This is a genomic window from Kribbella sp. NPDC050459 (assembly GCF_040655315.1).
GTDB lineage: Bacteria > Actinomycetota > Actinomycetes > Propionibacteriales > Kribbellaceae > Kribbella.
Genome location: NZ_JBFAJQ010000001.1, coordinates 1 through 56799, shown reverse-complemented (window position 1 = coordinate 56799; position 56799 = coordinate 1). Strand labels below are relative to the sequence as shown.

Here is a 56799-nt window from a genome sequence, read left to right as displayed (position 1 = left end):
AAGGCGTGATCCGCGGCTGCGAGTTCCGCGCCGGCCGGTACCGGGACGGCTACCTGTACAGCAGGTTGCGCGACGACCCGGCGCCGGAGCTCGGCAACGGTTCGGTGACGGACGGTGGTTTGAACCCTCTCGCGCATTAGTCTCGGCGGGTCGTTGCACGCCTACTCGGCGTGGCTCTGCGACTCTGAAAATGCTGAGGGAGAGGGGAATCCGTGTCACGTCGACGTGGTCTCGTTGCCGGTGCCGTGCTGTGTTCGTTCGTACTCGCCGGCTGTTCGGACGTGGCCGCGAGCGAGTCGACGCCTTCCCCGACGCAATCCCCCGCCACCAGCAGCACCCCGGCGCCGACACCGACGGCGACCGCGAAGCCGACGGTCAAGCCGACCGCGAAGCCGAAGCCCAGGGTGAAGCAGAAGCCGGCGTACTACGCGCTGCGCGTGGAGCGGCAGCTGGACAAGCTCGGCTACCCGGTCGGCGACATCGACGGTGACATCACAGTCCGCGCCAAGCAGGCGCTGTGCGCGTGGCGCGAGACGCACGGCCTGCCGGTCAGCCGCGCCGGCCTGACGCTGAACGACGCATACTCGGTGCTCAACGCAACGAGTCGCCCGGCGCCGACCCGCGAGCCCGGCATCTACGTCAACAAGACCTGCCAGATCCTGTACCAGATCGTTGGGAAGACCTACAAGCGGATCGTCTGGATCTCCACCGGCGGCCCCGGGTACGAGACCCCGAACCGCACCGGCAAGGTCTGGCGCAAGTGGGCCGGCGCCCACGAGAGCAGCCTGTACGAGGACGCGTACATGTACGACTCGCTGTACTTCCTCAAGGACCGCCCCGGCATCGCCCTGCACGGCTCCCGCGCCAACTCCCTCGTCAAGCCCTACCCCGCCAGCCACCGCTGCGTCCGCGTCCTCCGCCCCGAGATCCACCACATCTTCACCGAGACCCCGATCGGGACCAAGGTCCAGATCTACGGCGAGTACTAGCGGCGCATCGCCCGCCTGATTCTCCACTCCGGCAGAGATCGATCATCGGTACCCGTCGATGACCGCTCTCCGTCAGCACTCCACGGAGCAGTCACGGAGCAGAGCCGTGAAGCGGTACCGTTGGGGTAGATCGAGGGGGTTCGGGCGGTGGGCGTCTGTAGATGCCGCGCCCGATTTGTGGCGGTGGTGGGTACAGCATGCGCGGTCTCAGGAGGGTACTTGGGGCGCACTGGGGGAAGATCGCCTGTCTGGTTTTGGGCCTCGGGTTGGCTGTCGGGGGCTCGTTCTACCTGTGGAACCAGCATCGGTTCGGGGAGACAGCCGCACACGCCGACGGGACCATCGTCGGCCTTCATGAGAGCAGCGGGACCGGCGAGGACAGCGGTTCGACATACTGTCCGGTGGTTCGCTTCGTGACCGAGCGTCGGGAGGTTGTCCAGTTCACCGATCGCACGTGCAGCGATCCGCCGCCACGAATCGGGACCACCGTCGAGGTGCTCTACGATCCGGACCATCCGCAGCGCGCGCAACTTGGCGCGACAAGATGGCTGGTCCTTGGCGGTGTATTCACCACCTTCGGGTTCCTGATCACCGCCGGGGTCGTCTACAGCATCGCGCGAGCTGTATCGCGCAGACACGGTCATCAGCGAAGCGGTCGTCTCCAGGACAGGCCACGGCCCCAAGACACCGATACCGGCTGAACTCGTTCAGCCGGTATCGGCACGCCGAATGGGGTGCCGTGCGGCGCTGAAAGAATGTGCGGGTGAATCACATACCCGACCCCGCGCTCGTTCCAGAACTCTTGGTGGAATCAGTTGCGGCGAGCCTCGACTTCTGGTGCCGGTTGTGCCGATTCGAAGTGCTGTACGACCGGCCGGAGGAGGGATTCGCGTACATCGCCCAGGGCAGCGCGCATCTGATGCTCGAGCAGATCGGGGTCGGGCGTAACTGGCTGACCGGACCCCTCGACCGACCACTCGGACGCGGCATCAACTTCCAGATCAGCGTTGCCGCGGTCGGACCCGTCTGCTCGTCGCTTCGCGAAGCGGGCTGGCCGCTGTTCATGGAACCGGAAACCAAGTGGTACCGGACCGGCAATGGCGAGGCCGGCGTCGAGCAGTTCCTTGTCACCGACCCAGACGGTTATCTTCTTCGGTTTCAGGCGTCCCTCGGGAGGCGGCCCGTCGAGCAGCCCTGAGGTGTCTCGAGTCGATCCTCCAACGGACACGCTGGAGTTGTTCGAGTACGTCGGGCTGGGTATAGAGCCCCCAGCCGGCGACTCCTCGGTCACGTACGGAGGACGCTTCCGGCCCCGCTACCCTCAGGTGAGCGATCGAGGGACAGGGAGCGACAGGGATGGCGTCCGGCAAGGCCCAGAAACCTGGTGTGCGTGCGGCGAAGGCGGCGGCGACCCGGGCCCGGATGCTGGCGGCCGCGCGGAAGCTGTTCATCGAGCGCGGGTACGCCGGGACCAGCATGCAGGCCATCGCCAAGGAGTCCGGGGTGGCGGCACAGACGCCGTACTACACGTTCACGACCAAACGTGCGCTTCTCAAGGAACTCCTCGATGTCGAGATCGCAGGTGACACGGCGCCGATCGCCACCCTCGACCGGCCCTGGATCGCTGAGGCGATGGCCGCCGAACCGGCCGATCAACTGCGCCAGATCGCGAAGGCGACAGCCGCCATCCACACCCGCGTGGCTCCACTGCTCGATGTCATCCGCTCGGCGGCACCGACCGAGCCGGAGGCCGCTGAACTGTGGCGAACCAACATCTTCCAGCGCTTGACCGTTCAGACCGCGGTCGTTGCCGCGCTGATGGCGAAGACCGGGCTGCGCGAGGACCTGGACGCCGGCAGAGCGGCCGACATCCTGCTGGCGGTCCTCGCGCCCGAGACGTTCCTGCTGTTCGTCCAGGAGCGCGGATGGACGGCCGACGAGTGGGCGGCCTGGGCTGCGGACACCTTGATTCACTCGCTGTTGCCGGCCGACCTCTGGTAGAACCGAACGATCGGACGTCGGGCCGGCGGCAGCAACATGGCGACCAGCGCGGCCACCGACAAGGCAGCCGCGATCGCGATCATCGACGCGGTTGCCTCCACCTCGGGATAGACGGACTCGCCCACGTTGAGGCCGGCATGCGCACAGGACGCCAGGATCACCAGCCGTCCACCGGCGACGAAGATCCAGACGATCAGGACCCGGGCCGCCACGGTCGACACCGTCCAGGCGGCGATCCACGACCAGTCCCGGCCGGCCTGCACGAGCGGGACGATGTGCCATGCAGCCCAGATCGCACCGATCATGAGACCGCGGAACACCGGGCCGCGAGCGCTGCCGAAGCGTGGGTACAGGAATCCCATCCAACCGATCTCTTCCATCGAGGCGGCCACCAGGAAAACCACGACCAGGACCGGGACCGCCACCGCAGCGGATCCGGCCGGCCCGGCGGCCCCGTCAACGAGCCAGTTCGCGGCAGCGGCCGGCACGAGCAACGCCGGAACGCCGACGAGCCCGGCGAACAGCCATCGCCGACGGCCTCGCCGAGGGAGCCGGATCATCTCCCGCGCCAGGCGGCGCACCGCATCGGCCTCGCCGGTGAAGTGGGCGATCAGGAACGCGCAGATCATCGGTACGACGAACTGCGCGGCCGAGACCGGGAGGTCCATCGGCAGATCCTCGGGAGAGTCGACGAACGCCCCTACCAACCAGATCGGCGCCGACAGCAAGAAAACGGCGCCGACGAACCAGTTGCGCTGACTCCGGTGCGAGAGCATCGCCGTCGTCACCTGCTCTCCCTCAGACCGATGGCCCGATGGATCCGCGCCAAGGCGTTCGGCGCCCACCAGTTCCGCCGGCCGAACAACCTCATGACGGCCGGCAGCAGCAGGCCGCGGACGAGTGTGGCGTCCACCAGGACAGCCAGCGCGAGCCCGACCCCCAACAGCTTCAGCACACTCAGACCCGACGTGGCGACCGCGCCGAGCGCGACCGCCACGACGAGCGCCGCTGCTGTGATCAGCCGCCCGGAGACCCTGAGACCGAAGGCAACGGATCGAGCCGTGTCCCCACTGTCCAGGTAATGCTCACGAATACGCGACAGGACGAACACGCTGTAGTCCATCGACAGGCCGAACGCGACGCAGAACATCAGGATCGGCACGGTGACCTCGAGCCGGCCGGTATGGACGAAGTCACCGACGAGCCACTTCAGATGGCCTTCCTGGAAGACGTAGACCATCGCACCGAACGATGCGGTCAGACTCAGCGCATTGAGGACCAACTGCTGCAGCGGGATCACGATGCTGCCGGTGAACAGGAACAGCAGGACGATCATGCTGAGTGCGATGACCGCCGCGGCCCAACCGATGCGGTCGGTCAGCATGTCCTTGGTGTCCACCAGAGTCGCGGCGTCACCACCGACCAGGGCACCGGACGGCGCCGGCGTCGCACGGACGGCACGCACCAGTGTTTCGGCCGCGCGCGAGTTCGGGTCGAGATCCGCGGTGACCAGCAGGCGCGTTCCGTTGTCGAGAAGCATGCCGGCGGACGTTCGGGATCGGGCCACGGCCTGACCACCCACGAACGTACCTGCCGGTGAGTCGACCTGGGCGGCATGCGGCAGGACCGACAGGCGTCGGGCATAGTCCGCGACCGCGGTCGTCGTGACCCGATCGCCACCGCCGAGGACGACGACGATCGGCGCGGTCTGCGCTGACGGGAACTGGGTCCGGACGGCCTCGGCCGCCACCTGCGCCGACGCCCCTCGCGGAAGCACGCGATCATCCAGGAGGCCGAAGTCCGCCCGAAGGAACGGGACGGCGGTCGCGCCCAGCAGGATCACCACAGCGACAGCCACCACGAGTGGCCGGCGCATGGTCAACGCGGACAATCGCCCTGGCCGACCACCGGAACCCGCACGTCGTCGCCGCAGGAGCGCGGTCACGTCGAACCTGTCGATCCGCGGGCCGACCACCGCGAGCAGTGCGGGAAGCAGGATCACCGAGGTGATCGACGCCAGTGCCACGACCACGAAACCGGCGTACGCGAGGGAGCGCAGGAAGTAGATGGGAAAGACCAGCAGGGCGGCGAGCGAGAGCGTCACCGTCATGGCCGAGAACAGGACGGTCCGCCCGGCGGTTCGCACACTCGTCACGATCGCGGCCGCGGTGCCCCGGCCCGCGCCCAGTTCCTCGCGGTACCGATTGACGATGAACAAGCTGTAGTCGACGGCGAGCCCGAAGCCGAGCGCGGTGGTCAGATTCATCGCAAAGATCGACACCGGCGTCGCCTCCGCGAGCACGCGCAGGACAGCGAGCGTCCCGGCGACCGACACGGCACCGACGACAACCGGCAGCAACGCACCGATCAGCGACCTGAACACGATCACCAGCACGAGAACGGTGAGCGGTGCAGCGATCAACTCCGACCGCGTCAGATCTTCCGCACTCAGCCGGTCGGCCTCCGCGTTCACGACCCCGGCCCCGGTCGCCCGCACCTCCAGATCCCCCTGCCGGCCGACGAACTGAGGCACTACGTCGTGCACCAGTCGCGCCACCTCGTTCTCGTCGCCGAGGAGCCTGACGACGATCAGCGCGCTCCGGCCGTCGGCGGAACGCAGCCCGGGGTCGTTCGTGGTCCAGTACGACCGCGCGTACGACACCGAGTCCGAGCTGCGCTCGATGCGCCGCGTCAATTGCCGGCCCGCCTCCGCAGCCCCGGCGTCGTCGACGCCGGCGGCGGAGCTCGCAACGAGGACGACGTTCGGTGCGCCCGCTCCGAACTCGGAGGTGAGTACGACGTCGGCACGGACCGACTCGAAGCTCTCGGCGGTGTAGCCACCGGCGGACAGGTGATGCTCCGTCCCGGCGCCGAGCACCGCGGCGGCACCCGCGATCAGCGTGGTGATCATCAGCGTCAGCCAGCGACGGCGTACGACGCTTCCGGCGACCGTGGCCAACGCGCCGGCCGGGCGGCGCCGGGTCCGGCGCCCACGAGGCTTCATCCGCTCTTCAGTGCTCTTCGTCATTGTTCTACTCCGCTGTTTCACTACGCGTCGCCGTACGATCGGCAGCGACGTCCGGGGTGCTGGGCACTTCCCCGCCCGCTGATCGCCGGGCCAGCAGGACGAGGGTCAGGGCGGCGCCCACCGCGGCGAGCCCGGCCGCGGTGCTGAAACCGGCCCGAAGGCCATCGACGTAGGCCGCCATCGGGTCGGCCGAGGCCGAGCGCTCCGTCCAGGTAGTTGCGATCAGCAACAGCCCGGTGACGCCGAGGCCGGCCCCGATGCGTTGAGTGGTGTTCACGATTCCGGCGACGACCCCCGCATCCGCGGCCTCGACCGCGCTGACGGCGGGAACGGTGACGCCGACGAACGCCGCCGGCAGCCCGACGCCGAAGATCAGCGAGGGCGGAAGGACGTCCCGCACGAAGTCGGCGTCGACCGGCAGCCGCGCGTACCAAGCCAGGGCGACGGCCTGGAGGGCCAGCCCAAGGGCGAGGACGCGCGCAGCTCCGAGCCGCTTCAGAATGCTCGGCAGGACCGTGCGGGAGAACACGATCCCGGCGAGCGCGACGGGCATCACGGCCAGTCCGGAGCGGATCGGCTCGTAGCCCTGCGCGATCTGGAAGTACAGGGACAGCAGGACGAACGCCGGGACGTGGGCCGCCCCGACGAGTGCGTTCACGAGCGACGCGCCCGTCACTGCGCGGACCCTGAACAGTCGCAGCGGCATCAACGGGTGGCGCGCGCGATTCTCGAGGGTGAGGAAGCCGGCCAGCAACGCGGCGCCCACGGCGACCGTCGCCCACGCGGCCGTGCCCTGACCCGTCTCGCCGAGTCCGTAGCCGATCAACAGCAGAGCCGACGTACCGATCACCGCACCGGGGAGGTCGAGGCGGGCCGTGGCTCCGCGCACCTCCTGATGGTCGGCCGCCAGCAGCGGCCGGGCGACGATCAGCCCGGCGACGCCCACCGGGAGATTGAGCAAGAAGATCGCGGGCCAGCCGAGGCCCTGGGTCACCAGGCCACCGATCGCCGTCCCGAGCGCCGCACCGGAGGCTCCCATCGCGCTCCACACGGCGAAGGCCTTTCGCTGTGCCGCGGGGTCACTAAAGCTTGACTTCAGTAGAGCGATCTGAGCCGGCACCAGGACGGCAGCTCCCAGCCCCTGCAGTGCTCGCCCCGCGATCAGCAGCGTGGCCGTCGGCGCGAACCCGGCCGCCGCGGAGGCGATCGTGAAGACGGCGAGTCCGGCGACGAACATCCGGCGAGGTCCGAGCAGGTCCGTCGCACGGCCGCCGACCAGCATGAATCCACCGAATGTCAGCAGATACGCGTTGCTGACCCAGGCGAGCTGCGACTCGCTCAGCTGCAGTGTGGTGCCGATCGCCGGTAGGGCGATGTTCACCACGGTCGCGTCGAGGAAGACGATCAACTCGACGGCGGTGATCAGCAGCAGGGTGATCGCCTCACGGCGTCGACCGGTCATTACAAACCCCTTTCACTAGAGCGGGACTTTAGTTAGAATTCACTAAAGCGTTGCTCTAGTCAAATCTGTTCTGGAAGGTAGGTAGCGGCAATGAACGGCACAAGCAGGCCGGTGGCCCTGGTGACCGGGGTCGGGCGGCGGATCGGGATCGGCGCGACTCTCGCCGAAGGGCTCGCGGCGAGCGGGTACGACGTCGCCTTCAGCTACTTCGGGAAGTACGACGAGCGGATGCCGTGGGGCCGCGACACCGACGGCCCGACCGGGATCACCGCGGTCCTCGAGCGTCACGGCGCGCGGACACTGGCGGTCGATGCCGACCTGGAGGACGCACTCGCTCCAGCCGGCCTGTTCCGCACGGTGAACGACGCGCTCGGTCCTGTGCGAGCGCTGGTGATGGCACACTGCGAGGGCGTCGACAGCGGCATCCTCGACACCACGGTCGACAGCTTCGATCGGCACTTCGCCGTGAACGCGCGCGCCACCTGGCTACTGATCAAAGCCTTCGCCGAACAGTACGACGCGCCCTTCGGCTCCGGCCACATCGTGGCGTTGACCAGCGACCACACGGCGCACAACCTGCCGTACGGCGCCAGCAAAGGCGCATTGGACCGCATCACGCTGGCCGCCGCAGAGGAACTCCACCACCTGGGACTGACCGCCAACGTGATCAACCCGGGCCCGATCGACACCGGCTGGATGACCCCTGACCTGGTCCGGTGGGGAACCGTGGCCACGCCCCTCGGACGCCTCGGCACCCCCCGCGACACCGCCGACCTGGTCAGCTTCCTGTGCTCCGAACAGGGCGGCTGGATCAACGCGCAACTACTCCACAGCAACGGCGGCCTGAAGGGGTAGAGGCCGGCAGTTTCTCCGGGGATTGCCGGAGGAAGCCTGGTGACTGTCCGGTACGCGCGGCGCCCCGACGTACTCGGGAACGCGGTCCTCGTCGGCGGGCCGGCCGACGTCGGCGTACAGACGCTGGCGGACAGCACACTGTTCCGGATCGACGCCCAGTTCATTGACGGCTGCCGCGCGGAGCGACAGCCGTGTCGCCTGGGCGCTGGCGGAGGAGCTCAACCGCCGCCTGTACGAGAACCTGCGGCAGACCGCTGTGAACGCGTTCCGCACGGTGCGACTCGAGCGCACGACAAAAGTCACAGACACTCCGCCGCCGCGGACGAAGACTGATGCCTCGGCCCGAACCCGTCGGGCCGATCGGCACCTCAGGAGTTCACATGTCCACGGAAGCGACCAGATCGCCGGCCGGCAACGGCACTGCAGACCCGGTACGAGCGGTGTCGGTGATCAGCACCGGCGGCGTGGAAATCCATTCCGAACACGCCTACGGCACGAGGAAGCCGCTGTATTGGTGGCTGCTCACTTCTCGCCGGTGGCTTCCGCCCCGCACCGGGGTGGTCCTGCCTGCCCACGACCCGATCGCCGCCGATCGCCTGATCAAGAGTTCCCGGTGGTCCGCATGAGATTCACCAACACGATCACCGTCAACCGCCCGCCGGTCACGGTCTTCGCCTTCCTGGCGAATCTCGAGAACCTTCCCGAGTGGAACTACGCCCTCGCCGAAACCCGAAAGCTCACCCCTGGCCCGACCGGCGTCGGGACCCGGTACCTGCAGACCCGCACGATTCCCGTCCGGGCCGAGGAGACATTGGAGATCACCGAGCTGATTCAGAACGAGAAGCTCACCATCGACGGCACCCTCAACGCGTTCCCCGCGAAGGTGACCTACACGCTCCGTCCAACCGGCAACGGCACGACCCTCACCAACACCGTCGAGCTTCGCACTTCGGGCGCACGGAACCTGCTGGCACCCATCGCCCGCAACCGCATCAAGTCCGCGGTCGCGGACAACCTGGCCGAGCTGAAACGACTCCTCGACCATTCGTGATGGCGCCACACCTCGACAGTCGCCCAGCCCTTGTAAACAAGGTCACTTCAGCTCAGCTCAACGGCGGGCGGCACACCCACGGCTACTTCGTGAGGGGTTGGGTGGGGGTGATTCGTGTTGTGAAGGATTCGGTGCTGTAGACGACGTCGTTCGACGCCGCCCCCTTGCCGACGTCGACCAGGCGGGAGCCGATGCTCTGGCCGTTCGACGGAGAGATAATGATGTCGAGGCGCTGTCCCTCGTTGACGGCGAGGCCGATCGCGCGGCCGTGTCTGCCGTCGAGCGTTTCGACGTCGTCTGTGAGCCGCATTCCGGGGATCTTGCGCGCGGCTTCGTACAGCGCCGCTCGCAGGTCCGCCGGCGCGAAGCCCGAGTTCAGTGCGGAGGCGATGCGACCGAACGCCCGCTGGTCCGGCGACATCGCCCCGGCCCGGGCGAGCTCGAGTTGCCGCTCAGGAACACCGTCCCGCGGCAAGACCGGCGGGGTGTACTTGCGCAACGCAGTCAGCAACGGCTCCGGATCCCGGGGTTGGCCGGCGAGAAACGCCGGTGACGGGAACTCCCAACTCGGGGTACACGGCGCCGTTCGGGTGTCCGGCTCGATGAGGACGCCCCTGCAGGTCGCTCGGCCCAGACGCGGCTTCGGATGGCCGAGCAGGAACGGCGCGTACCGGCGCGCCGCGGCCTTGTCCTGAGGCGTTGCGAAGTCCACCTTGGCCAACTCCTGGATCCGCAGCGTGTACGGGCGGCTCGGATCGGCCGTGACCCAGCTGTCCTGCCGCAGGTGCTCCGTCGCCGTGAACTCCTTCTTCGGACCGAACTTGTAGAGGAACGTCCTCTCGGTCGTGACCTGGCGGAACTTCCCAGGCGGAATCGACACCTCCGGATCGGCCTTGGTCTTCGCCGCAGCGTCAGCCAGGAAGGTGCCGGCATCGGCCGTCGCCCCGGGCACCGCTGAGCTGCCATCGCGGCTCATCACGTCGGCAGCAAGGAACCCGCCGGCCAGGATCAGCGCAAGGCCACCCGCGACAACAAGCCGCGGCCGGACCACGCGACGGCGTACCGGCGGCGCGGTCAGCAGACGCTGACGGGCCCGAGCCAGGACGAGCGGGTCGGGTTCCGGTACGTCGTCGCGTACGCGCTTGAGCAGGTCGATCTCGGTCATGACAGGTTCTCCTCGAAGTCGGGACCGAGCGCGGAGCGGAGGGCTCGACGGGCTCGGTGAAGGCGGGAACGAACGGTTCCGATCGGCACATTCAGCGCCTCGGCGATCTCGGCGTACCCGAGGTCTTCCCAGGCGTACAGCAGCAGTACGTCGCGCTCCGCCTGCCGCAGGCCGGCGAGAACACCGGTCAGGATCCGTGCAGCCGAGGCAGCGTCGACACGCGCCGCGACGTCAGCGGCGAAGGGGGCGGTGTGCTGGTCGACGGCCGCCGGTTGCGACCGGGAGTAGGCCAGATACTGGCGGACCTCGTCGCGGCGCTTGCGGTGGATCAGGTTGGTTGCGATCCCGTACAGCAGCGGCAGCGCACCGACCGACGCGGCGGCGTACCGCTGTCTGCGCTCGAAGGCGATCAGAAAGGTCTGACCGACCAGATCGTCCGCTTCGCTGGTGCCGAGCCGACGTGTGACGTAGCGATGGATTCGGCGGGCGTAGAGGTCGAACAGGCGGGCGAAGCCCTCAGGAGTGTCGGGGATCGGATCGACCTCCGGCGCAGACGCGCGGTCGGGTCGAGACGGACCGGGGCCGGCGATGGCTGGTCCCGTCAGGGCGGCTTCGCCCGGCGCGACCTCAGGCGGGTCGTCCTCGGCAATGCCAACTTGGAATCGATACATGCGCCCTTATGCCCGATCGACCCGTTCCGGTTCCCGCCACACGTCCGGAGCCTAAGGCAGCGTCCGCGTCCTCACGGTCTCCCAGCCACTGATCCGCGGACGCGTTCAGGTTTCTGACATGCCGGATGCTGACAGCGGCTGGGCCGGCCTACCCGGTGAACTTCTCGTGCGCGGCCATCGCGGCGCCGACGATGCCGGCGTTGTTGAGCAGCTGGGCCGGCTTCACCGGGGTGGAGATGTCGAGCAGCGGCACCCACTTCTCGGCGTGCTTGCTGACCCCGCCGCCGACCACGAACAGATCGGGGCTGAACAGGCCCTCCACGTGCCGGAGGTAGCGCTGCACCCGCTTGGCCCACTGCTTGTACGACAGGCCCTCGTTGTCCTTCGCCGCCGAGGACGCCCTCTTCTCCGCGTCGTAGCCGTCCAGCTCGAGGTGACCGAGTTCGGTGTTGGGCACGAGCCGGCCGTCGACCAGGAGCGCGCTGCCGATGCCGGTGCCGAAGGTGAGCAGGATGACGACGCCGCCGACGCCCTTGGCCGCGCCGAACCGGGCCTCGGCGATGCCGGCCGCGTCGGCGTCGTTGAGCACGGTCACGGCGCAGTGGGTGATGTCGGTGAAGACCTTGTCGACGTCGGTCCCGATCCAGCTCTTGTCGACGTTCGCCGCGGTCTGGGCCACCCCGTGCCTGATCACGGCCGGGAACGTCGCGCCCAGCTCACCGGTCCACCCGGCCTCCTCGACCAGCCGGGCCACGACCTCGGCAACGGCCTTAGGAGTGGACGGGACGGGCGTCAGGTACTTCACCCGCTCCGCGGCCAGATCGCCCTTCTCCAGGTCGACGACCGCGCCCTTGATCCCGCTGCCGCCGATGTCGACCCCGAAAGCGGTGGACGTCTTCATCCTGGGCACCTGATCCCTCTCTCCGCGCCTGCAAGCTGCTGTCCAGACCTTTGTACCCCGCCGTCAGCACCTCAGCCTCGGGCATGACGAAGATCCACCGCAGCTGCTCAGCGCCAGTCGAGAACGAAGAGCTTGCCGATCATCCGCGCGAAGTCCGCGGGCGGCTCCACCTTCGTCGGTGTGGAGCCTGGCTTCACGTCGGACACGTAGTAGTCCCGCTTCTCTTCCTTCACGGACAGGAACGCGAACTTCTGCCCGTCCGGCGAGATCCCCAGGACGTAGTTGTTGCGATCGTTGCTCGGCAGGATCGGGCCGCTCGCCGCCGCGTTCGGGGTGAGGTCGAAGGTCGAGAACCGGTCGTCGGGTCCGCTGCACAGCACTGTGTCGTTGTCGATCCAGCCCAGCGCGTCACCGGAGGCCGACTCCCCGCACGACAACGACGTCGCCTGATCGATCGCAGCGGGGCCGATCACTGCGCGATCGGGCTTGACGTCCAGCAGCTTTCCCTCGGCCAGGACGCGTTTGCCGTCGGGCGACAGCCGAGCACTGCTGCCCACCACCGCCGTACCGGGTGTTCCGACGACGAACAGGTGGGACTCGCCGATATCCTCGATCGGCCGTTCGCCGACGGCCTTGTGATCTCCGTCGAGTGGCCTGCTCGCAATGTGGTCCTCGTCGTCGACCTCGCTGGTGAACCAGACCGCGTCCCCGTCCGGTGACATGGCGGCGTTGTCCTCCTGCGGGGTGTCGCCGAAGTCTTCTTCGCCGGTCAGGTCGGTGAACTTGCCCGAGCGGTCGACATAGCCCACGTGCGTCGCCATGCTCTGTGGGTCCTGGATCACCACGGCCAGCTTGGTGAAGTCCCGGTCGAACAGCGATCTGACCGCAAGGATGTCGTTGCTGTTCGTCAGATTCGTCGGTGCGCAGATCACTTCCAGCGCGGTGCCGGGCCGGACCTTCTCGGTCGCGGTCAGGACGTTGTCCGGTAACTGGAACTCCGCGTGCGCCATCTTCTGCAGGCTCTGCGGATCCCACCCGTCGACGGTGACCGTACCGCCTCCGCTGTCACCCGCCGGACTGCACTGCGCGGTGACGACCATGCCCGCTCGCGAGAAGTCGTCATCCGCCTTCGGCGTCGACGAGCTCCGGCTGTTTCCGGCTTCCGCTGCGGGGTCGGGCTGATCCTTGCCGGACGAACAAGCGCCAAGACCGACAGCAAGCCCCAGCGAGAGAAGAATCGCACGCCACTTCGGTGAACTGACCACGCAACTACCCCAGACATCTCAGAGCGGACAGGATTCGAGGATTCCGAACCATACCGGTTCGATCGGTCACAGCCAGTGACTCCGCGGAGCTCGGGGCGAGCTGGAATCCTGGCGACAGCGGAGCAGAAGTACGCCGTTCGCTAGCTTTGAGCGATGAGCCGGATCTTCACCGTCAGTTTCGCGTCTGTGTACCCGCTGTACGTGACGAAAGTCGAGAAGAAGGGACGGACGAAGGCAGAGCTGGACCAGGTCATCGAGTGGCTGACAGGGTTCGGGTCCGCCACGTTGGAGCGTCACCTGGAAGCCGGGACGACCTTCGAGGACTTCTTCGCCGGCGCGCAGCTCAATCCCCGCGCGTCGTCGATCACCGGGGTGGTCTGTGGCGTGCGCGTCGAAGGCATCGAGGATCCGCTGATGCAGAAGATCCGCTACCTGGACAAGCTGGTCGACGAACTCGCCAAGGGCAAGCCGATGGACAAGATCTTGCGAGCTTAGCGGCCCGTACGGCGCTGCGGTCAGCGTGTGCAGGATGCCTGCGACCGGAATCAGCCCCGCGGATGCGAGATGCGTTCGATGTGAGGTCTGAGAGTGCCGTCGTACGGGTTCGGGGGCAGGCCTGTGAGGAGGTCCGGCAGGTGGAAGGTCTGGAAGAGGGACAGGTCGAAGAAGGCGACCGCGTGCACGATCGCGGTGGCTGTCAGGGTGAGGACCTGGATCTGGAAGGCCCGGTGGATGTTGTCCTTCGGGTCTCGCATGTACACGGCGAAGGCGGGGTGGCCGTTGGCTTGCAGCGGCACTAGGTACTGGTCGCCGGGGCGTTCGGCGGGACAGTGGGTGCTGATCAGGCGGCCGATGTCGCGGGCGCCGCGGAACCAGGACGTGAACGGCGGCATCTCCCAGATCGCGTCGTCGATGAAGAGCGTGACGATCGCCGGGACGTCGTACTGCTCGAAGGCGGCGCGGTAGCGCGCCAGCAGGACGGTGTCGGGGACGAGTGCCGGAGCCGGAGTGAGCGGCGCGGGCCGAACGTCGCCCGACGGAGCCCTGCCTTCGAGCTGGAGCACGGTCGCGGCGCGCTTGGCCGGTGTCAGCCGTTGGAGTGCGGCGATCAGCCCGAGGTCGATCGGGTGATCGTCCATCAGGTGCGTGGGAATCGGCTCCAGCCAGACAATCTCCTGGCTCTCCGACAGCACGCCCTCGGGGTCGGCGCTCGGCCCGGCGAGATCCGACGGCAACGGGCGCCGACCGGAGCGCTGCAGACACGCGCGGGTGGCTTCGTCGTAGCTGTTCGCGACCGCCGCGATCTCGACGGCTTCGGTGATGGAGCCGAGCATCCGGTAACAGTGCGAGGTCAGACCGCGCTGCGTCGCGTCAGCGTGCGGCGTACCTCCGGAGCCGGCCATTCGTCACCTCGTCGGCCAGTCTCGCTGCTCCGGTCGCCGGCTGTCGAGGTACTGGGCCAAGGCGAGCGCCCGCAGGTCCTGGTGATGCGGTACGGCGAGCTGCGCGCCGATCGGCAGCCCCGTCGCGGACCAGCCGGCGTTGACCGTGGTCGCCGGGTGCTGCGACATGTTGTACGGGACCGTGAACGCGATGTGCTCGAACGGCTTGCCCGGGTCGTCCGTCGGGTACGCCAGCTCCGCGCGGAACGCCGTGATCGGGGCGACCGGCGACAGGATCACGTCGTACGTCCTGAACACCCGGCCGACCGCGGCCGCCATCGCGCCCATCTGGCTGTATCCGTGGAAGACGTCGGCCGCGGTGAGGTCGGACGCCGACGCGACCCAGGAGCGGATCTGCGGCAGGACCTTCGCGCGCCGCTCCTCGGGCAGGGCCGCGATATCGGTCGCGGAGCGGATCCGCCAGAAGCGGTCGAGGCCGTCGAGCATCTCGCGGGTGATGACCGGCCGGATCGGTTCGACGATCGCGCCGCCGCTCTCGAGCACGGCGGCCACGGCCGACACCGCGGCCGCGACCTCGGGGTCGACCGGCAGCCCGACGCCCGCGTCGAGGAGCAGGGCGACCCGCAGCCCTTCGACCTCGACGGCGAACTCGTCGGAGGCCGGCGGGATCGACGTGTGGTCGCGCGGGTCGTACCCGGACATCACCCGCAGCGCGAGCGCCGCGTCCGGCGCCGTGCGGGTCAGCGGCCCGATCGCACGCCCGGCGTACGGGCTGCCGACCGCGATCCGTCCGTGCGTCGGCTTCAGCCCGACCAGTCCGCACCACCCGGCCGGCAACCGGATCGATCCGCCGATGTCGGTGCCGACGTGGATCGGCCCGTAGCCGGCCGCCGCCGCGGCGGCCGCGCCCGCGCTCGAACCGCCGGCCGTCTTCGACAGGTCCCACGGGTTGCGCGTCAGCCGGTGGAAGGTCGAGACACCGGACGACAGCATCCCGTACTCCGGCATCGTCGTCTTGCTGAAGATCACCGCCCCGGCCGCGCGCAGCCGGGCCGCGGCCGGGTCGTCCGCGGCCGCCGGGACCAGCGCGGTCGCCGCGGTCCCTTGCGGTACGGGTGTTCCGCGGGTCGCGATGTTCTCCTTGACGGTCACGGGTACGCCGTCGAGCGCGCCCGCCGTACCGGCCCGCCAGCGCCGCTCGGACTCCTGCGCCGCCGCCCGCGCGCCCTCCGGATCCGGCGCGTAGAGCGCACACAGCTGCGGTTCCCACGCCGCGACGCGGGTCAGCACGTCCTCGACGACCTCGACCGGGGACACCGAGCCGTCGCCGTACCTCGCCAGGAGTTCGGTGGCGGTCAGGTCAGCGAGATTCATGCGGCACTCCTCAGTTCGGGGGATCGAAGCGGCCGTCGACCGCGGTCCAGCCGCCGTCGACCGCGAGCACGCTGCCTGTCACGAAGCTCGCCGCGTCGGAGGCGAGGTAGACGACCGCACCGGCGAGTTCTTGGGGCTGTGCCCAGCGGCCGAGCGCTCCTTTGCGCGCGTAGGCGTCGTACCAGCCCTGGTCGGCCTTGATCTGCGCGGTCAGCGGGGTCTCGACGACACCTGGGGCGATCGCGTTCGCGCGGACGCCGGACGGGCCGAACTCGGCGGCCGCGGTGCGCAGCAGCTGGACGAGGCCTGCCTTCGTGGCCGCGTACACCGACTGCCCAGGCTCGACCGTGGTCCCGCGGATCGAGCTGAAGCCGATGATGCTGCCGCTCCCCCGCTCCGCCATGCCCTTGCCGAACGCGCGCACGAGCTGGAACGACGCCCGCAGGTTCAGCGACACGACGCGGTCGAACTCCTCGCCGGTGTAGTCGAGGATCCGCTTCCGCACGTTCGTCGCCGCGGTGAAGACGAGCACATCCACCGGATCCAGCTCCGCAGCAGCCCGCTCGACCGCGGAGTCGTCCAGCACATCCAGCTCGTACGCCGCCAACTCGGCGCCGGCCGTCTCGCGCGCGGCGGCGAGGTCGCGGTCCGCACAGGTCACTCGCGCACCATGCGCCGCCAGCGCGAGCGCGCTCTCGCGCCCGATCCCGCTCCCCGCGCCGACCACCACCGCATGCTTGCCGTCGAGCCGAAACAACCTCGCGTAGTCCATCAGCGCGTCCCCTCGTGCTGGTGTGCCGACCTTGGGTCCGCACCAACCGTTTCCGGCGGCGCGATCTGGTTGGTGGGTGCACAAAGTGTGGTCATGGGCGCGGGCGGATGATCGCCATCCGGGTTGTGGTGAGTTCTTCGATCGCGAAGCGCGGGCCTTCGCGGCCGGTGCCGGAGTGCTTTACGCCGCCGTACGGCATCACGTCGGAGCGGAAGCCGGGGACCTCGTTGATCACCACTCCTCCGACGTCGAGCCGGTCGATCGCGGCGAAGGCGGTCTCCAGCGAGGACGTGAAGACGCTCGCGTGCAACCCGTACCGGGTCTCGTTGACTGCGCGCAGAGCAGTTTCGACGTCCGGCACCGACCGTACGGCGATCACCGGCCCGAAGATCTCCTCGTCCCAGGCCGGCAACCCGTCCGGTACGTCGGTCAGCACGATCGGGCCGAGGACGTCGCCGGGGGCCTCGTAGGCGATCGACGCGCCGGCGTGGACCGCGTCGCCGACCCACGCCCGAACGCGATCCGTCGACGCCGGGTTGATGAGCGCCGACACCCGCGTCTCCGGATCGCGCGGATCACCGACCACGACGCCCGGCATCCGGGCGCCGAGCTTGTCCAGCAACGCCGTACGCACGGATTCGACGACGATCACACGCTGGACCGAGATGCAGGCCTGCCCGGACGCGTAGTACCCGCCGCGCACGATCGCGTCGGCGGCCGCGTCCAGGTCGGCGTCCGCGGCGACGACCAGCGCGGAGTTCGACCCGAGCTCCAGCAGGACCTTCGTCGGCGCGGCGTCCCGCGCGATCCGATGCCCGACGGCGGCCGACCCGGTGAAGGAGACGGCGCCGATCCGATCGTCGGTCGTCAACGTCGCGCCGACGTCCGCTCCGCCGGTGATCACCTGGAGGGCGCTCTCCGGCGCGCCCGCGTCGGCGAGCGCCGAGCGCATCAGGTGAGCGAGCCAGAGCGTCGCGAGCGGCGTCTGCGGCGCCGGCTTCACGATGATCGGGCACCCGGCGGCGAACGCGGGCGCGATCTTGTGCACCGCGAGCAGCAACGGATAGTTGAAGCCGGTGATTCCGATGACCACGCCGATCGGCTTGCGAACCCAGAAGCCCTGCAAGCCCGTGCCGCTCGGCAACAGGTCGAGCGGCACGGTCTCGCCGTGCAGCCGGGCGACCTCCTCGGCCGACGTCTCCAGGGTGAGCAGCGTCCGGTCGATCTCCACCCGGCAGTCGACCAATGGCTTCCCGGTCTCCAGCACCAGCAGATCCACGAACTCGTCGCGGGCGGCGAGCACCGCGGAATGCACGCTCTGCAAGACGTTCCGGCGCACGTACGACGGCAGCCGGCCGACCGTCTCGCGGACGGCGAGCGCATTGTCGAGGGCTGCGCGCGCCAGCGGGACGTCCCCGACCGGCGCCTCCGCCACGGTGGACCCGTCGTACGGGAAGACGACCGGAGCCGTGGCCGGTGCCTCGACCCAGGACTCACCGATCGGCAGGCCGGCTGGAAACTTCATGCGGGATCTCCCTTCGCGAGCAGGTCGGACGTGGTTGCGCCGGAGAGCGCGCGCTGCAGTGTCGGGATGGCCGAGACCAGGCGCTGCGTGTAGGGATGCTGAGGGGCGGCGTACACGTCGCCGGTGGAGCCGGTCTCGACGATCTCGCCGGCGTTCATCACGGCCACGCGGTCGCAGACATGTTTGACCACGGACAGATCGTGCGAGACGAACACCAAGGTCAGGTTGAGCTCGTCGACCAGGTCGGAGATCAGGTTGAGCACCTGGGCCCGGACGGAGACATCGAGGGCGCTCACCGGTTCGTCCGCGACCAGGATCCGCGGACGCGGGGCGAGGGCGCGGGCGATCGAGATGCGCTGCCGCTGACCGCCGGAGAACTGGTGCGGGTACCGGTCGCCGGCATCCGCGGACAGGCCGACGGCCTCGAGCAACTCGCGGACGCGGGCTCCGGACGCCGGATGGCCTTGGACGACGAGCGGTTCGGCGATGATGTCGCGAACCCGCATCCGGGGGTCGAGGGAGCTCATCGGGTCCTGGAAGACGAGCTGGAGGTTCTCGCGCAGCGACCGCAGCCGGCGCTCCGGAAGCCTGGTGATGTCGGTGCCCTCGACGATCACCTGGCCGGAGGTCGCGCGGTCGAGGGCGGCGATCAGGCGCAGCAGCGTCGACTTGCCGCATCCGGATTCGCCGACGATGCCGAATCGCTCGCCCTGCTTCACCTCCAGGCTCACGCCGCGCAGCGCGTGCACGACAGGCGCGGGCTTGAGCAGCGAAGTCCGAGGGCGCGGGTAGTCACGCACCAGGTCGACGACCTGGATCGCGGCGGGGATCTGGTCAGCTAGGATCTGCTCAGGCATCGGCGTCTCCGGCTGGGTGGTGGCAGGCGAAGCCGCGCGTCTCCGACCCGGTCCATGCCGGCAGCTCCTCGCACAGAGCAGTGGCGTTTGCGCACCGCGTCCGGAAGACGCAGCCCGACGGGAACCGGCCGGCGGGCGGCACGTTGCCCGGGATCGTGGTGAGACGACGAGACGTGGTCTCGAGGTCGGACGCCGCGAGCAGACCCTCGGTGTAGCGGTGGCGCGGGCGCGTGAACACCTCGCTGACAGGGCCTGCCTCGACGACGCGTCCGCCGTACATGACCAGGACGCGTTCGCAGACCGTGGCGACGACGGCGAGGTCGTGGGTGATGAAGAGCAACGCCGACGACCGGTCCATGACACCGCGGACGATCAGGTCGAGGACGAGCGCCTGCACCGTGACGTCCAGCGCGGTGGTCGGCTCGTCGCAGATCAGGAGCGCCGGGTCGTTGGCCAGGGCGAGTGCCAGGACGACTCGTTGCCGTTGGCCGCCGGACAACTGGTGCGGGTACGCACGGAGCGTCTCGGCAGGCAGTTGCACGCGGTCGAGCAGGTCGGCCGCCGAGGCCCGGGCCGCGGGTTTCGCGAGCGTCTTGTGGATCAGCATCGCCTCGGTGAGCTGGTCGCCGATCCGCATGGTCGGGTTCAGCGCGGTCATCGGCTCCTGGAAGACCATCGCGATGTCGCGGCCGCGGACCCGGGACATCCGCCGCTCGTCCGCACCTACCAGCTCGTGGTCCACACCGTCGAGACGAACCGACCCGTCGGCCCGCACGTCCTCGGGCAGCAGACCGAGGATGCTCAGCGCGGTCAGCGACTTGCCCGACCCGGACTCCCCGATCAGCCCGACCCGCTCCCCCGCGCCAACGGTCAGGTCGACGCCGGACACCAGCGCCGTGTCCCGCACGGAAACGCTCAGCCCGCGCACCGTCAGTACGTCACTCATCGCCGGTCCTCCAGCTTCGGGTCGAACCGGTCGCGCAGGCCGTCGCCCAGCAGGTTGAAGCCGAGGACGGCGATCGCGATCGCCAGACCGGGGAAGATCGCCAGGCGCGGCGCGCTGAACAGGAACTCCTGGCTCTCCTGCAGCATCCGGCCCCAGGACGGGGTCGGCGGCGGCGTCCCGTACCCGAGGAACGACAGCGCCGCCTCGGCCAGCACCGCGATCGCGAACGACACCGAGGCCTGCACCGTGATCAGGCTGGTCACGTTCGGCAGCACGTGCCGGACCGCGATCGGGAACGGCTGCCGGCCGGCCGCGCGCGCGGCGAGCACGTACTCGGATCGCATCACCTGCAGCGCCCCGCTCCGGATCACCCGCGCGAAGCTCGGCACCGACGCGATACCGATCGCGATCATCGCGGTCAGGGTGCTGGCCCCGAACACGGCGCCGAACATGATCGCCAGCAGCAGCGCCGGGAACGCGAGCAGCAGGTCGTTGGCGCGCATGATCGCCTCGCCCGGCCAGCGCCGGACCATCGCGGCCAGGATCCCCAGCGGTACGCCGATGACCGCGGCCACGCCGACCGCGACGACGCCGACGAACAACGTGGTCCGCGAACCGACCATGATCTGGCTGAACACGTCCCGGCCGAACTTGTCCGTGCCGAACCAGTGCGACCACGACGGCTTCAGCAACCGGGACGACGGGGTGACGAGCGTGGCGTCGTACGGCGTCCAGACGAACGACACCAGCGCCATCGCGACGATCACCGCGACGATCACGCCGCCGGCGATCAGGCTCGGGTTCAGTCGTCTCATCTACGCCGTCCTCAGTCTCGGGTCGAGGGCGACGTACAGGACGTCGACGAGGAAGTTGACCAGCAGTACGGCGAGGACCAGGACCATCACGACGTCCTGCACCAGAAGCAGGTCGCGGTTCGACACGCCGTCGAGCAGGAGGCTCCCCAATCCCGGGATGACGAAGACGCGCTCGACGACGACGGCACCGATCAGGAGCGTCGCCAGCTGGAGGCCGAGGACGGTGACGACCGGCACGGCGGCGTTGCGTAGGCCGTGTTTCCAGAGGGCTTGGAAGGGGCGGAGACCTTTGGCGCGGGCGGTGCGGAGGTAGTCCTCGCGGAGTACGTCGAGGACCGCGCTGCGGACGTAGCGGGTGAGGACGGCGCCTTGGACGAGTCCGAGTGCGAGGGCGGGGAGGATCAGTTGCTGCAGGAACATCGCGGGATCCTGCGCCGGCGGCGTCCAGCCGTTCGCCGGAAGCCAGCCGAGCTTCACCGCGAACACGACGATCAGCAGGATGCCGGCGAGGAACGCGGGCACCGCGACGCCGACCTGGGAGACCGCCGACAGCGCCAGCCCGGACACCTTGCGGTGCCGGGCCGCCATCAGGGTCCCGGCCGGCACGGCGATGGCGAGCGCGATGACCATGCCGGCGACGACCAGCCACAGCGTGACCTGCAACCGGTCGAAGACCTGCGGGCCGATGGCCGCCTTCGACACGTACGACGTGCCGAGGTCACCGTGCAGCAGTCCGCCCAGCCAGTCGAAGTACTGCGTCGGCAGCGGGCGGTCGAGGCCGAACTGCCGGCGCAGTTCGGCCACCGCCTCGTCGGAGGCGTTCACGCCGAGCGCGACCCGGGCCGGATCGCCGGGCAGCACCGCCATGAACGCGAAGACCAGCACCGAGCTCACCGCGAGACTGACCAAGAACACGCCGGTGCGCTCGATCAGGCGGAGAATCATCGGGCGAGCTTGGAGAGATCGAAGTTCTCGGTGATCGCGTTGGTCGGCAGCCCCTTGATGTCCTTGTCCGCGACCATCAGGTTCGGCAGCAGGAACAGCCAGTCGCCCGCGGCCTGCTCGGACAGCCGGCGCGCCGCCTTCTTCAGGTTGTCGACCTGGGCGGCCTCGTCACCGGAGTCCGCCGCGGCCAGGTAGCCCTGCAGCGTCGGGTCGTCGTACCTCGTGTAGTACTTCGGGTTTCCGAAGACCGCCCCGAGGTCCCGCGGCTCGACGTGCGCGATGATCGACAGGTCGTAGTCGGCGTTCTTGAACACCGTCGTCAGCCACGCCGCCGGGAACTCCAGCTGGTCGATCCGCACCTTCAGGCCGGCCTGCTCCAGCTGGCTCTTCACCACCTGGCCGCAGGACGTCGCGTACGGCAACGTCGGGAGCCGGAGCCGGAGCGTCTTGCCGGCCGCGCCGGAGGCCTGCAGCAACGACTTCGCCTTGGCCAGGTCGTACGGCGCGACGCCGGTGAGGTCCTCGTACCACGGGTCGGTCGGCGGGACCATGCTGCCGATCAGCTTGCCGCGGCCGGCCCAGCAGGTGTCCAGCAGCGCCTTGTGGTCGATCGCCATCCGGATCGCCTGGCGGGTCCGGATGTCCTTGAACAGCGGCAGCGAGTTGTTGAAGGACAGCAGGACCTCGCCGTTCGTCGTACCCTCGATCACCTGGTACTTGTCGTTGCTGGTGAACTGGCTGAGCGCCTCCGGCGCCTGCACCGTGCTGATCACGTTGATCGTGCCGGTGAGCAGCGCGTTGTTCAGCGCGGTCGCGTCCTTGAAGTACTTCAGCGTGATCTGCTGGAAGAACGGCTTCGAACCCCAGTACTTGTCGTTGCGGACCAGGACGATCGAGTCGCCGCGGTTCCACTTCGAGAACGTGTACGGGCCGGAGCCGACCGGGGCCGTCGCCAGTTCGCTGACGCCGCTCTCGGAGAACATCGCGCCGATCCGGGTGGTCATCCGGAACAGCCAGTCGTTGCTCGGCTTCGCCAGCGTGACCTGCAGCTGGGTCGGCGACAGCGCCTTGGCCTGCGAGACCACGTCCATCGCGGCCTTCAGCGAGGTCGTCCAGGCGGTCTTCACCCGGTTGATGCTGAACACCGCGTCGCTGGCCGTGAACTGCTTGTCGTTGGTGAACTTCGCGTTGTCGACCAGATCGAACGTGTATGTCTTGCGGTCCGGCGACACCGTCCACGACTTCGCCAGCGAGGGCACGATCTTGCCGGAGTCGTCCTGCTTGACCAGGGTCTCGTAGACGTTCCCGAGCAGCACCTGCGGGATCGCGGCGCCGTCGGTGGTGGTGAAGTCGAGGCTGGCCGGCTCGGCGACCAGGCCGATCGACAGGTTCTGGTCACCGCCCGGCGAGCTGCCGGACGACGTACTCGACCCGGCCGAGCAGGCGCTCACCGCGAGCAGCGCGGCGGAGGCGAGGACTGCGACCGCTCGAGTGTAAATCGACGACTTCACGTCTACTCCTCCGGTGCGCCAACTGGTCTGACCAGTGGACTAGGTCTCAATGGGCCACTAGGTTTGTCCTCTGCTCAGGTGCCTGTCAAGCGACTGGGGGTGTGCCGGATGACAAAGAGTCCGCAGTTCCAGCCCGTGCAACCGGTGCGCGCCTACCAGCGGATCGTGGAACAGATCGAGGAGGCGCTGGCCCGCGGTGACCTGACCCCCGGACAGCGGCTGCCGAGCGAGCGGGAGCTGGTCGCGCAGTTCGCGGTCAGCCGGTCGACGGTCCGCGAGGCGCTGCGGGTGCTGGAGAGCAACGGCGTGGTCCGCTCCCGGCCCGGCGATCCGAACGGCCCGGAGATCCTGCCGTTCTCCTCGTCCGCGCTGCGCAAGCAGGTGGCCCGGCTGGCCAGGGTCGACGAGCTGAGCCTGAGCGAGCTGCTCGGGTTCCGGATGATCATGGACGGCGCCGCGATCCAGGTCGCCTCCCGGCTGCGGACGCCGGAGCAGCTGGACGAGCTCGAGGCGACCCTGGTCGCGATGCGGGACGCGATCGACGTCGACTTCGCCGCGTTCAGCGAGGCCGATCTCGCCTTCCACGAGCTGATCGCGCGGATCAGCCGGAACTCGCTGATCCAGACCTGCAACGACGTCGTCCGCGGCGTCGTCCTCGGACTGATCTCCGACAAGATCGCGCACGCGCCGAACAGCCGCGCGCTGATGCTCGAGTCGCTGCACCACCACGCCGAGGTGGTGGACGCGATCCGGGCCGGCAACGGCCACGCCGCCGCCCGGCTGGCCCGGCAGAACATGTTCGACTACTACGCGGGGTATGTGCCCGACTCCGAACAGGAAACGTTGCGGGCGCTCATAGAAGATTGACGGATTCCCGTGTCATTCTGGCGGAATCGGTTCACTGCTGTGGGGGCACGAGCGTGAGCAAACCTGCGATTCTCACCGTCGACGACGATCCGATGGTCTCGGCCGCCATCTCCCGGGACCTGCGCCGCAGGTACGGCGACGACTATCTGGTCGTCCGCGCGACCTCGGGCGACCAGGCACTCGCCGCGCTGACCAAGCTTGCGCTGCGCAACCAGCCGATCGCGTTGATCGCGACCGACCAGCGGATGCCCGGGATGACCGGGATCGAGCTGCTCGAACGCGCCCGCGAGTACGCGCGGAGCGCGAAGTACCTGCTGCTCACCGCCTACGCGGACACCGATGTGGCGATCCGCGCGATCAACGAGATCGGCCTCGACTACTACCTGCTGAAACCCTGGGATCCGCCCGAGGACCAGCTGTTCCCGGTCGTCGACGACCTGCTCGGCGACTGGCAGCACGCCAACCCCGAGCACACCTCCGACGTCCGCGTCGTCGGCAACCGCTGGTCGGACCGGGCTCACGACATCAAGACGTTCCTCGCCCGCAACCACGTCCCGTACCGCTGGTACGACGTCGAGCGCGATGCCGAAGGGCAGCGGCTGCGGGAGCTGGCCGACGCCGCCGACCACGAGCTCCCGCTGGTTCTGATCCCCGAGGGCGACACGCTACGCTGCCCCACCACCCTCGACCTCGCCTCGGCCCTCGGCCTGCGGACCCGCGCCGAGCAACCGCTGTACGACGTGTGCATCGTCGGCGGCGGCCCGGCCGGACTCGCGGCCGGCGTCTACGCGGCGTCCGAGGGCCTCAGCACGGTGATCGTCGAGCGCGAGGCGCCCGGCGGGCAGGCCGGGCTCAGTGCCGCGATCGAGAACTACCTCGGCTTCCCGCGCGGCCTCACCGGCTCGGACCTCGCCCAGCGGGCCGTCGCGCAGGCGTCTCGCTTCGGCGCCGAGATGGTGCTCGCCCGGTCCGTCGTCGGCCTGGAGTCCCGCGGCCCGGTGCACGCCGTCCTGCTCGAAGGGTCCGGTGAGATCGAGGCCCGCGCGCTGATCGTCGCGACCGGCGTCTCGTACCGCAGCCTCGACGTGGACGGCCTCGGCGACCTCACCGGCCGCGGCGTGTACTACGGCGCGACCGCGAGCGAGGCCAGTCAGGTCCAGGACGACGAGGTGTACATCGTCGGCGCGGCCAACTCCGCCGGGCAGGCGGCGCTGAACCTGGCCCGGTACGCGAAACGCGTCGTGCTCCTGGTCCGCGGCGAGACGCTCGAGACCTCGATGTCGCGGTACCTCGTCGACAAGATCAGCCAGGCCCCGACCATCGAGGTCCGGTGCCGGACCGAGGTCGTCGGCTGCCGCGGCGACGGCCACCTCGAGGCGCTGACGCTCGCCGATCGCCGGTCCGGCCGCGTCGAGGAGGTGCCCGCGAGCTGGCTGTTCATCTTCGTCGGCGCGATCCCGCGGACCGACTGGCTCGGCGATGCCGTCGTCCGCGACGCCAAGGGGTTCGTGGTGACCGGTCCGGACCTGATCGCGCTGGACCGCTGGGCGCTGCCGAGGCCGCCGTACGCGCTGGAGACGAGTGTGCCCGGTGTGTTCGCGGCCGGCGACGTCCGGCTCGACTCGATGAAACGCGTGGCGTCCGCGGTCGGCGAAGGCGCCATGTCGATCTATCTCGTCCACCGCTTCCTTGCGACCGTCTGATGGACGCGGCCGACCTGCGCGACGTCCCGCTCTTCGCGGGGCTGACCGACGCGCAACTCGAGGAGCTGATCGAGGGCAGCACCGAGGTGCCGATCGAACGCGGCGCCGACCTGTTCCACGAGGGCGAACCCGCCGACTACTGGTGGGTGCTCGTCGACGGCGCGATCACGCTGCACCGCAAGATCGGCCGCGAGGACACTGTGATGGGCAAGATGGACGTCCCGGGCCGCTGGGCCGGCGGGTTCCGGGCCTGGGACGAGCACGGCCTGTACCTCGCCAGCGGCCGCGGCTTGGCCGAAGGACGTGTCCTGCGGGTGCCCGCCGAGCTGCTGCGCGAGCGGATCGACGCGTGGTTCCCGCTCGCCGGGCATCTGATCAAAGGGGTGTACGGGACCGCTCGGGCGATCGAGTCGACCGCGCGGCAGCGGGAGTCGCTGATTACGCTCGGCACGCTGGCCGCCGGACTGGCGCACGAGATCAACAACCCCGCCGCGGCCGCGGCACGCTCGGTCAGCGCGCTCGACACCGCGTGCGTCACGCTGCTGTCGGCGCTGCGCGGTCTCGCGGAAGGCGAGGCCACTGCCGCCCAGTTCAGTGCGCTCGACGAACTGCGGCTCGAGCTCGGCACGGCGACGGCGGCACCGGATCCGGTGGATCTCGCCGACCACGAGAACACGATCGCGGACTGGCTCGACGACCGCGGCGTCGACCGGTCCTGGTTCATCGCGCCGCCGCTCGCCGCGGCCGGTGCGAGCGTGGACTGGTGCGAGCGCGCGGCCGGCGTCCTCGGCGACGCCCTGGGGCCCGGTCTCGAATGGGTCGCCAGCACGCTGGCGGCCACGACGCTCCTCGGCGAGGTCAAGGAGTCGACGCGGCGGATCAGCGAGCTGGTCGCCGCGGTCCGCTCGTACTCGCAGATGGACCGCGGCTCGATCCAGACGATCGACGTGACCGAGGGCATCGAGAGCACGCTGGTGATGCTCGGCCACAAGCTCCGCGACGGTGTCGAGGTGATCCGCGCGTACGGCGCCGACGTACCCCGGATCGACGCGTACGCCGGTGAGCTGAACCAGGTGTGGACCAACCTGATCGACAACGCCGTCGACGCGATGGAGGGCGCCGGCACGTTGCGGATCACGACCAGGACGGACGGCGACCGGGTCGTGGTGGAGTTCACCGACACCGGGCCCGGGATGCCGCCGGAGGTCGCGGCCCGCGCGTTCGAGCCGTTCTACACGACCAAGGACGTCGGCAAGGGCACCGGTCTGGGCCTCGATATCGCCCAGCGGATCGTCGCCGAACACCACGGCGGCACGATCGGCATCACCTCACGACCCGGCGAGACGACACTGCAGGTCAGACTGCCCAGACAACCGGCCGGCTGACCTGCCCGGACTTACGTGTCGTGCTCGAGGAGACGGACCCGGGGAACCTTCAGCAGTTTGCGGGCCTTCGTGATCCAGTCGGAGCACAGGAACGCCGCGGCGGTCTCGGGCCAGGCGACGACCACGACCTCTTGGCAGCCGGTGGCCTTCACCATCTGCATCAGCGCAAGCAGCACCTCGCCGTGCGTGATGGAGACGTGCACCGGGTAGCCGCTGGCCACCCGGAGTTGCCGGGAGCTGTGCTCGATCACCGAGGCGAGATCGACGGCCGGGTCCGCGAGCACCGCCGTCGGTGTTCGCCCCGGGCCCGGCGGCGCCGCCGGCGGACTGATCCGCGCAGACGGTCCGGTCGCCGAGCCGACCACGGACGCCGAGCCGGTCAGACCGGCCACGTCCGCGAACGACGAGCCCAGTAAGGCCATCGGACCGCCGAACCCGCGCTCGGGGTGGCTGGAGACGAGCAGGTGGTAGTCCACGGGTTCCTCACGCTTTGCGTGCAGGGCGGCAACGCGGCGCGCGTCGCCCTCGCTCATCTCCCGCTCGATGAGCACAACCACGTCGTACGTCATGCGTGGCTCCCTTCGCGTCAATTCCGTTGTACTCCTGCACGGGACCGGGCCAAAGCACCGGCCGCGCGTCCGTCACGGAATTGTCAAACTCCTCTCAGGCTCCTCTTAGGGAGTCGCTTCGAGGCCGGCGCGGGCGCGGGAGTCGGGGGCCAGGCCGGTCAGCAGGTGCGGCGCGTCGATGAGTGACAGGCTCGCGCCGTCGAGGAGACGCGGGTGCAAGGCATACACCTCCGCGCCCGCGCGCGGCGTGACGTCACCGGTCAGCACGGCCACGAAGTCGGCCCGTTTCGCGGCGTCCTCGTCCCAGCTCCGGTCCGGCTCCAGCCGTAGCGTGACCCGCCGGGCGAACGCCGCCGGCTCCTCGGCCGGGCTGCGGACGTAGCCGACGACCGTGCCGTCGGCGCACCGGACCGCGATCTCGTCGGTCCGCGCGGCCGCGTGCCAGCAGCAGATCTCCCACAGGCTGACCCGGTCGCCCGCGCCGTGCACCTCCTCCATCGTCGCCGCCATCAGCCCGAGATGGCCGCCGTACCGCGCGATGTTGTGGCCGTATCCGGCCGCGCCGAGGTTCACGTCGTACCAGCGGAGCTCTTTGGTGTGCAGGTCGACGCCGAACGGCAGCAGGATCTTCGCCGGCCCGGCCAGGTCGAACCGCTCCACGACCGCCGCCGGGTCGAACAGCGCGGTCGGCTGCCGGAGGACGCCGACGAACCCGCGCTCCAGCTCGTCGAACGGTACGTCGTTGTAGCTGAACACGACCGGCAACAGGTAGCGGCCGCCGACCCGGCGCACCGCGCGCAGGTCGATGTCGACGAACTCCGTCGAACCGTCCGGGCCGGGCGCCGACGTCAGGTCGCCGGAATGCACCAGGGCGTCCTCGTCGAACCGCAGCCGCGTGTAGTCGCACAGCCCGACGAACGCCCACTCCTCGTCGAAGACCGCCACCGACAGGTCGAGATCGACCCGCCGGCCGCGCGGCTCGACCCAGTGCAGGAACAACCGGAGCAGCTGGTCCTGCGGGATCGGCACCGCACTGCCCCGCGTCATCCGCAGCAGGCTCGACGACGCGCTCCGCTCCGAACCGGGCGCGGCCAGCCGGGCCAGCTCCTCGTCCAGGAACGCCCGCCGCCAGCGGGGCAAACCGGTTGCCCGGCGCAACATTTCGCCGACCAGCACCGCGGACAGCTCGCCGGCGAGCGCGCTCGGCAACGGCTCCCGGTCGTCGACCGCCGTCCAGATCCGGGCCGTCCCGCCGCGGGGGAAGAACAACCGCAGCTCTCCGGGCGGCGTCCGGACCTGGCCGAGGGCGGCTGTCAGAACGGCCGGCGACACGTCCGACACCGCGGTCGTGAGGGCGTCGACGAGGACCGAGTGATGCTGCTGCGGAAGTGCGCGCGCGAGGTGCAGCAGCCGGCGCACCAGCTCGCCGGGACGCTGCATCAGCAGATCGAGCGCCTGCTCCGGCCGCCCTTGGACGAAAGCACCCTCGACGCGTGCGGCGAAGGTGCTCATCACGAGCCGCCCGTCCTCCACGCGCACCAACGGATGCCGGGCGGCCGCACCCGCCACCGCCCGGCCGGCCGTGGTCCCGAGATCCAGGTCGGTCCGCCGCAGGACCGCGAAGGCCAGCGCGGCGACCGGGAACCGGGTCGCGAACTCGAACGGATGCAGGTTCTCCCCGATCCGCTTCCAGGCGCGCTCGTGACGGAGCATGTCCTCCACGAGCGTCTCGACGGGCATCCGGTCGAGACGCTGCAGCACGAGCCGTCGAGTTGCCCGCGGCAACGACCGGCGCCGGGCCGGCGGCGTCCGCAACCCGGGGTCGGCGTCCATCAGCGCGAACACCAGTCGCAGGACGTCGGTCGCGGTGCCGGCGCGATCGATCAACGCGGGCTCGTCCGCGAGGAAATGCGCGAGGACCAGCGCCCGGGTCTCGCGGACCGGGATGTCCGCGGGGACCCAAGCCGGGCCGGCGCCGTCGAGCAGCACCAGCAGATCGGCCCGGTCGGCGGCCGACAAGGGGGCTCGTCGTGCGAGCAGGACCTCGACGGTCTGGCGGACCGAGTCGGCCGTGGCCAGGGACAGCAGCCGCAGACGATCCGAACGGACATGCGCGGGCGGCTCCTCGGCGAGTGACGGCTTGAGGAACGGATCGCCGGGGTCGATGCGCCGGAGGCAGAGTGGACAGGCGCTGAGGTCGGTGCCGTCCCAGCAGGTGCGGCAGACCAGGTGCGCGCAGGGGGCGACCGCGTGCACGGAGGCCGTGTCACCGCAGAGCACGCACGGCTGCTCCGGCTCCTGCAGCAGCCGAGCGAAGACCCGGTTCACGTAGAAGGTCTCGGTGTTGCCGGGAACGGTCTCCGGGAAGCCACGGAACAGCGGTGTGTGGTCGGCGTCGGCGCCTGACTCGGCGTCGAGCAGCTCGAGCAGCGCGCTACCGAACCCGGCCAGTGCGGGCGCCGACAGCGAGGCGCAGTGCCGGTACAGTCCGACCGAGAGCAGGAGGCCGCGCTGGATCAGGTCGGCCTGGAGCGCGGACAGGCCCGCCTGGATCGTGAGCGGACGGCGCAACCACTGCCAGGCGGAGCGCCGGACCGGCGGGGTCAGGCCGGTGGCGTCGACGAGCCGGCGGCGGCGCAGCAGGACGGCCGCTCGCGGGTCTCCTGATGGCTCCGGCATGCGCGACTCCCCCGGTGAGCACGGTCTGTGCGTCTGTCAGGACGGCGCCAGGGGCGGAGAGCGGACGCGCTACTTGGCCTGGTGAAGGAGAAGGAAGCACGTCCAGGAGCCGCCCCTGGCACCGAGAACGCTACCGGGCGCCACCGACAGTTTCGGTGCGCTCGCCGGGCCCACAAAGAAGAGCTCCGGTAGCAGGGTCGGGGCCGCCCCGCCCAGACCCCGCTACCGGAGATCTCCAGAGTAGAACGTTCACCCAAATCGCGCGCCACCGGGTCCCCGATTCGGCGGTGAACTGGCACTGATGCGCCGCGCCGGTGACCGACGGCAGGCAGCAGGCCACGGAACGTGAACGCCGATATCCGCGCGAAAATCACGGGTAAGGTCAATTCACGAGGCGTCGGGGTTCAACTCGTGAATGCCTTCTCCGGAACGTAAGAAATGCGTTAAGAAATACCGCCGGTCACCAGTCGTTACCGCCACCGGAGAACCAGTCGTTACCCGCGCCGGAGAACCAGTCGTTACCGCCGGTGAACCAATCGTTGCCACCGTCGAACCAATCGTTGCCGCCGGTGAACCAGTCGTTGCCGCCGGTGAACCAGTCGTTGCCGGTACGGACGGTACGGACGGAGTGCGCTGGGATCTGCATGGTTTTCGACCCTTCTCGATGCTGACCAACTGGTGGAATGCCCGGGACACCGGGGTGACCTGACGTGAACAGGTCGTTACTATGAACACATAACCGCTCAGATCTACCGCTTGTGAGGCTGATGATGATTCTGATCGGTCGGAGCAACGGGTTGCCACCCAGGCAATGGAAGCTCTGGTCACTGCCCAGGACCGCATTGGCTTATGTGATCGCGATTGATGTGATTGCGGTGACGATAACCACACTCGCGGTCCGGAGCACGACCGTCGGGCCGAATTCCGGGGTCACGCATTCGGAGTGGGTGGCGTTCGTCGTCCTGGCGGTGGCCTCGACGCTGCACCTGGAGTGTGCCCGCGGAATCGAGCGCCGACGCGAGCTGGCCGCGAACACCTCGCCGCACACCAACCTGAAGTGCTTGTGGATCTTCGCGGCGCTGCTGCTGCTCCCGCTGTCGCTGGTCATCCCGCTGGTGGTGCTCTCGTACACGTACTCCTGGTTCCGGGTGTACGGACGAACCATCGCGCACCGCAAGGTCTTCTCGACGGCGACGTACATCCTGGCCAGCGCGGCGTCGGCCGCCGTGCTGCGGGCCGGCGGCCTGCTGGAGGCGCCGCGGGTGCCGACCGGTTTCTGGTCGCTGCTGGTGGTGCTGGCCGCCGCCGCGACCTGGTGGCTGGTGAACTACGCGCTGGTGATCGGCGCGATCCTGCTCTCCAGTCCGGAGGCCACCGCGCGTGAGGCGCTCGGGGACCTCTCCAACCAGTTGGTCGTGTGCGCCGGCCTGGGTCTCGGAATCGCGATCGCCGCGGTCCAGACGTCGTACCCGTGGGTCGTTCCGGTGCTGATGGTGACGGTGCTGGCGCTGCACAGGGACCTGCTGCTCCCGCAGTACCAGCGGGCCGCCGGCATCGACAACAAGACCGGCCTGGCCACCTCGTCGTACTGGGCCAGCGCGGTGCCCGCGGAGCTCGCCCGTGCGGACACACTGCGCAGCACGGTCGGTCTGCTGATGCTGGACCTGGACAAGTTCAAGGAGATCAACGACACCTACGGGCACCCTGCCGGCGACGAGGCGCTGCGCGCTGCTGGTGAAGCGATCCGTGCGGAGGTGCGGAACGGCGATCTGGTCGCGCGGGTGGGTGGAGACGAGCTGGCGGTGCTGCTGCCGGGTGCGTTCGAGTCCGAGGTGCTGGAGATCGCGGAGCGGATCAGGGAGCGCCTGGTGGGCCTCACGGTCGCGGTCAGCACGACGGACGGGGGCACGACGACGCTCGACGGCGTGCCGGCCTCGTTCGGCGCGGCCGTGTATCCGGAGGTCGCGAGCACGATGGACCAGCTGATCCTGGCCGCCGACGACGCCCTGCTCACGGCCAAGCGGTCCGGGCGGAACAAGATCGTCGTCGCCCGCCCGAACCAGCCTGCCGACCATCCCGCTCTCCAGGCGGACAAGGCTCCTGAGCAGGAGTCAGCGCCGGAGACTGATCAGCGCCTTACCCCGTAGCGTGCGGTTCTCGAGCGCCCGATGCGCGTCGGCCACGTGGTCGAGGTCGTACACCTGATCGATGACCGGCCGGAGCTCCCCGGCCGCCGCCCGGGCAATCACGTCGGCGCCCGTGACGGCCGTCGTCGTGGAGTCGGCGCGAAGGTCCATGATGCCCTTCACGGTGATGCCGCGGCGCTCGGCCTCGGCAGGGTCGTACGCCGCGAATCCGCCGCTCGGCGCGCCGTGGGCGGAGAACCAGCCGCCGTCGGTGACCACGCTGAACGCGGTCGCACCGAGTTCGCCGCCGGCGCCTTCGAACACGATGCCGGCGCCGCGTCCGTTCGTTGCTTCGAGCACTGACTTCTCCCAGCCCGGCCTGCTGTAGTCGAGCAGGACGTCGGCGCCTTGCGCCCGGCTGAGCTCGAGCTTCTCGTCGCCGCGGGCGGCCGCGACGACACGGGCTCCGGCCTGGTGGGCAAGCTGGATCAGGAGCAGACCCATTCCGCCGGCGGATGCGGTGATCAGGACGTCCTGGCCGGCCATCGGCGGCGCGAGTTCCTCGAGCATGAGAGCCGTGAAGCCGTCGCCGTACACCGCGACCGCGGTCGGCAGGTCGAGCTCCGGCGGCACCTCGACCAGGTCGGCCGCGGTCAGGGCGAGTTCGGCGTGCGCACCGAAGGCGACGCCGCGACCGACGACGGTCTTGCCGATCCAGTCCGCATCCACACCGGGACCGACTGCCCGCACCTGTCCGCCGAGATTGGTGCCCGGCACATACGGCGTTCGTACGTCGAAGAACTCGCCGTACGCGCCCCGCCGGATCGCGGTCTCGACGAAGATCACGTCCGCGATCGCGACCTCGACGAGCACCTGCCCGGCCGCTGGCTCGGGATCCGGGACCTCACGGGTCTCGATCACGTCCGGACCGCCGAACCTGGTCACCACTGCTGCACGCATATCCACACTCTCCGGTTTGTCGTCGGGAGCTTCCGAGCGTGCAACCTCAACCAGAGTTCAGGTCAAGTCGGACTTGTCGGTGGTCCGGCGTACTGTGCAGGGCATGTTCGACGCCGTCTTCGTGCCAGCCGACCCGCCGCGCGCGGGCCGGCTGGCGTTGTACGGCGACCTGGCCGGCTCGGGCGAGACGGCTGACGGCACCGTCGACCTCGTCCTCCCCCGCGGCACCACCGTCCGCCGCAGGACCGTCCCGGCCCGCTTGCTGTCGATGGAAGAGGTGCTGGCCCGGCTGACCGAGCCGGACTCCGACCGCGACGCGACGGGGAGCTGGGCGGCCTGGCGGGCGGCGGGGCTTGCGGGACTGGTGCTGATCGGGCGGGGGCGGCTGGTCCCGGACCACAGCCCGGAGGGGTACGGCGCGTGGCGGGTGGCTCCGCTGGACCCGATCGACCGCGCCTGGCTGCGGAACCTGGGCGCCGCCGTGCCGGCGTACGGTCATGCCCTGCCGATCGACGGCACCCGACCCTTGCGACTGCGAGAGCCGGAGCCGCTGATCCGTGCGTTCTGGGACGCGCTCGCGGACACGCTCGTCCGCACTCCCGCGGCGGCTGTCGCCACGCGTCCCGGCGCCGCGCCGTTCGCGGCCATCGAGCCGACAGCCCTGCCCGGAGCGACGAGTTGGCTGGACGAGACCGCCCTGGCGGAAGAGGCCGGCACCCGCTTGGTCCTCCGCATCGAGCCGCCCGACTCCGCCGACGCGCTCGACTTCCGGGCGGTTCTGCAATTGCGGAGCGGGGTCGACCCGAGCCTGCTCGTCGACGTCGCGGACATGTGGAACGCACCCGCCGCCGTCCTCACCGCCCTCGGCGAACGCGCCGAGACCGATCTCCTGCTCGCTCTGCGCCGCGGTGCGCGGGTCTGGCCGCCACTCGGCTCGGCGCTGCGCGACGCCGCGCCCGAAGAGGTTCCGATCGACGACGTCGCGCTCGAGGAACTCGCCGAAGGCAGCACGGCGCTGGAGGGCGCCGGCATCGAGGTGCTCTGGCCGACCGAGCTCTTCGCCGGCGAGCTGGCCGTCCGCGCCACCGTCGCAACGCCGTCCCCCGGCGCCGTCACCGGCCCCGATTTCAGCCTGACCGATCTGGTCGCGTTCCGCTGGCGTCCCACCCTCGACGGCGAGGACCTGACCGAGGCCGAGGTCGCCGCACTCGCCGAGGCCAAGCGCCCGATGATCCGGATGCGCGGCCGCTGGATCCGGGTCGACCACGACGTCGTCCGCCGGCTGCGCAACGGTTCCGGGCGCAAGCTCACCGGCGCCGAAGCGCTCGGCGCCGCGCTCACCGGGACCATCGACGTGGACGGCGAGCTCGTCCCGTTCGACGCCGACGGGTCGCTGGCCGCGATGCTCGGCCGGCTGCGCGCGACCGAGGAGCCGGCATCGCTCGCCGAGCCCGCCGGGCTGCGCGCGACACTTCGCGACTACCAGCGCCGCGGCGTCGCCTGGATGGCGCAGCTGGCCAACCTCGGCCTCGGCGGCTGCCTCGCCGACGACATGGGCCTCGGCAAGACCATCCAGGTGATCGCGCTGCACCTGCAGCTGGCAGGACGCGGACCGACCCTGGTCGTCTGCCCGTCGACACTGCTCGGCACCTGGGAGCGTGAGTTCGAGCGGTTCGCCCCCGACGTGCCCACGCGCCGCTACCACGGCGCCGGCCGAAACCTCAGCGATCTCGCCCCGGACGAGGTCGTGCTCACGACGTACGGCGTGGTGCGCCAGGATCACCGGGTGCTCGGTGAGATCGCGTGGGGCCTGGCCGTCGCCGACGAGGCACAACACGCGAAGAACCCGCTGTCCCGCACCGCCCGCGCTCTGCGAACGTTGCCGTCAGCAACCAGGATCGCGCTGACCGGGACGCCGGTGGAGAACCGGCTGTCCGAGCTGTGGTCGATCCTCGACTGGTCGGCGCCGGGCCTGCTCGGGACGCTCGACCGGTTCCGCCACGACGTCGCCGTACCGGTCGAGCGGTTCCACGACGAGGAGGCGACCGCCCGGCTCGCGCGGGTGACCCGCCCGTTCCTGCTCCGGCGGCGCAAGAGCGATCCGGGGATCGCTCCCGAGCTGCCGCAGAAGACCGAGCACGACGTCGTCGTCCCGCTGACCACCGAGCAGGCCACGCTGTACCAGGCCGTCGCGAAGGAGACGCTGGCGAAGATCGAGGAGGCGGAGGGCATCGCGCGGCGCGGGCTCGTGCTGAGTCTGCTCACGCAGTTGAAGCAGGTGTGCAACCATCCGGCGCAGTTCCTGCACGAGCCCGGCCCGCTCGAGCGCCGCTCCGGCAAGCTCGCGGCGCTGGACGAGTTGCTCGACGTGATCCTGGCCGAGGGCGAGTCGGTGCTGATCTTCAGTCAGTACGTTGAGATGTGCCGGCTGATCGAGGCGCATCTCGCGGCGCGGCAGGTCAAGACGCTGTTCCTGCACGGCGGCATCGGGGTGCGCAAGCGCGAGGAGATGGTCACGCAGTTCCAGTCCGGCGAGGCTCCGGTGTTCCTGCTGTCGTTGAAGGCCGGCGGGGTCGGGCTGACGCTGACACGGGCAACGCATGTCGTGCACTACGACCGATGGTGGAATCCGGCCGTCGAGGACCAGGCGACGGACCGGGCGTACCGGATCGGTCAGGACCAGCCGGTGCAGGTGCATCGCCTCGTCACCGAGAACACGCTCGAGGACCGGATCGCCACGGTGATCAACGCGAAGCGGGATCTCGCGGACGCCGTCGTCGGCTCGGGTGAGGCGTGGTTGAGCGAGCTGTCCGACACGGAGCTGACCGAGCTGGTCGAGTTGTCGACAGGGCCGGTTCGTTCCGGGGCGGCGAGTGCCTACAACCCTTCTGCCGTTGGGAAATCCGATGCCTGACGACGAGCGGAGGCCAGGCCGCGCCCGGCAGACCGACGGCACGCCGCAGCCGACTGCGGCGGGGCCGGCGTGGTGGCGGAGCCGCGAAGACGCGGGGTTGCCGGCTGCCAGGGGGCCGGGGAGCCGGCGGTCGTTCGGGGCGACGTGGTGGGGGCGCGCCTGGTTGGAGGCGCTGGAGCAGCGGGCCCGGCTCGATCCGGGCCGGCTGTCGCGCGGCCGGTCGTATGCGCGGCGTGGCAGTGTGCTCGAGCTGACCGTCAGCCCGGGCGAGGTCGAGGCCGTGGTGCAGGGCAGCCGCGTCACGCCGTACCAGGTGACCGTCCGGATCCGCGCCTTCTCCGCGGACGAGTGGGACGCCGTGCTCGAGATCGTCTCGGCGCAGATCGGGCGGGTCGCGGCACTGCTCGACGGCGAGTTGCCACCGGAGGTCGTGGACGACGTCCGGGCGGCCGGGCTGGATCTCCTGCCGGGCGCGGGCGAGGTCCTGACGAACTGCAGCTGCCCGGACTTCGCCGTACCGTGCAAGCATTCCGCGGCGGTCTGCTATCTGGTGGCCGATGCGCTCGACGACGACCCGTTCGCCTTGCTTCTGCTCCGCGGCCGACGCAAGGACGAGTTGCTGGAGACGCTCCGGACCCGTCGGGGTGGGAGTGCTGTGGTCGCGCCGCGCACTCCGGCGCCGGCCGGCATCCCAGCGATCGCTGCGTTCTCCGCCGCCGCTGGTGTGGTGCCGGTGCCCGCTCCGCCACGGCCGCTCAACGCGCCCGGCGTCCCTGTCGCGGTCAAGGTGCTGGATCCGCCACGGTCCTCCGGCGTCGACGTCCGCGACCTGGTCGCGCTGGCGACCGACGCCGCCCGTAGGGCCTGGGAGCTGGCCTCCGGCGACGCCGACCTCGACCTGACGTACGAGCAGGACCTCGCGCGGCGGGCCGCGGACCTTCTCGGTACGCCGGACCTCGCCGACCTCGCGCATCGCGCCGGCATCTCGGCCCGTCAACTCTCCGCGTGGGGCACTGCCTGGCGCCACGCCGGCCGCGGCGGCCTGGCCGTCACCGCCGACGCGCCGCACGATGTCGACCCCGACTCCCTGACCGATGCAGTGGCTGTCCTCCCGAACGCCACCGTCGAAGCCAACCGCGTCACCGCCGGCAAGCTCCAGCTCCGCCTCGGCAAGGACAACCTCTGGTACCGCTTCGACCAGAGCTTCAACGACTGGACCCTCACCCGCCCACCGACACCAGACCCTCAGGACCTCGTTTAGCCACGACTCCGCGGGTCTACCGCGCCTGGACGAAGGCCTTGGCGAGGCGGGAGATGAGGTTGTACGGGATGGGCTTGGCAAGCGGGAACTTCAGCGTGCCCTTGCCGGAGCGGTACGGATCGAGGGCTGCGCTCAGGTCGTCGTCGACCGGCGGGATCGGGTAGATCGCGATGTGCGCCTTCCAGCCGCTGAAGTAGAGCAGCGCCTTGCCGTCGACGGTGATCGTCGGGATCTGGTAGCTGATCTTCTCCCCAGCACCAGGCACCGCCGCGTGAACGGTGCGCCGTACCTCCTCCAGCGCCGCCCGCACGTCGGCCGGGAACGACGCGATGTACTCGTCCACACCCCCGAACCTCGTACCCATCCCACCATCGTGCCCCACACCCCCTCGCCCCTGTCCCGGCCTTGGTGGGCTGAGACCACAACTGGTGGGCTGGGACCAGAACTCGTGGGTTGATACCTGTTATTTCAGGTCTCCGGAGACCAGTTCCCGTCCCGGGACACCAACCCCCTCGGGAGGCTAGGCGGGGCGGCGGAGGGGCGTGTGTTCTTCGAGGGCCGTGACCAGGTGGCCGGCGATCTTCGCGTGGCCGGCGACCGTGGGGTGGACGAGGTCAGTGCAGTCGTCCTCGGTGATCCAGCCGGTGGAGTCGACACAGACCAGGTTCGGGTCGTCGACCGTCTTCACCGCGGCCTGGATCGTCTCCGCGTGCTTCCCGCTGAACGGGGTGAGCGCCACGATCGTCGCCGACGGGTACGCCGCGCGCACCCGGCGTACGTAGTCCGCGTACTCCTCGATCTCCAGCGTCGGGTCGTTCACGCCGAGGTTGACCACGATCACGTCGGACGGCTCGACCCGCTCGGCCGGCGAGCCGGCGAAGTTCCACCCGAACGAATCGACCCCGGCGGGCACCTCGCCGTTGCCCGGCTTGCTGATCCCCTGGCTGCCGAACCCGACCTGGTACGCCGTGGCGCCGAACGCCCGCGCGGTGAGATACGCGTACGACGTCGTACCGTCGGCGCCCTCCGACTCCGGGTGCTCGCTCAGCGACCGCACGCCCTGCGTGATCGAGTCGCCGTAGAACTCCAGCCGCGGGCCGCCCGGCCGGCCGCTGAGCCGCAGCCGCGACTTCACGTCCAGCACCAGACCGGCGAACACGACCGCACACTCGAACGGCGGGTTCCACCGGTTGACGTGCTCGTTCACGTCCTTGACCACGACCTCGACCCGGTGCCGGCCGTCGGGCGCCTCGACCTCGACGACCGGCTCCTCGATCACGTGCAGCCGGGGCTCGCCGTCGTCGACCGTGATCCACAGGTGCGGCGCGACCGTCAGCCCGTCGGTGTCGAACAGCAGCTGCAGCCGCTCACCGGCGTACGAGAACGAGATCCGCGACCCGGAGTTGACCGTGATCGCGACGCCGGGCTGGTGTCCCCACTGTCCCTCGAGGACGATACGCGGATCGGACGGGGCGACGACCTCACCTGGCTCGAACGGCACGGCACACTCCTGGTCTTCGGCTTCGACGGCGATGCCATTGTGCCCAATACGTCACCAGCCTTCCTTCCGGGCCCGCGCTTCGAACAGCAGGATCCCCGCCGACAACGCGACGTTCAGTGAGTCCGCCCGGCCGAGCATCGGGATCGACACCGCGTCGAACCCCTCGTCGTGCCACGCCCGCGACAGGCCCGACCCTTCCGAGCCGACGACGAACGCGGTCGGGCCGTCGTACCGCGGGACCCGGTAGGTGCCGGTCGCGGCCGGGTCCGCGAGGTGCACGCGGAACCGGTGGCTGCGCAGCCAGGCGGCCGCGGCCGGGATGTCGTCGAACTCGACGATCGGCGTCGAGAGGACGGTGCCGCGGCTCGCCGAGTACACGGCCGGATGCGTGGGGCGTGCGCGGCGGCTGGTGAGGACGAGGCAGTCCGCGTTGGCGGCGTCCGCCGTACGGATCAGGGTGCCGAGGTTGCCGGCGTACTCGACCCCGTCGGCCACCAGGACCAGCGACCGGCTGGTGAACCGGAACGTCTGCGGCCGCCACTGCGGAAGCCGCGCGATCGAGATCAGGCCGTCCGAGCGGGTCTTGCGGGACAGGCGGGTGAGCAGCTTCTCCGAGATGCGGTACACCTCGGTGGCGCGCCCGGCGATCCGGTCGACGTCGGTGGCCCCGGCCTCCGGGCACCAGAAGAAGGTCTCGATGGTGGCGGTCGTGGTCAGCAGGCGGTCGTGTTCCCAGGTGCCTTCGACCATGATCCGGCCGGGTGAACCGTCCTTGCGCAGCGTGAGCAGGTCACGGACACGGGGGTGTTGCGCGCCGATGGAACGCGCGTTGTGCACAGTCATGTGCAAGCTCCGAACGGAGAGAATCAGCAAGCGCGCCGGGGACACGACGGTCCGCTCCGGCGGGGCGACACCCGCGGGTGCCGTGGTACTGACGCGGCCTTCCCGACCGCGTCAGCCAAGGATTCTCATCACGTATCGGATGGTAGGCAGCCGCGGATCCGCCGTCATCCGGTTTTCCACAGGCCGCTGGCGGGTGAGTTTTGGTCTGTCGGTGCTGGTGGTTAGAGTCCTTTTCTCTGATAGCCGCGCTATCACACGGGAGGGAGTGCGGATGGACGCGACACTGCTCGACGCCGAGGCCGAGGCGGCTGTGCTGCGGGTCTACCGTCAGGTGTTCGCCGTGCTCGCCCGTGAGGCCGGCGCGATGATCGTCGACCCGGACCTGCTCGACGTGGACCAGGCGATCCTCGACGCGTTCGCCGAGGCCGGCAGCGACGGGCTGACCGTGGAGCAGGCCACCCTCGCCTGCCGGGCGTATCCGCACGAGGTGATCGTCCGCCGCTTCGACCTCCTCCGGCAGTACGGCGCGATCACCAAACTCGTCGACCGGCCGAACGAGTTGCGCCACCGCGCCGCCTTCGCGCCGTACGTGATGCTGATGTTCCTGCGCCGGATGTCGGTCCAGGGCGGCCAGGCCGAGCTGCACCAGCTGCTCACCCTCGAGGCGCACAGCGTCAGCGACCCGCAGGCGACCGCGGCCGACGGCCAGGCCTCCATCGGCCGGCTGACCAAGGTCTTCCGCCTGCTCGGCAACGAGCTCGCGATCCTGGTCTCGACCAGCACCACCGCCCAGCTCCGGGAGAACGCTCAGCTCGCCTGGGGCAACGAGCGACTGATCGAGCAGGCGGAGAAGGTGCACCGGCTGGTCCTGGACCGCTGGCCGTCGCTGCATCGGGACTGCACCTCGCTGCGCATGGCCCTGGCGGCGTATGCCGACGCCGTGCAACTCGCCGCCGGCCGCCTCGTCGAGCGAGCCGGCACGACGCGGGCGCTCGGCCTGCTGCCCATCGAGACCTGGCTGACGTTCACCCGCGGCAGCGAGCCCGATGTGCTGGCCGCCGTGCTCGACGGGTTGTTGTTCGACGCCGCGGCGCCGGACTTCTCCGCGCAGACGATGGTCGAGGCGGTGGAGACTGGCCGCCGCAGCGGCAGCGCACGGATGGCGCCGCCGCGCCCGACCGCGGACGCGGACGCACCGGAGTCCGCGGCCGCAACCGACCGCGAGGACCTCCGGGCCGAGGCGGAGCGAGTGCTCGCCGGCCGTCCGTCCGTCGACATCGTCGAGGTCATCGACGAGGCGGGCGACTGGATCACCGCCCGCCGGGTGCTCGCCGAGCTGACCGCGGCGCACCTGCACGACGAGCTCGACTACGAGCTCGTCTGGTCCGACGGCATGCGCATCGACCCGGCCGCCGGCACTCCCTGGGCCACCGAGGGCGTGTTCCGGAGGGTGTCCCGTTGAGCAGCGAAGCCGTCGAGCGGCGGCTGTACAACGCGCTGTGGTGGGCGAAGGTGCAGTCGGCAGGTCCGCTCGAGGTGGATCCGGACACGCCTGCCGTCGCGGGCCTCACCCGCGCGGCCTCGCCGGACGGGTCGACGGTCTGGCTGGTACCGACGCTGCCGTCGGGTGCTGGGCACGGTGTGCTCGAGGAGCTCGGCGCTCCCCCGGTCGCCGTCGAGCAGCCGAACGAGACGGCCCGCATCCTCGCGATCTGTGTCGCCTGCTGCTGGACCGATCGCAGCGCGCCCGCCTGGCCAGGTGACACCGGCACGCTCGCGCAGATCCGCGCCGTGTACGCCGGGATGCGCGGCCGCCCCGAGCAGTCGAGCGACCTCACCCTGATCATCGGTAGCCTCCGCCGCCTGCACGCCACCCACTGGCTGCTCTGGAACGACAAGGCCGGCGAGGTCCGCCTCGGCCCCCGCGTCATCACCTGGACCCCCGCCGACCTGGCAACCCTCCGAGACCTCTGCCGTCACCTCCCAGACCCAGCACCGGCAGTCCTCTCCCCCCACGCACCCACCACACCCCCGCCCGCCGAGTCCCTCCCGGATCCCGCCCCGGCACAGACCGACGCCGGCCAGGAATCGGAGGTGTCGGGTGACTGAGCAGCATGCGTTGTTCGATTCGTTGCTGCAGGATCTCAGTGATCGCTCCCGTGACGAGGTGCTCGCCGCGTTCAGTGCGGTGCAGTATGCGGCGCACCCGGTCGCCGAAGTCCAGCTCGCCGGGCTGCGTGACGTCACGTTGCGCCGCCAGGTGCAGCGCATGCTGAAGCTCATCGGCCGCACCCTCGTCCACGTCGACGGCACCCATTGGACCGCCGGGTACGACGACGACATCGCGGCCGGCCTGGCCGCACAGGGCTGGCAGCCGTTGTCCGTCGTCGACCGCGCGGTGCTGGTGCTCGTGCTGGTCCACTCCGTCGCGATCCCGCGCAGCGAAGGCATCCTGACCGGCGACAGCTGGAAGTCCGCGCGACCGACCACGGTCGACGAGCTGCGCACCAGCAGGATCAGCGGCGAGGAGCGGCGCCTCGCCCTGCAACGGTTGCGCGCCGCGGGCCTGATCCAGCTGTCCGGCGATCACTCCGGCGGCCCGGCGTACATCCCAGGACCGCAGCTGCAGCGCCTGACACCAGCGGCCCGCCGCCGCCTCCAGGACCAACTGATCCTGGCCGCCGCACCGGCCAGCCCGATCGCCGAAGCCATCCGTGCCCGCAACGGCGTCCCAGCAGAAGTCAGCACTACAACGGGAGATGATGCATGAGCGCCGCCGCTGGTGAGGACGGGCCGTTCGACATCTTGGGGTCGAAGGTGCTGCTGGGGGTCCAGGTCGTCGACCTGTCGCGCCTGTCGACGCACCCCATCCCGATGATCGGCCGCGGCCTGATCACCGTCGCCGGTCAGGGCCCGACCGACTCCAACGGCGCCGGCAAGTCGTCGTGGATCGCCGCGCTCAGCCTGCTGCACGCCGACGACCAGTGGCGCCTCACCAGCGGTGCTCCGGGCGCGGCCGAGCTGCTGTTCACCGCGGAGGCGGCCGGCCAGGAAGGCAACTGGTCGAACGTCGACCGCGGCTACATCGTCGGCGTCTTCTCCGACCCGGACCTGACCGACCTCGACGAGATCGAGGCGGCCGCCGTCACGATCTGGATCCGCATCAACCGCAAGGCGTCGTACATCGACCTGCGCTGGAAACAAGGCCTGCACATCCCGTACGGCGCGACCGAGGCGGAGCGTGCCGCCGGCGCCGACGCGCTGTGGGCCGCCCTCCCGCACTCGAACGGCCGCACCGACTTCCACGCCAACAAGCTCTCCCAGGTGCTGTACGGCGGACAGGTGCGCTGCGTCTCGTTCCTGTCGACGTCGGTCCGCTCCAGCCCCACGGCGAATCTGCTCGCCGAGCCGCTCAACGAGCTCGGCCCGGCCCGTATCTTCAACGCCATCGCGACGCTCACCGGGCTCGATCACGAGCTCGAGCAGGAGCAGGCGCACCGCTCCGCCGAGCACACCCAGCGTGAGGCGACCAAGCAGGCGACCGCCGACCTGCAGCGCTGGGAGCAGGAGATGGCGACCGTCGAGGCGGGCATCCTGCAGCGCGCCGCCGCCCGCGAAGCACTCGCCGCGGCGAAGGAGTCCTGGCAGGCGCGCTCGGCGCGACACCTGATCGACGGCTCGGCGCGCAACGACGAAATCCTGCAGGAGTTGGCGGTTCTGGACGAGCGGGTCGCCGAGCAGGAGGCCCGGCAGGAAGCGGTCGACGCCGAAATCGATGCCTTCGGCAACGAGGAGGGCCTGCTCCGCGACGTCCAGCTGACCCGCCAGGAGCGGGACAAGCTCGACGCCCGCGACCGGGAGCTCGACCTGGCGCAGCGTTCGGTGCGGGAGCAGCTGGAGCGTCTCGGCCAGGAGCATCGGCGGCTGCTGGAGGCGGGTCGTTCGGCGGACGGCCGCGACCTGGCCGCGGCCGGCGAGGAGCAGGCCGAGGCCCGCGAGATCCTCGAGGAGCACATCGGCCGCGACCACGCGGCACGCGTCGCGGTCGAGCACGCGACGGCCGATCTCCGCGAAGCCGAGAGCGGTCAGACGGTGTCGGCGCCGCAGCAACAGGTCCTGGAGAACGCGGGGATCGAGTGCGGCGCGCTGACCGACATCACCGAGCTGCCGGCGTCCGACCGCGCCGAGTGGGAGCCGCGCCTGGCGCCGTACCGCGAGGCAGTCGTCATCGACGCCGCCGACGCGCAGGTCGCATCGACTGCACTGGCCGACGCCGGGTATGCCGGATTCGTGCTGGTGCTGGCGAACCGGCCCGAGGCGAAGCCGTCCGGGAAACGCGGACCGAAGTCCGCGGACAAGCGATTCGTGCTGGACGCGTTCTTCGCCGCGATCGGCGACCGCGCGACCAAGGACCACATCGACGACGTCGCCGGTGTCGTCGCCGTCGGGCAGTTCGACGAGCCGATCACCGGCCGGACCGCGCGGATCGAGGCGGCCCGGCGCCGCGTCGAGACCGCGGTCGAGGCCCGCGCCGCAGCCTCCGCGGCGCTCGAGCAGGCCCGGGCCCGGGTCGAGCAGGCAGAGCGCCGTACGGCGGCCGCCCGCGCGCTCGCCGACGCGGAAGCGGTGCAGGAGCAGATCCTCGCGCTGCGCGAGACCGTCGACCGGCACGAGACCGATCGTGACTCGCTCGCACCGCAACTGCAGGCGGCGAAGGAGTCCGCCGAGACCGCCGCCGGCCAGCAGCTCGTCCGCGACGAGCGGCTGAAGAACCTCGAGGCGACCCGCCGCGACCAGGACCGGATCCTCGACGAGTTCACCGCCCGCCGGCTCGCGCTCCGCGAGGAGCAGACCGCGCTCGACCTCACCACCCGGACCACGGCGTGGGGCGGGACGCCCGCCGAAGCGGAGGAGTTCCTGCTCGGGCTGGCCGACGACGCGCAACGCCGCACGACCGCCGACTGGAACCACCAGGCCTGCACGCAGCTCGACGACGTCATCCGCCGCTGCTTCCCGAACGCCCGCTCCCGCGAGGAGATCCCCACCGAGCTGTGGGAGATCCTCAACGGCCCGGACGGCTGGACGAACGGCACGCTCGGCGACCGCGTCGGCCTGGTCCCGGCGCTGCACCGGACGCTGAGCAGCCATCTCGCCCAGCACGAGACGTTCGACAGCCTGCAGCAACAGCAGATCGCCAGCCAGCGCGCCGAGCGGAACGCAGCGCTCGAGCGCGCCCGCGAAGGCCTCGGCGAGGCCGAGAGCACGGCCCGCGCACACCGCGCGTCCCTTGCCGACGGCATCAAGGCGCGGCTCCGCCTGGTGTCGCAGGAGTTCGACCGCCTCGACCAGCAGTACGGCGGGTACGGCGCGAAGCTCGAGTTCCCCGAGCCCGATCCGCCGGCCGAGCCGGACAAGCCGTGGCGCTGGACCGTCACGCCGAAGTGGCGCCGGTCCGAGGGCGGCCCGTTCTCCGCGTTCAACGTCAAGGGCAACACCGCCCAGATGGACGAGAAGGCGGTGAAGCTGGTGTGCGCGGCCGCGCTCGCCGGCGGTTCGGACCGTCCGCTGCTGCTGATCCTCGACGAGCTCGGCCGCAACCTCGGCTCGCAGCACCGGCGCGAGGCGGTGGCGCTGTTCGAGCAGATCGGCCGCGACCGGAACATCACCGTCATCGGCGCGCTCCAGGACGACATGGAGCGGTACGCGCTCGCCTCCTCCCGGCTGTACGTGAAGCTCCGACGCAGCTCGGACACCATGCCGTACAACCAGGCGCCGGTGGTGAAGGGCAACGAGGACAACGCGGCCCGCGTCGAGCTGCTCCGCGAGTGGATGACGTCGTACCGCGGTTCGACGCCGACCCTCGAACTGGCCTCGCCGACGCTCACGTAGTCCGACAATTTCCGACAGAAACAATCACCCGAGGCCTTGACCTCGGGTCGTGGGTCCGCATACTCACCAGGTGAGAGCGCTCTCTTCCTACCGCCCCAGGGAGATCCACATGCTGCCGCGACTCCGCCTGCTCACGCTGCTGCTCGGCCTCATCGCCGTGCTCCTGACACCGCTCACCGCGAGCGCGTTCGCCCCGAAGCCGCCGCCGTTGACGACACCGTGGACCAATCAGGTGTCAGTGAGCGACCCGCTCCCGGAGTACCCGCGCCCGCAGCTGACGCGGACCGAGTGGCAGAGCCTCAACGGCGTCTGGCAGTTCGCACCGACCAGCGATCTGAACAATCCGCCGACCGGGACGCTGCCCGAAGAGGTGCTGGTCCCCTACCCCGTCGAGTCGGCGCTGTCCGGGATCCAGCGCCACGAGAACCGGATGCACTACAAGCGCACCTTCACCGTCCCGGCGAGCTGGTCGGGACGCCACGTGCAGCTCAACTTCGGTGCGGTGATGTGGCAGTCGAAGGTCTGGGTGAACGGCATGCTGCTCGGCACCCACGAGGGCGGGTACGACGCGTTCTCGTACGACATCACGTCGGCGTTGCGGGCCGGCAGCAACGACATCGTCGTCGGCGTCTGGGCACCGGTCGACACCGAGGACATCCCGCTCGGGAAGCAACGCGTGAACCGCGGCGGCATCTGGTACACGCCGTCGTCGGGGATCTGGCAGACCGTCTGGCTGGAGCCGACGCAATCCACCTGGATCACCCGGCTCGACACGATCCCGAACGTCGCGGCGGGCGGCCTGGATCTCACCGTGCAAGGCTCCTCGCCAGGACAATCCGTCCACGCGCAGGTGCTGTCCGGCGGTCAAGTCGTGGGCGAGGCCGACGGCGTCAGCGGCACGCAGTTCCGGATCGCCGTACCGAACGCGCGCCTGTGGTCGCCCGACGACCCGTTCCTGTACGACCTGCGCGTGACGATGGGCAACGACTCCGTCGGCGGGTATTTCGGGATGCGCTCCGTCAGCAAGGCGATGCTCGGCGGCTTCCTGCGGCCGACGCTCAACGGCAAGTTCGTCTACGCGCTCGGCACGCTCGACCAGGGGTTCTGGCCGGATGGTCTCTACACCGCGCCGACCGACGAGGCCTTGCGGTTCGACCTCGAGCAGCAGAAGGCGCTCGGCTTCAACATGGTCCGCAAGCACATCAAGGTCGAGTCGGCCCGCTGGTTCTACTGGGCGGACAAGCTCGGGCTGATGGTGTGGCAGGACATGCCGTCCCTGGTTGCCGGCCGCAACGCCTCGACGATCGGCGAGGCACGGTACGAGTCCGAGCTGCGGCGGATGGTCGACAACCACAAGCAGATCACGTCGATCGTGCAGTGGATCCCGTTCAACGAAGGCTGGGGCGAGTTCCAGGCCGGGCGGATCGCCGACCTCGTGAAGAGCCTCGACCCGAGCCGCCTGGTCAACCACAACTCCGGCTCGAACTGCTGCGACTCCGATCCGGATCCCGGCAACGGCGACATCATCGACGACCACCTGTACGTCGGGCCGGGCGTCGCGCGAGCACCGTCGACGACGCGCGTCCTGCAGCTCGGTGAGTACGGCGGGCTCGGCCTGCACGTGGCCGGGCACGAGTGGCCGAGCGGCAACAGCTTCGCGTACGAGATGCTGCCCACGAGCGACGCGCTGACCACCAGGTACGTGCAGATCATGAGCCAGCTGCCGGACCTGATCACCGGATCGGGTCTGTCCGGTTCGGTCTACACCGAGCCGACCGACGTCGAGGACGAGATCAACGGGTTCTACACCTACGACCGCCAGGTGCGGAAGATGGACTTCGCGCGCGTGCGGGCGGTCAACCAGCAGGTGTTTGCCGCCGCCAACGGCACGACGCTTCCGCTCGGCAAGCTGGTCTCGTTCCGGGTCACCACCCCGACGTACACGAACCGCTATCTGAGGCACATCGACGGCGTGGCGAACACCGAGGTGGTCGATGCCGGCAGCAACCAGACGCTCAAGCAGGACGCGACCTTCTGGGTCCGGCCCGGACTGTCCAACAGCAGCTGCTACTCCTTCGAGTCGCGTAACTATCCTGGCCAGTACCTGCGCCAGCGCGATCTGCGGATCTACAAGGAAGCCAATCCCGTCGCAGCCGACGCCACGTTCTGCACGCGCCCTGGCCTGAGCGGCGGCGGTACGTCGCTGGAGTCGGCCGCCCGGCCCGGGTACTACCTTCGCCACCGCAACGCCGAGGTCTGGCTGGACACCGACACCGGCGGCTCGTACCGCGACGACGCGACTTGGAATCTCGTCCCCGCCTGGTGGCGCAGCGGCGCGGACCTCGCGGTCGGCCAGGCCCGCACGTTCCGTGTGACGACGGCCGGGTACACCGATCGCGTACTCCGGCACCGCGACGGGCTGGCGCGGACCGACGTGATCACCGCCGGCTCGTCGCTCACGGACCGGCAGGACGCGAGCTTCGTGATCCGCGCCGGTCTGGCCGAGAGCAGTTGCTACTCGCTCGAGTCGGTCAACTTCCCCGGCCAGTACCTCCGGCACAGCAACTACCGGCTGCAGAAGGCGTCGAACGACGGGACGGACACCTTCCGCAAGGACGCCACGTTCTGTGCGCAGCCTCCACGCGCCGGCGGTGCAGGCAATGTGTCACTGCAGTCGATCAACTACCCGACGTACTACGTCCGGCACGCGAGCGAGCTGGTCTACATCGCCACCGTCGGCGGCGCGAACGCGTGGGACGGCGGCGGCTCGTACGACGCCGACACGACGTGGGCCGACCAGCCCGGACTCGGAGGCTGACTATGCGCATCCTGCTGACACTTGCCCTCGTGCTGACACCCGCTCTTCCGGCTGACGCGCAGCAACCACTGGCCGCGCAGGTCTGCTCGGTCTCCTGCGACACACTCGATCCGTCGAAGGCACAGGAGGAGACGTTCCCCGTACCGGAGAAGCTGATCAACGGGCGTCACGTCGTACTGCACGCGTCCGACAAGGACGCGATGGCGTGGGGCAGCATCGACGGCGGGACGACCAACGACGCGGTCTGGCTGGACCGCAGCTGGGACGGCGGCGCGACCTGGGACGGTCTGCTCGGCAAGGCCTCGATCCCGTCGGGGTGGACCGGCACGCGCACGCTCATGTACAACCTCGCCGATCCGGCCGGGCATCGGCGCGGCCTGATCCGCGCCTGCGGCGACGCGGCGGGCGTCGACTGCACCGCGTGGGTTCACACCGCGGTCTGCGCGGCGGCGTGTGACGGCAGCACCGGCCCGTCCGGCGACAACCAGCCGGTGCCGTCGACCACGCTGTCCAACCGGCGCATCTCGCTGCATATCGACAATCGCGGGATGGCGTGGGGCGTGATCGAGAACGGCGCCGCCGGCGACGAGATCTGGCTGGATCGCTCGTGGAACGAAGGCGCGTCCTGGCCCGGCGGCTCGTCACTCGGTCGCACGAGCGTCACGTCCGGCTCGTCCACCGCAACCCGCCTCTACGCCACTGCCGATCCACTCTCGAAGCTGTACGGCGGCGCGGTCCGCGCGTGCGGCCGAGCCGTCGAAGGCCAGAACGGCAGCTGTACGGCGTGGGCGCGGCCGGCGACCGATCGGCCCGGCGCGGCGGCCGACGCGTTGATGTACTCGTACCAGCCGCACACGGCGTGGTGGCTGTCGAGCTGGTGGAACTCCGCGGTGGCGTTCACCGCGCTGATGGATTACCAGCAGCGCACCCGTCGTACCGATCTGCGCTGGATCGTGAACGAGGTGTTCGAGAAGGACAAGGGCGTGTTTCCGGCGGGCGAGAAGAGCGGTGACGCCTTGGAGGGGAACTTCATCAGTCGCGCGATCGACGACACCGAATGGTGGGGCCTCGCGTGGATCGAGGCGTACGACCTGACCGGCGACCGTCGATATCTGGACATGGCTGTCACCATCGCCAACTACGTCGAAGGCTATTGGGACACGGGGACGTGCGGCGGCGGAGTCTGGTGGGACCGCGAGCGCACGTATAAGAACGCGGTGACGAACGGCCTGTACATCCGGCTGACCGCGGCACTGCACAACCGGCTGGCCGGCGACACGGTGTGGTTGCAGCGGGCCACCACCGCGTGGAACTGGTTCGTCGGCAGCGGGATGATCAACTCGTCGAACCTTGTCAACGACGGCATCACCGGTGCGTGCACGAACAACGGCCAGACCGTGTGGACGTACAACCAGGGCCTGGCGATCGGCGGTGCGCTCGAGCTCTGGCGGGCGACCGGCGACAGTGCCCTCCTCGCGACAGCCCGTCGGCTCGGGGACGCGGCCATGTCCTCGCTCAGCCCGGGCGGCATTCTCACGGAGAGCTGCGACCCCGGCGGCACCTGCGACGACAACCAGAAACAGTTCAAGGGCATCTTCATGCGGTACCTGATGGACCTGGCGGACTCGACCGGCGACGCGTCGTACCGGACCTATGCCCAGCGGCAGGCCGACTCCATCTGGCAGAACGACCGGGACTCGCTGAATCGTCTCGGTCAACGCTGGACGGGCGGCGGAGCGCGTGATTGGCGCACGCAGGCGAGCGCTCTCGGGGCGCTGGTGGCGGCGACTCCGGCGGGCTGAGCTTGACACTTGTCCAGATTTCGCTGTGAGGTTACCAAAATCGGACCCCGGTGCTGCCCCTGCACCAAGGGGTGCAGCAGACTGTTCCGGTGACTGTTCCGGAGAGGCGCCGCGTCTGCTCACACCGAGTAGGCGGAGCTCTGGTCAAGCGGTCGTATGGCGGCGTACCGTCACCTGCATCCGGCATTGTGTCACCGCCCGGCACTGTGTCACCGTTCGGCACCGCATCAGCATCCGGTACGGCCTCGCCTGCGCCGGGTCGGCCGCCTCACGATCGGAGGGCGTGAATGGCATCGTGGCTGTTGCGCGCCCAATGGCCGCATCGTGACGAGTCCGTCGAGCACCGCGCGCTCCGCGTCGGCCGCACCCTGACCGCGGTAGCGGTGGCGTTCCCCGACGTCCACAACTGGACGCAGGACGAGCGCTGGGGATACCACGTCCTCGAGGCCGACGGTTCGACGCCGTTGCAGGAGATGGTCGAGGCCACGACGAAGGTCCTCGCGAACGGTACGAGCACGACCCGGTTGCATCTGCAGAGCACCGGCGAGCTGCCGTGGCTGTTCGACCTGTCGATGGGCGGCACGATGACGACCGTCTCGGATCAGCTCACGCTGCACTGGAGCGACGAGGACGCGTTGCAGCAGTCGGAGCGTTTCGCCCAGGTGCTACGTGCGGTCGTCACGATCTGGGAGCCGCAGTGGGCGAGTATCGCCGACACCGAGCTCGCCGCGGCCGCCGGGGTGTTCCGGCGCGGCATCCCGATGATGGGCTGGCTCACGTACGTGCGCGGCATGGTGGCCGGCGCGCCGGGCATCGACATCACGCTCACGCCGTACGAGCGCGGCACCCTGCTGCAGGCGCCCGTCTCCCCCGACGACCTGACGCCGGTACACATCTGCGCCGCGGCCGCACTCGTCGGCATCGCCCCTGAGGAATAGCTACTCCGTCACCACGAGGTGCCGGTCCCAGTTCTTGAGCTCGTCGGCTGTCGGCAGCTCGAACCTGCCGCTCCACTCGGTGAGTTCCTCCCGGTTGATCGCGAACGTCCCGGCGCGCAGATTCGCGTTGCGCCGCTCGAGACGCTCCCACAGCACCTCGAACGGCAGATCGAGGACGATGATCTCCGCGCTCGCGCCGAGATCCTGCGCCCGGGTCCGGAACAGGTCCCGCTCCTCCCTCGACCAGCAGCCGTAGTCGAGGATCACGTTCGCCTCGAGCTCCAGCGCCCTCGCCGCGACGCCCCAGAACAGCTCGGACTCCAGCACCCAGCGCCGCCCTTCGAACTCGTTCGTGTGGAACAGCGCGTCCATCCACTCGTCCGGCGTCAACCGCAGAGCCTTCCGCTCCTCCTCGAGCCGTCGCGCCAACGACGTCTTGCCTGCGCCCGGCAATCCCACGATCAACACCATCCCAGCCATCTGCAGAGCCTATTCGGCCGCAGCGGGACTGCCCGCGCCACGATGTCGCAACGTCACCAGATCGTGCCGTGCTGCGGGCAACATCGACTCCTCCAGACCCAGGAAGATCGAGTTCGCCACATGCAACGCCAGCACCTGCATCCCGCGCAGATGAATCTCCCGCCCACCCGCCAGCCGGACCTCGACGTCGGGGAAGCAGAACCGCGCCAGGATCCGCAGGCACCGATCCGGCGTCAGCTCCCAGCGCCCCTCGAGCGGCGTCCCCGCGAACGGGATCAGGAAGTTCACCGGCACCGAGTCCGGATCCAGCTGCCGGAGCGCGAACGCCAGATCGACGATCTCCTCGTCCGTCTCGCCCATCCCGAGGATCGCGCCCGAACACGGCGACAGTCCGCCACGCGCCGCCCGCCGTACCGTGTCCACCCGGTCCGCAAAGGTGTGCGTCGTACAGATCTCGCCGTACCGCTCCTCGCTCGTGTTCAGGTTGTGGCTGTACGCGCTGGCGTCGCGGCAGCCGCTCGGCCTGCCCGTCCTTCAGCAGCCCGACGCACACGCAGACCTCTACCTGCGGAGGCTCGGCCTTGATCGCACCGATCGTGCTCTCCACCCGCCGCATGTCCCGGTCGCCCGGACCACGGCCACTCGCCACCAGACAGACCCGCTTCGCCCCGGCGCCGACCGCCTTCCCGGCGAGCTCCGCGGCCTCGGCCGACTCGATCCACGAGTACTTCATGATCTCGGCGGTCGACCCGAGCCGCTGCGAACAGCACGTGCAGTCGTCCCCTGCGAGCACCCGCAGCGTCCGAACCCTCCAAGGACCCCGCGGGCGATCTTGGCCTTTCGGGCCGGCGCGGCCGGTCAGTGGCGTACCGGATAGCGCAGGTGAAGCACCCGGCTGCCCTGAATCATCGCCTCAGGATCCTCCAACAGGTGCTGCCCCTGGACCGACCCGAAGTAGCGCTTGCCGGACCCGAACACCACGGGTACGACGTCCATGCGCACCTCGTCGACCAGACCGGCGGCAAGCGCCTGGCCACCGACCTCACCGGCGGCGACCTCGACGATGCGCTCACCCGCAAGCTCTTGAGCCTTGGCCACGGCCGCCTCGACGCCGTCGACAAAGTGGAACGGCGCGTTGGGGTCCCAGCCCTCGGGCGCCGGCCGGTGCGTCACGACCACCACATGGTCGATCCCGCTCGGAGGCTTCCCGTCCCAGCCGTCCGTTATGTCGAACACGTGGCGACCGGCGACTGTCACCCCGATCTGGTCCCAGTACGGCCGGACGTAGTCGTAGGACGCCTGCGACACCTTCACGACACCGCCGTCGTCCAACGGCACGTCACCGCTGAGCAACCAGTCGAACAGCGGGCCGGGCTGGTCGTTCTCGTCGGCTATGAAACCGTCGACCGATACCGAGGCATACATGACCACCTTGCCCATCGGGCCCTCCTCCGCTGTGGGGTGCCGCCCAAACTAGCGTCTCGCGAGCCGTCGCTCTTGTAAGAAATCAATCGGCCGGAAGCGGCCAGCCGTCCAGCGTGTGGCCGGGATGTTCGCGCAGGAACTGCCACCGGACTTCGATGTACCGGGTCGGCGTGAGCCCGGTGAATGCCTGAAACTCGTGACCGAAGTGGGCCTGGTCGAAGTAGCCCGCGCCGGCGGCGAGATCGCTCCAGTCGATCGGTTCGGCGGGGTTGATCGACAGCACCGCGGCCGCGAAGCGGTGGGTGCGGGCCAGCCGCTTCGGCGTGACCCCGATGACTTCCTTGAACCGCTGCGCCAGATGAGTACTACTGACACCAACTGCCTCACTCAGACCGCCAACAGCCCCCGCCCCGCCGGTCGCCGCGATCACGTTGCTCGTATGGCGAACCAGCCCCAGGCCGGCGGTCTCGCAAAACCGCCGCATCAACTCCTCTTCGAGCACCGTCAACATCTCGTCCGGTCGCCCCGCCGCGACCAGCCGGTCTCGCAGCTCAGCAACCGCGGACCGCCCCCAAACCTGTTCCACCGTCACCGGCCGATCACACAGCTCGGCCGCAGGCATCGCCAGAAACGGCGCCAGCCCCCAAGGCTTGAAATGCACCCCGACAGACCGCGTCTGCGGCGGGTACCCGAAGTCCCACGCCCGGGTAGGCACGGTAACCACGCACCCATCGGCGTACTCGCCCATCGCGACATCGCCCCCACCGCGGACGTGAAACGCCGCCCCAAGATTGACAACAAGCAGCCCCACCGGCGCCGCCGGCAACGTCAACCGAGCGTACGGCGCCGCCCCCTCCAGGTAGTAAAGGTCGTCAATCACCCCATCCAACGGCGACCGCGGCACCCTGGACACATACTCCACCCCCACAGCATCCCAGACCCCTCACCACCCCGAGCCCACCACACATCACAACCAGCCGATGACCGCGCCCCCGCACCACCCGGGAACAACTCGCGCCAGCCCGGCCGCGCTCCGCCCTCCGTACGCGCCCACGGCACGCACGAACGGACCACGCAGATCCGACCGCGCACCGCGCCCACTCCGGCAGTACACACTCCGGCCCCTCAAAGCCACCGCACACCGCGAACAGCCCACATACCCTTCAGCCACCCTCCGACCAGGAAGGCCAGCAACGCCGCCGACCACGCTCACCCCGCCAGCCGATTCCGCCGGGAACGACGCCGTCCACACACGACCAAGCCACCCCGCGAACGGATCGCGCAGATCCCATCGCCTGCCACACATGCCCGGCCGACTCGCCGTACGGCACCTGTTCTCCAGCCGCGCCTACTACGACCGCCCATGCTCCGGCCACGCGGGATCGGGCCCCGCACAGACAGGCCCCGCCACGCATACCCCGCCGGACGCGCCTCGCCGTACATAGCCGACATACCGAGCCCGCCATGGACGCTCTGGCCGTGCATGAACAGGGCCGTACACAGGCACTTCCGCCAAGCAGGCTCGCCATTCAACCTCCCACCGCGCAAGGAACAGGCCCGTAGGAGCATCTAGCCAACTGCGCTCGCGGGTCCGCGCGCAGCCCGCGAGCAGATCCGTATGAGTGGCCAACTCGACGCCATGCGAGCCAGCAAGGTCCAGCGGCCGCGCTGCAGCACGACGGGCGCCGCGTGGTCGACCCGCGAGCGCATGTGTACGAACCGCAGGCTAGACCGTCGCCCGAGGCAGGAAGGTCATGCGCCAGCAGGAAGGTCCCACTGCCGTGCTTGCCATGGACGACGGGCAACGACAGGCGCGGCCGCTGTGCGCCGTACGTCGTCGACGCGTGAACGCAGGCGTACGAGCCGCCGGGTCGACCGTCGTACGAGGCAGGTACGTGGTGCTGGCAGGTTGTGGCGCGACGGGCACGCCCGCGGCGGCGTACGTGGTCAGCGCGTGCGCGTGCGTACGAGCCGCTGGCTCGGGTGTGGGGCGAGGTAGGAACGTCGTGCTGGGGACGACGGGGCGGCCGCTGCGGCGTACCGGGTCCACGCGTGCGCGGCGTGTACGAGGCACCGGGTCGACGTCGTACGAGGCAGGTGCGTGGTGCTGCCGGGTTGTGGCGCGACGGGCACGGCGGCTGCGTCGTACCTGGGTCGGCGCGTGCGCGCGTGTGTACGAGGCGCTGGCTCGAGCGTGGAAGGCGAGGTAGGAACGTCGTGCTGTGTGACGACGGGCACGGCCGCTGTACGTCGACGACGCGTGAGCGCAGGCGTACGAGCCGCCGGGTCGACGTCGTACGAGGCAGGTGCGTGGGGTTGCCGGGTTGTGGCGCGACGGGCACGGCGGCTGCGTCGTACATGGTCGGCGCGTGAGCGCACCTGTACGAGGCGCGGGCTCGACCGTTACACAAGGCAGGAACGTGGTGCCGGCAGGCGGGTTGTGGCGCGGCGGGCCGGGGTGCTGTGTCGTGTCTGGTCAGTGCGCGAGCAGAATGCGCGTGAGCGGATGTGTGCGAGCGGCCGGCTCACCGGCGTGCGGAGCTGAGAGGTCATGCACCTGCAGCCAGATGCCGCGCGCTGATACCCGCGGCGGCACGTGCCGGCGCAGCCACGTGTCTGCACGGCCAACTCCCTGCACGGCCAACTCCCTGCACGGCCATCTGTCTGCACAGCCGACTGACTGCAAAAGGCCAACTGCCGTCTGTGCAAAATGTTAAGGGCCACCCCGGTGTGGGGTGGCCCTTAACAGTGTGAATGTCCGGCGGCGTCCTACTCTCCCACGACCTCCCGGTCGCAGTACCATCGGCGCTGGCGGGCTTAACTTCCAGGTTCGGAATGGAGACTGGGTGTTTCCCCGACGCTATGGCCACCGAAACTCTATAGAAATATCAATCAAACCACTCGAGCCACAAACCCCAGGTGGGGTTTGGTTGCTGGGTTTGACCGTATTCCGGGAACCGTACAGTGAACGCGAACATCGTTACTTTGCAGCGCAGGCTTGCGACCAACAAATCTTTGGACACTCCACACCCTAGGTGTGGTGTGTGTGACAAGCCCTCGGCCTATTAGTACCAGTCAGCTCCACACCTTACGGCGCTTCCAC

49 protein-coding genes and 1 rRNA gene (1 of these 50 only partly in view) are annotated in these 56799 nt (G+C 69.7%); 22 read left to right on the top strand and 28 right to left on the bottom strand.

The window, feature by feature from the left end; translation table 11 throughout:
• The 5 genes from AB0I12_RS00250 to AB0I12_RS00230 all read left to right on the top strand — a co-directional run.
• On the top strand, window positions 1-140 hold the 3' end of the coding sequence (locus AB0I12_RS00250; RefSeq protein ID WP_359922326.1) for a GNAT family protein. It extends 421 nt beyond the left edge of the window; the window shows 140 of its 561 coding nt (coding positions 422-561); its start codon lies beyond the left edge, outside the window; the stop codon is at window positions 138-140.
• A gap of 72 nt (window positions 141-212) precedes the next feature.
• The gene (locus AB0I12_RS00245; RefSeq protein ID WP_359922324.1) at window positions 213-989 is read left to right on the top strand and encodes a L,D-transpeptidase; all 777 of its coding nucleotides are present in this window, start codon (window positions 213-215) and stop codon (window positions 987-989) included.
• 197 nt (window positions 990-1186) lie between these two features.
• Window positions 1187-1690 (top strand): DUF3592 domain-containing protein, encoded by a 504-nt coding sequence (locus AB0I12_RS00240; RefSeq protein ID WP_359922322.1) that lies wholly within the window; start codon window positions 1187-1189, stop codon window positions 1688-1690.
• Between the two features lie 62 nt (window positions 1691-1752).
• Window positions 1753-2187, top strand: coding sequence for a VOC family protein (locus AB0I12_RS00235; protein ID WP_359922319.1), 435 nt, complete (start codon window positions 1753-1755; stop codon window positions 2185-2187).
• A gap of 158 nt (window positions 2188-2345) precedes the next feature.
• Entirely contained in the window at window positions 2346-2990 is a 645-nt protein-coding gene (locus AB0I12_RS00230) for a helix-turn-helix domain-containing protein (RefSeq protein ID WP_359922316.1), read from the top strand.
• Here the strand turns inward: AB0I12_RS00230 and AB0I12_RS00225 are convergent.
• Genes AB0I12_RS00225 through AB0I12_RS00215 form a run of 3 tightly spaced genes read right to left on the bottom strand, consistent with a single transcriptional unit; the run spans window position 2960 to window position 7480 of the window.
• A complete protein-coding gene (locus AB0I12_RS00225; RefSeq protein WP_359922313.1) occupies window positions 2960-3778 on the bottom strand; it encodes a CPBP family intramembrane glutamic endopeptidase in 819 nt (272 codons plus the stop codon). The genes AB0I12_RS00230 and AB0I12_RS00225 overlap by 31 nt on opposite strands.
• Window positions 3775-6018 (bottom strand): MMPL family transporter, encoded by a 2244-nt coding sequence (locus AB0I12_RS00220; protein ID WP_359922310.1) that lies wholly within the window; start codon window positions 6016-6018, stop codon window positions 3775-3777. Before AB0I12_RS00220 ends, AB0I12_RS00225 begins: the two co-directional genes overlap by 4 nt.
• A gap of 4 nt (window positions 6019-6022) precedes the next feature.
• Window positions 6023-7480, bottom strand: a complete 1458-nt coding sequence (locus AB0I12_RS00215) for an MFS transporter (RefSeq protein WP_359922308.1) — start codon at window positions 7478-7480, stop codon at window positions 6023-6025.
• Window positions 7481-7570: 90 nt separating this feature from the next.
• Between AB0I12_RS00215 and AB0I12_RS00210 the strand changes: the two genes are divergently transcribed.
• The 3 genes from AB0I12_RS00210 to AB0I12_RS00200 all read left to right on the top strand — a co-directional run bounded on the left by AB0I12_RS00210 (window position 7571) and on the right by AB0I12_RS00200 (window position 9386).
• Window positions 7571-8335, top strand: a complete 765-nt coding sequence (locus tag AB0I12_RS00210; RefSeq protein ID WP_359922305.1) for an SDR family oxidoreductase — start codon at window positions 7571-7573, stop codon at window positions 8333-8335.
• Between the two features lie 380 nt (window positions 8336-8715).
• Window positions 8716-8961: a hypothetical protein gene (locus AB0I12_RS00205; protein WP_359922302.1), complete on the top strand. Its 246-nt coding sequence runs from the start codon at window positions 8716-8718 to the stop codon at window positions 8959-8961.
• Complete coding sequence (locus AB0I12_RS00200; protein WP_359922299.1) at window positions 8958-9386, top strand: SRPBCC family protein; 429 nt, start codon at window positions 8958-8960, stop codon at window positions 9384-9386. The genes AB0I12_RS00205 and AB0I12_RS00200 overlap by 4 nt, the downstream gene beginning before the upstream one ends.
• 82 nt (window positions 9387-9468) lie before the next feature.
• On the opposite strand, the gene AB0I12_RS00195 is transcribed toward AB0I12_RS00200, so the two are convergent.
• The 4 genes from AB0I12_RS00195 to AB0I12_RS00180 all read right to left on the bottom strand — a co-directional run bounded on the left by AB0I12_RS00195 (window position 9469) and on the right by AB0I12_RS00180 (window position 13223).
• Window positions 9469-10551, bottom strand: coding sequence for a CU044_5270 family protein (locus AB0I12_RS00195; RefSeq protein ID WP_359922296.1), 1083 nt, complete (start codon window positions 10549-10551; stop codon window positions 9469-9471).
• Window positions 10548-11222 (bottom strand): RNA polymerase sigma factor, encoded by a 675-nt coding sequence (locus tag AB0I12_RS00190; protein ID WP_359922293.1) that lies wholly within the window; start codon window positions 11220-11222, stop codon window positions 10548-10550. The genes AB0I12_RS00195 and AB0I12_RS00190 overlap by 4 nt, the downstream gene beginning before the upstream one ends.
• A gap of 148 nt (window positions 11223-11370) precedes the next feature.
• On the bottom strand, window positions 11371-12123 hold the full coding sequence (ppgK, locus tag AB0I12_RS00185) for a polyphosphate--glucose phosphotransferase (RefSeq protein ID WP_359922291.1): 753 nt from the start codon (window positions 12121-12123) through the stop codon (window positions 11371-11373).
• A 107-nt stretch (window positions 12124-12230) separates the two neighbouring features.
• Entirely contained in the window at window positions 12231-13223 is a 993-nt protein-coding gene (locus tag AB0I12_RS00180; RefSeq protein ID WP_359922288.1) for a hypothetical protein, read from the bottom strand.
• A gap of 318 nt (window positions 13224-13541) precedes the next feature.
• Between AB0I12_RS00180 and AB0I12_RS00175 the strand changes: the two genes are divergently transcribed.
• Complete coding sequence (locus tag AB0I12_RS00175) at window positions 13542-13883, top strand: DUF2200 domain-containing protein (RefSeq protein ID WP_359922285.1); 342 nt, start codon at window positions 13542-13544, stop codon at window positions 13881-13883.
• Window positions 13884-13933: 50 nt separating this feature from the next.
• On the opposite strand, the gene AB0I12_RS00170 is transcribed toward AB0I12_RS00175, so the two are convergent.
• The 9 genes from AB0I12_RS00170 to AB0I12_RS00130 all read right to left on the bottom strand — a co-directional run bounded on the left by AB0I12_RS00170 (window position 13934) and on the right by AB0I12_RS00130 (window position 23536).
• Complete coding sequence (locus tag AB0I12_RS00170) at window positions 13934-14791, bottom strand: hypothetical protein (protein ID WP_359922282.1); 858 nt, start codon at window positions 14789-14791, stop codon at window positions 13934-13936.
• A gap of 3 nt (window positions 14792-14794) precedes the next feature.
• The gene (locus tag AB0I12_RS00165; RefSeq protein WP_359922279.1) at window positions 14795-16165 is read right to left on the bottom strand and encodes an amidase; all 1371 of its coding nucleotides are present in this window, start codon (window positions 16163-16165) and stop codon (window positions 14795-14797) included.
• A gap of 10 nt (window positions 16166-16175) precedes the next feature.
• Window positions 16176-16937 carry an SDR family oxidoreductase gene (locus AB0I12_RS00160; RefSeq protein WP_359922276.1) on the bottom strand — a complete coding sequence of 254 codons (762 nt, stop codon included), beginning with the start codon at window positions 16935-16937 and terminating at the stop codon, window positions 16176-16178.
• Between the two features lie 91 nt (window positions 16938-17028).
• Window positions 17029-18462 (bottom strand): aldehyde dehydrogenase family protein, encoded by a 1434-nt coding sequence (locus tag AB0I12_RS00155; RefSeq protein ID WP_359922273.1) that lies wholly within the window; start codon window positions 18460-18462, stop codon window positions 17029-17031.
• Window positions 18459-19319 carry an ATP-binding cassette domain-containing protein gene (locus tag AB0I12_RS00150; RefSeq protein WP_359922270.1) on the bottom strand — a complete coding sequence of 287 codons (861 nt, stop codon included), beginning with the start codon at window positions 19317-19319 and terminating at the stop codon, window positions 18459-18461. Before AB0I12_RS00150 ends, AB0I12_RS00155 begins: the two co-directional genes overlap by 4 nt.
• Entirely contained in the window at window positions 19312-20265 is a 954-nt protein-coding gene (locus AB0I12_RS00145) for an ABC transporter ATP-binding protein (RefSeq protein ID WP_359922267.1), read from the bottom strand. The genes AB0I12_RS00150 and AB0I12_RS00145 overlap by 8 nt, the downstream gene beginning before the upstream one ends.
• Window positions 20262-21080 (bottom strand): ABC transporter permease, encoded by an 819-nt coding sequence (locus AB0I12_RS00140; protein ID WP_359922264.1) that lies wholly within the window; start codon window positions 21078-21080, stop codon window positions 20262-20264. The genes AB0I12_RS00145 and AB0I12_RS00140 overlap by 4 nt, the downstream gene beginning before the upstream one ends.
• On the bottom strand, window positions 21081-22025 hold the full coding sequence (locus AB0I12_RS00135) for an ABC transporter permease (RefSeq protein WP_359922262.1): 945 nt from the start codon (window positions 22023-22025) through the stop codon (window positions 21081-21083).
• Window positions 22022-23536: an ABC transporter substrate-binding protein gene (locus AB0I12_RS00130; RefSeq protein WP_359922259.1), complete on the bottom strand. Its 1515-nt coding sequence runs from the start codon at window positions 23534-23536 to the stop codon at window positions 22022-22024. The genes AB0I12_RS00135 and AB0I12_RS00130 overlap by 4 nt, the downstream gene beginning before the upstream one ends.
• Window positions 23537-23644: 108 nt before the next feature.
• Between AB0I12_RS00130 and AB0I12_RS00125 the strand changes: the two genes are divergently transcribed.
• The 3 genes from AB0I12_RS00125 to AB0I12_RS00115 are packed head-to-tail and all read left to right on the top strand — an operon-like array spanning window position 23645 to window position 27491.
• A complete protein-coding gene (locus AB0I12_RS00125) occupies window positions 23645-24403 on the top strand; it encodes a FadR/GntR family transcriptional regulator (RefSeq protein WP_359922256.1) in 759 nt (252 codons plus the stop codon).
• Between the two features lie 53 nt (window positions 24404-24456).
• Window positions 24457-26106: an FAD-dependent oxidoreductase gene (locus tag AB0I12_RS00120; RefSeq protein ID WP_359922254.1), complete on the top strand. Its 1650-nt coding sequence runs from the start codon at window positions 24457-24459 to the stop codon at window positions 26104-26106.
• Window positions 26106-27491, top strand: a complete 1386-nt coding sequence (locus AB0I12_RS00115; protein ID WP_359922252.1) for an ATP-binding protein — start codon at window positions 26106-26108, stop codon at window positions 27489-27491. Before AB0I12_RS00120 ends, AB0I12_RS00115 begins: the two co-directional genes overlap by 1 nt.
• An 11-nt stretch (window positions 27492-27502) precedes the next feature.
• Here AB0I12_RS00115 and AB0I12_RS00110 read toward each other — a convergent pair whose 3' ends face one another.
• The 3 genes from AB0I12_RS00110 to AB0I12_RS00100 form a co-directional block, all read right to left on the bottom strand.
• Complete coding sequence (locus AB0I12_RS00110; protein ID WP_359922250.1) at window positions 27503-28060, bottom strand: hypothetical protein; 558 nt, start codon at window positions 28058-28060, stop codon at window positions 27503-27505.
• A gap of 105 nt (window positions 28061-28165) precedes the next feature.
• Entirely contained in the window at window positions 28166-30739 is a 2574-nt protein-coding gene (locus tag AB0I12_RS00105) for an MXAN_6230/SCO0854 family RING domain-containing protein (RefSeq protein ID WP_359922247.1), read from the bottom strand.
• A gap of 460 nt (window positions 30740-31199) precedes the next feature.
• Complete coding sequence (locus tag AB0I12_RS00100; protein WP_359922244.1) at window positions 31200-31385, bottom strand: DEAD/DEAH box helicase; 186 nt, start codon at window positions 31383-31385, stop codon at window positions 31200-31202.
• A gap of 229 nt (window positions 31386-31614) precedes the next feature.
• Between AB0I12_RS00100 and AB0I12_RS00095 the strand changes: the two genes are divergently transcribed.
• The gene (locus AB0I12_RS00095) at window positions 31615-32886 is read left to right on the top strand and encodes a GGDEF domain-containing protein (RefSeq protein ID WP_359922241.1); all 1272 of its coding nucleotides are present in this window, start codon (window positions 31615-31617) and stop codon (window positions 32884-32886) included.
• On the opposite strand, the gene AB0I12_RS00090 is transcribed toward AB0I12_RS00095, so the two are convergent.
• The gene (locus tag AB0I12_RS00090) at window positions 32851-33825 is read right to left on the bottom strand and encodes a zinc-binding dehydrogenase (RefSeq protein ID WP_359922238.1); all 975 of its coding nucleotides are present in this window, start codon (window positions 33823-33825) and stop codon (window positions 32851-32853) included. The genes AB0I12_RS00095 and AB0I12_RS00090 overlap by 36 nt on opposite strands.
• A gap of 103 nt (window positions 33826-33928) precedes the next feature.
• On the opposite strand from AB0I12_RS00090, the gene AB0I12_RS00085 reads away from it, so the two are divergent.
• Both AB0I12_RS00085 and AB0I12_RS00080 read left to right on the top strand, forming a co-directional pair.
• Entirely contained in the window at window positions 33929-36739 is a 2811-nt protein-coding gene (locus tag AB0I12_RS00085) for a DEAD/DEAH box helicase (RefSeq protein ID WP_359922235.1), read from the top strand.
• Entirely contained in the window at window positions 36732-38000 is a 1269-nt protein-coding gene (locus tag AB0I12_RS00080; protein WP_359922232.1) for an SWIM zinc finger family protein, read from the top strand. The genes AB0I12_RS00085 and AB0I12_RS00080 overlap by 8 nt, the downstream gene beginning before the upstream one ends.
• A 16-nt stretch (window positions 38001-38016) precedes the next feature.
• Here the strand turns inward: AB0I12_RS00080 and AB0I12_RS00075 are convergent, their stop codons facing one another.
• The 3 genes from AB0I12_RS00075 to AB0I12_RS00065 form a co-directional block, all read right to left on the bottom strand.
• Complete coding sequence (locus AB0I12_RS00075; RefSeq protein ID WP_359922229.1) at window positions 38017-38364, bottom strand: DUF1801 domain-containing protein; 348 nt, start codon at window positions 38362-38364, stop codon at window positions 38017-38019.
• Window positions 38365-38520: 156 nt separating this feature from the next.
• Window positions 38521-39501, bottom strand: coding sequence for a GDSL-type esterase/lipase family protein (locus AB0I12_RS00070; RefSeq protein WP_359922226.1), 981 nt, complete (start codon window positions 39499-39501; stop codon window positions 38521-38523).
• 51 nt (window positions 39502-39552) lie between these two features.
• Window positions 39553-40344 (bottom strand): RNA methyltransferase, encoded by a 792-nt coding sequence (locus tag AB0I12_RS00065; RefSeq protein WP_359922224.1) that lies wholly within the window; start codon window positions 40342-40344, stop codon window positions 39553-39555.
• A 271-nt stretch (window positions 40345-40615) separates the two neighbouring features.
• On the opposite strand from AB0I12_RS00065, the gene AB0I12_RS00060 reads away from it, so the two are divergent.
• The 7 genes from AB0I12_RS00060 to AB0I12_RS00030 all read left to right on the top strand — a co-directional run bounded on the left by AB0I12_RS00060 (window position 40616) and on the right by AB0I12_RS00030 (window position 51791).
• On the top strand, window positions 40616-41806 hold the full coding sequence (locus tag AB0I12_RS00060; protein WP_359922221.1) for a hypothetical protein: 1191 nt from the start codon (window positions 40616-40618) through the stop codon (window positions 41804-41806).
• Entirely contained in the window at window positions 41803-42453 is a 651-nt protein-coding gene (locus AB0I12_RS00055; protein ID WP_359922218.1) for a hypothetical protein, read from the top strand. The genes AB0I12_RS00060 and AB0I12_RS00055 overlap by 4 nt, the downstream gene beginning before the upstream one ends.
• The gene (locus AB0I12_RS00050; protein ID WP_359922215.1) at window positions 42446-43114 is read left to right on the top strand and encodes a hypothetical protein; all 669 of its coding nucleotides are present in this window, start codon (window positions 42446-42448) and stop codon (window positions 43112-43114) included. The genes AB0I12_RS00055 and AB0I12_RS00050 overlap by 8 nt, the downstream gene beginning before the upstream one ends.
• A complete protein-coding gene (locus AB0I12_RS00045) occupies window positions 43111-46233 on the top strand; it encodes a chromosome segregation ATPase (RefSeq protein WP_359922212.1) in 3123 nt (1040 codons plus the stop codon). The genes AB0I12_RS00050 and AB0I12_RS00045 overlap by 4 nt, the downstream gene beginning before the upstream one ends.
• A 109-nt stretch (window positions 46234-46342) precedes the next feature.
• Window positions 46343-49051, top strand: coding sequence for an AbfB domain-containing protein (locus tag AB0I12_RS00040; RefSeq protein ID WP_359922210.1), 2709 nt, complete (start codon window positions 46343-46345; stop codon window positions 49049-49051).
• 2 nt (window positions 49052-49053) lie between these two features.
• Window positions 49054-50853 (top strand): glycoside hydrolase family 76 protein, encoded by a 1800-nt coding sequence (locus tag AB0I12_RS00035; protein WP_359922208.1) that lies wholly within the window; start codon window positions 49054-49056, stop codon window positions 50851-50853.
• A gap of 287 nt (window positions 50854-51140) precedes the next feature.
• Entirely contained in the window at window positions 51141-51791 is a 651-nt protein-coding gene (locus AB0I12_RS00030; protein ID WP_359922206.1) for a hypothetical protein, read from the top strand.
• On the opposite strand, the gene AB0I12_RS00025 is transcribed toward AB0I12_RS00030, so the two are convergent.
• The 5 genes from AB0I12_RS00025 to rrf all read right to left on the bottom strand — a co-directional run bounded on the left by AB0I12_RS00025 (window position 51792) and on the right by rrf (window position 56570).
• The gene (locus AB0I12_RS00025; RefSeq protein WP_359922203.1) at window positions 51792-52271 is read right to left on the bottom strand and encodes an AAA family ATPase; all 480 of its coding nucleotides are present in this window, start codon (window positions 52269-52271) and stop codon (window positions 51792-51794) included.
• Window positions 52272-52280: 9 nt separating this feature from the next.
• On the bottom strand, window positions 52281-52724 hold the full coding sequence (locus tag AB0I12_RS00020; protein ID WP_359925091.1) for a hypothetical protein: 444 nt from the start codon (window positions 52722-52724) through the stop codon (window positions 52281-52283).
• 405 nt (window positions 52725-53129) lie between these two features.
• Window positions 53130-53711: a dihydrofolate reductase family protein gene (locus AB0I12_RS00015; RefSeq protein ID WP_359922200.1), complete on the bottom strand. Its 582-nt coding sequence runs from the start codon at window positions 53709-53711 to the stop codon at window positions 53130-53132.
• A gap of 67 nt (window positions 53712-53778) precedes the next feature.
• Window positions 53779-54618: a helix-turn-helix domain-containing protein gene (locus AB0I12_RS00010; protein ID WP_359922197.1), complete on the bottom strand. Its 840-nt coding sequence runs from the start codon at window positions 54616-54618 to the stop codon at window positions 53779-53781.
• Between the two features lie 1834 nt (window positions 54619-56452).
• Window positions 56453-56570, bottom strand: a 5S ribosomal RNA gene (rrf, locus tag AB0I12_RS00005).
• Window positions 56571-56799: the final 229 nt, after the last annotated feature.

What these genes read in the sequence shown, in the direction of transcription:
- AB0I12_RS00240 (WP_359922322.1), top strand. Translation starts at nt 1,187, where the DNA reads ATGCGCGGTCTCAGGAGGGTACTTGGGGCGCACTGGGGGAAGATCGCC.
- AB0I12_RS00230 (WP_359922316.1), top strand. Translation starts at nt 2,346, where the DNA reads ATGGCGTCCGGCAAGGCCCAGAAACCTGGTGTGCGTGCGGCGAAGGCG.
- AB0I12_RS00220 (WP_359922310.1), bottom strand. Translation starts at nt 6,018, where the DNA reads ATGACGAAGAGCACTGAAGAGCGGATGAAGCCTCGTGGGCGCCGGACC.
- AB0I12_RS00215 (WP_359922308.1), bottom strand. Translation starts at nt 7,480, where the DNA reads ATGACCGGTCGACGCCGTGAGGCGATCACCCTGCTGCTGATCACCGCC.
- AB0I12_RS00210 (WP_359922305.1), top strand. Translation starts at nt 7,571, where the DNA reads ATGAACGGCACAAGCAGGCCGGTGGCCCTGGTGACCGGGGTCGGGCGG.
- AB0I12_RS00205 (WP_359922302.1), top strand. Translation starts at nt 8,716, where the DNA reads ATGTCCACGGAAGCGACCAGATCGCCGGCCGGCAACGGCACTGCAGAC.
- AB0I12_RS00200 (WP_359922299.1), top strand. Translation starts at nt 8,958, where the DNA reads ATGAGATTCACCAACACGATCACCGTCAACCGCCCGCCGGTCACGGTC.
- AB0I12_RS00195 (WP_359922296.1), bottom strand. Translation starts at nt 10,551, where the DNA reads ATGACCGAGATCGACCTGCTCAAGCGCGTACGCGACGACGTACCGGAA.
- AB0I12_RS00190 (WP_359922293.1), bottom strand. Translation starts at nt 11,222, where the DNA reads ATGTATCGATTCCAAGTTGGCATTGCCGAGGACGACCCGCCTGAGGTC.
- ppgK (WP_359922291.1), bottom strand. Translation starts at nt 12,123, where the DNA reads ATGAAGACGTCCACCGCTTTCGGGGTCGACATCGGCGGCAGCGGGATC.
- AB0I12_RS00180 (WP_359922288.1), bottom strand. Translation starts at nt 13,223, where the DNA reads ATGGTCGTCACCGCGCAGTGCAGTCCGGCGGGTGACAGCGGAGGCGGT.
- AB0I12_RS00175 (WP_359922285.1), top strand. Translation starts at nt 13,542, where the DNA reads ATGAGCCGGATCTTCACCGTCAGTTTCGCGTCTGTGTACCCGCTGTAC.
- AB0I12_RS00170 (WP_359922282.1), bottom strand. Translation starts at nt 14,791, where the DNA reads ATGGCCGGCTCCGGAGGTACGCCGCACGCTGACGCGACGCAGCGCGGT.
- AB0I12_RS00165 (WP_359922279.1), bottom strand. Translation starts at nt 16,165, where the DNA reads ATGAATCTCGCTGACCTGACCGCCACCGAACTCCTGGCGAGGTACGGC.
- AB0I12_RS00160 (WP_359922276.1), bottom strand. Translation starts at nt 16,937, where the DNA reads ATGGACTACGCGAGGTTGTTTCGGCTCGACGGCAAGCATGCGGTGGTG.
- AB0I12_RS00155 (WP_359922273.1), bottom strand. Translation starts at nt 18,462, where the DNA reads ATGAAGTTTCCAGCCGGCCTGCCGATCGGTGAGTCCTGGGTCGAGGCA.
- AB0I12_RS00150 (WP_359922270.1), bottom strand. Translation starts at nt 19,319, where the DNA reads ATGCCTGAGCAGATCCTAGCTGACCAGATCCCCGCCGCGATCCAGGTC.
- AB0I12_RS00145 (WP_359922267.1), bottom strand. Translation starts at nt 20,265, where the DNA reads ATGAGTGACGTACTGACGGTGCGCGGGCTGAGCGTTTCCGTGCGGGAC.
- AB0I12_RS00140 (WP_359922264.1), bottom strand. Translation starts at nt 21,080, where the DNA reads ATGAGACGACTGAACCCGAGCCTGATCGCCGGCGGCGTGATCGTCGCG.
- AB0I12_RS00135 (WP_359922262.1), bottom strand. Translation starts at nt 22,025, where the DNA reads ATGATTCTCCGCCTGATCGAGCGCACCGGCGTGTTCTTGGTCAGTCTC.
- AB0I12_RS00125 (WP_359922256.1), top strand. Translation starts at nt 23,645, where the DNA reads ATGACAAAGAGTCCGCAGTTCCAGCCCGTGCAACCGGTGCGCGCCTAC.
- AB0I12_RS00115 (WP_359922252.1), top strand. Translation starts at nt 26,106, where the DNA reads ATGGACGCGGCCGACCTGCGCGACGTCCCGCTCTTCGCGGGGCTGACC.
- AB0I12_RS00110 (WP_359922250.1), bottom strand. Translation starts at nt 28,060, where the DNA reads ATGACGTACGACGTGGTTGTGCTCATCGAGCGGGAGATGAGCGAGGGC.
- AB0I12_RS00105 (WP_359922247.1), bottom strand. Translation starts at nt 30,739, where the DNA reads ATGCCGGAGCCATCAGGAGACCCGCGAGCGGCCGTCCTGCTGCGCCGC.
- AB0I12_RS00100 (WP_359922244.1), bottom strand. Translation starts at nt 31,385, where the DNA reads ATGCAGATCCCAGCGCACTCCGTCCGTACCGTCCGTACCGGCAACGAC.
- AB0I12_RS00090 (WP_359922238.1), bottom strand. Translation starts at nt 33,825, where the DNA reads ATGCGTGCAGCAGTGGTGACCAGGTTCGGCGGTCCGGACGTGATCGAG.
- AB0I12_RS00085 (WP_359922235.1), top strand. Translation starts at nt 33,929, where the DNA reads ATGTTCGACGCCGTCTTCGTGCCAGCCGACCCGCCGCGCGCGGGCCGG.
- AB0I12_RS00080 (WP_359922232.1), top strand. Translation starts at nt 36,732, where the DNA reads ATGCCTGACGACGAGCGGAGGCCAGGCCGCGCCCGGCAGACCGACGGC.
- AB0I12_RS00075 (WP_359922229.1), bottom strand. Translation starts at nt 38,364, where the DNA reads ATGGGTACGAGGTTCGGGGGTGTGGACGAGTACATCGCGTCGTTCCCG.
- AB0I12_RS00065 (WP_359922224.1), bottom strand. Translation starts at nt 40,344, where the DNA reads ATGACTGTGCACAACGCGCGTTCCATCGGCGCGCAACACCCCCGTGTC.
- AB0I12_RS00060 (WP_359922221.1), top strand. Translation starts at nt 40,616, where the DNA reads ATGGACGCGACACTGCTCGACGCCGAGGCCGAGGCGGCTGTGCTGCGG.
- AB0I12_RS00045 (WP_359922212.1), top strand. Translation starts at nt 43,111, where the DNA reads ATGAGCGCCGCCGCTGGTGAGGACGGGCCGTTCGACATCTTGGGGTCG.
- AB0I12_RS00040 (WP_359922210.1), top strand. Translation starts at nt 46,343, where the DNA reads ATGCTGCCGCGACTCCGCCTGCTCACGCTGCTGCTCGGCCTCATCGCC.
- AB0I12_RS00035 (WP_359922208.1), top strand. Translation starts at nt 49,054, where the DNA reads ATGCGCATCCTGCTGACACTTGCCCTCGTGCTGACACCCGCTCTTCCG.
- AB0I12_RS00030 (WP_359922206.1), top strand. Translation starts at nt 51,141, where the DNA reads ATGGCATCGTGGCTGTTGCGCGCCCAATGGCCGCATCGTGACGAGTCC.
- AB0I12_RS00025 (WP_359922203.1), bottom strand. Translation starts at nt 52,271, where the DNA reads ATGGCTGGGATGGTGTTGATCGTGGGATTGCCGGGCGCAGGCAAGACG.
- AB0I12_RS00015 (WP_359922200.1), bottom strand. Translation starts at nt 53,711, where the DNA reads ATGGGCAAGGTGGTCATGTATGCCTCGGTATCGGTCGACGGTTTCATA.